At 52.3% G+C, this 55,058-nt stretch carries 64 protein-coding genes (2 of these 64 only partly in view); 9 read left to right on the top strand and 55 right to left on the bottom strand.

From position 1 onward, the window contains the following. From NQ559_RS03205 to NQ559_RS03190, 4 genes are all read left to right on the top strand, one after another. Positions 1–460: the 3' portion of an ATP-binding protein gene (locus NQ559_RS03205; RefSeq protein ID WP_014775846.1), read on the top strand. 266 nt of this gene lie to the left of the window's left edge; 460 of the gene's 726 nt are visible here — the last part of the coding sequence; its start codon lies off the left edge, out of view; its stop codon occupies positions 458–460. Continuing rightward, the gene (locus NQ559_RS03200) at positions 423–1,502 is read left to right on the top strand and encodes a DUF3871 family protein (RefSeq protein WP_018696660.1); all 1,080 of its coding nucleotides are present in this window, start codon (positions 423–425) and stop codon (positions 1,500–1,502) included. The genes NQ559_RS03205 and NQ559_RS03200 overlap by 38 nt, the downstream gene beginning before the upstream one ends. Positions 1,503–1,842: 340 nt before the next feature. Beyond that, positions 1,843–3,024 carry a tyrosine-type recombinase/integrase gene (locus NQ559_RS03195; protein ID WP_018696659.1) on the top strand — a complete coding sequence of 394 codons (1,182 nt, stop codon included), beginning with the start codon at positions 1,843–1,845 and terminating at the stop codon, positions 3,022–3,024. A 64-nt stretch (positions 3,025–3,088) separates the two neighbouring features. Further along, the gene (locus NQ559_RS03190) at positions 3,089–3,805 is read left to right on the top strand and encodes a hypothetical protein (RefSeq protein WP_009596406.1); all 717 of its coding nucleotides are present in this window, start codon (positions 3,089–3,091) and stop codon (positions 3,803–3,805) included. Positions 3,806–3,862: 57 nt separating this feature from the next. Here NQ559_RS03190 and NQ559_RS03185 read toward each other — a convergent pair whose 3' ends face one another. The 50 genes from NQ559_RS03185 to NQ559_RS02940 form a co-directional block, all read right to left on the bottom strand. Beyond that, entirely contained in the window at positions 3,863–4,336 is a 474-nt protein-coding gene (locus NQ559_RS03185) for a hypothetical protein (protein ID WP_018696657.1), read from the bottom strand. Then, positions 4,333–4,947, bottom strand: coding sequence for a DUF6549 family protein (locus NQ559_RS03180; RefSeq protein ID WP_009596453.1), 615 nt, complete (start codon positions 4,945–4,947; stop codon positions 4,333–4,335). Before NQ559_RS03180 ends, NQ559_RS03185 begins: the two co-directional genes overlap by 4 nt. Then, positions 4,944–5,444: a glycoside hydrolase family 73 protein gene (locus tag NQ559_RS03175; RefSeq protein WP_009596492.1), complete on the bottom strand. Its 501-nt coding sequence runs from the start codon at positions 5,442–5,444 to the stop codon at positions 4,944–4,946. Before NQ559_RS03175 ends, NQ559_RS03180 begins: the two co-directional genes overlap by 4 nt. A 14-nt stretch (positions 5,445–5,458) precedes the next feature. Continuing rightward, complete coding sequence (locus tag NQ559_RS03170; RefSeq protein WP_009596374.1) at positions 5,459–5,671, bottom strand: hypothetical protein; 213 nt, start codon at positions 5,669–5,671, stop codon at positions 5,459–5,461. Positions 5,672–5,695: 24 nt separating this feature from the next. Next, on the bottom strand, positions 5,696–6,250 hold the full coding sequence (locus NQ559_RS03165) for a phage holin family protein (RefSeq protein ID WP_009596322.1): 555 nt from the start codon (positions 6,248–6,250) through the stop codon (positions 5,696–5,698). A 291-nt stretch (positions 6,251–6,541) separates the two neighbouring features. After that, the gene (locus tag NQ559_RS03160) at positions 6,542–7,105 is read right to left on the bottom strand and encodes a hypothetical protein (RefSeq protein WP_259805136.1); all 564 of its coding nucleotides are present in this window, start codon (positions 7,103–7,105) and stop codon (positions 6,542–6,544) included. Then, positions 7,102–7,434, bottom strand: coding sequence for a hypothetical protein (locus NQ559_RS03155; RefSeq protein ID WP_009596358.1), 333 nt, complete (start codon positions 7,432–7,434; stop codon positions 7,102–7,104). Before NQ559_RS03155 ends, NQ559_RS03160 begins: the two co-directional genes overlap by 4 nt. Positions 7,435–7,447: 13 nt before the next feature. Then, entirely contained in the window at positions 7,448–8,053 is a 606-nt protein-coding gene (locus NQ559_RS03150; RefSeq protein ID WP_229100491.1) for a gp53-like domain-containing protein, read from the bottom strand. Between the two features lie 4 nt (positions 8,054–8,057). Further along, positions 8,058–9,170, bottom strand: coding sequence for a hypothetical protein (locus NQ559_RS03145; RefSeq protein ID WP_026318517.1), 1,113 nt, complete (start codon positions 9,168–9,170; stop codon positions 8,058–8,060). 12 nt (positions 9,171–9,182) lie between these two features. Beyond that, a complete protein-coding gene (locus NQ559_RS03140; protein ID WP_018696654.1) occupies positions 9,183–9,983 on the bottom strand; it encodes a hypothetical protein in 801 nt (266 codons plus the stop codon). 54 nt (positions 9,984–10,037) lie between these two features. Next, on the bottom strand, positions 10,038–11,186 hold the full coding sequence (locus tag NQ559_RS03135; RefSeq protein ID WP_018696653.1) for a hypothetical protein: 1,149 nt from the start codon (positions 11,184–11,186) through the stop codon (positions 10,038–10,040). A 58-nt stretch (positions 11,187–11,244) separates the two neighbouring features. Further along, on the bottom strand, positions 11,245–13,026 hold the full coding sequence (locus NQ559_RS03130) for a hypothetical protein (protein ID WP_009596400.1): 1,782 nt from the start codon (positions 13,024–13,026) through the stop codon (positions 11,245–11,247). Then, entirely contained in the window at positions 13,023–17,294 is a 4,272-nt protein-coding gene (locus NQ559_RS03125; protein WP_018696652.1) for a phage tail tape measure protein, read from the bottom strand. The genes NQ559_RS03130 and NQ559_RS03125 overlap by 4 nt, the downstream gene beginning before the upstream one ends. 4 nt (positions 17,295–17,298) lie before the next feature. After that, positions 17,299–17,658 (bottom strand): hypothetical protein, encoded by a 360-nt coding sequence (locus NQ559_RS03120; RefSeq protein ID WP_018696651.1) that lies wholly within the window; start codon positions 17,656–17,658, stop codon positions 17,299–17,301. Positions 17,659–17,722: 64 nt separating this feature from the next. Then, a complete protein-coding gene (locus NQ559_RS03115; protein WP_018696650.1) occupies positions 17,723–17,923 on the bottom strand; it encodes a hypothetical protein in 201 nt (66 codons plus the stop codon). Between the two features lie 258 nt (positions 17,924–18,181). Further along, entirely contained in the window at positions 18,182–18,610 is a 429-nt protein-coding gene (locus NQ559_RS03110) for a hypothetical protein (protein ID WP_033395272.1), read from the bottom strand. A gap of 213 nt (positions 18,611–18,823) precedes the next feature. Beyond that, positions 18,824–19,237: a DUF2442 domain-containing protein gene (locus tag NQ559_RS03105; protein ID WP_018696648.1), complete on the bottom strand. Its 414-nt coding sequence runs from the start codon at positions 19,235–19,237 to the stop codon at positions 18,824–18,826. A gap of 7 nt (positions 19,238–19,244) precedes the next feature. After that, positions 19,245–19,481, bottom strand: coding sequence for a DUF4160 domain-containing protein (locus NQ559_RS03100; protein ID WP_018696647.1), 237 nt, complete (start codon positions 19,479–19,481; stop codon positions 19,245–19,247). A gap of 98 nt (positions 19,482–19,579) precedes the next feature. Beyond that, positions 19,580–20,011, bottom strand: coding sequence for a hypothetical protein (locus NQ559_RS03095; protein ID WP_039939531.1), 432 nt, complete (start codon positions 20,009–20,011; stop codon positions 19,580–19,582). Then, positions 19,995–20,876 (bottom strand): hypothetical protein, encoded by an 882-nt coding sequence (locus NQ559_RS03090; protein ID WP_009596427.1) that lies wholly within the window; start codon positions 20,874–20,876, stop codon positions 19,995–19,997. Before NQ559_RS03090 ends, NQ559_RS03095 begins: the two co-directional genes overlap by 17 nt. Then, positions 20,876–21,814 (bottom strand): DUF6712 family protein, encoded by a 939-nt coding sequence (locus NQ559_RS03085; protein ID WP_009596513.1) that lies wholly within the window; start codon positions 21,812–21,814, stop codon positions 20,876–20,878. Before NQ559_RS03085 ends, NQ559_RS03090 begins: the two co-directional genes overlap by 1 nt. A 4-nt stretch (positions 21,815–21,818) precedes the next feature. After that, a complete protein-coding gene (locus tag NQ559_RS03080) occupies positions 21,819–23,183 on the bottom strand; it encodes a hypothetical protein (RefSeq protein WP_018696645.1) in 1,365 nt (454 codons plus the stop codon). After that, on the bottom strand, positions 23,180–23,452 hold the full coding sequence (locus NQ559_RS03075; RefSeq protein WP_009596511.1) for a hypothetical protein: 273 nt from the start codon (positions 23,450–23,452) through the stop codon (positions 23,180–23,182). The genes NQ559_RS03080 and NQ559_RS03075 overlap by 4 nt, the downstream gene beginning before the upstream one ends. A gap of 447 nt (positions 23,453–23,899) precedes the next feature. Next, positions 23,900–24,718: a DNA adenine methylase gene (locus NQ559_RS03070; protein ID WP_009596480.1), complete on the bottom strand. Its 819-nt coding sequence runs from the start codon at positions 24,716–24,718 to the stop codon at positions 23,900–23,902. A gap of 67 nt (positions 24,719–24,785) precedes the next feature. Next, positions 24,786–25,028: a hypothetical protein gene (locus tag NQ559_RS03065; protein WP_009596350.1), complete on the bottom strand. Its 243-nt coding sequence runs from the start codon at positions 25,026–25,028 to the stop codon at positions 24,786–24,788. Positions 25,029–25,302: 274 nt separating this feature from the next. Continuing rightward, positions 25,303–27,066: a hypothetical protein gene (locus NQ559_RS03060; RefSeq protein ID WP_018696643.1), complete on the bottom strand. Its 1,764-nt coding sequence runs from the start codon at positions 27,064–27,066 to the stop codon at positions 25,303–25,305. Beyond that, positions 27,044–27,985, bottom strand: a complete 942-nt coding sequence (locus NQ559_RS03055) for a hypothetical protein (RefSeq protein WP_009596354.1) — start codon at positions 27,983–27,985, stop codon at positions 27,044–27,046. The genes NQ559_RS03060 and NQ559_RS03055 overlap by 23 nt, the downstream gene beginning before the upstream one ends. Continuing rightward, positions 27,963–28,646, bottom strand: coding sequence for a hypothetical protein (locus NQ559_RS03050; RefSeq protein ID WP_018696642.1), 684 nt, complete (start codon positions 28,644–28,646; stop codon positions 27,963–27,965). Before NQ559_RS03050 ends, NQ559_RS03055 begins: the two co-directional genes overlap by 23 nt. After that, positions 28,646–29,431, bottom strand: a complete 786-nt coding sequence (locus tag NQ559_RS03045; protein WP_018696641.1) for a hypothetical protein — start codon at positions 29,429–29,431, stop codon at positions 28,646–28,648. Before NQ559_RS03045 ends, NQ559_RS03050 begins: the two co-directional genes overlap by 1 nt. A gap of 1 nt (position 29,432) precedes the next feature. Next, entirely contained in the window at positions 29,433–29,990 is a 558-nt protein-coding gene (locus tag NQ559_RS03040) for a hypothetical protein (RefSeq protein ID WP_139022437.1), read from the bottom strand. 24 nt (positions 29,991–30,014) lie between these two features. After that, positions 30,015–31,568 (bottom strand): hypothetical protein, encoded by a 1,554-nt coding sequence (locus tag NQ559_RS03035; RefSeq protein ID WP_229100492.1) that lies wholly within the window; start codon positions 31,566–31,568, stop codon positions 30,015–30,017. Between the two features lie 11 nt (positions 31,569–31,579). Further along, positions 31,580–32,461, bottom strand: a complete 882-nt coding sequence (locus NQ559_RS03030; protein WP_018696638.1) for a S49 family peptidase — start codon at positions 32,459–32,461, stop codon at positions 31,580–31,582. A 51-nt stretch (positions 32,462–32,512) separates the two neighbouring features. Further along, positions 32,513–32,842, bottom strand: a complete 330-nt coding sequence (locus NQ559_RS03025) for a hypothetical protein (RefSeq protein WP_018696637.1) — start codon at positions 32,840–32,842, stop codon at positions 32,513–32,515. A gap of 38 nt (positions 32,843–32,880) precedes the next feature. Further along, complete coding sequence (locus NQ559_RS03020; protein ID WP_018696636.1) at positions 32,881–33,405, bottom strand: hypothetical protein; 525 nt, start codon at positions 33,403–33,405, stop codon at positions 32,881–32,883. Next, positions 33,396–33,692 carry a hypothetical protein gene (locus NQ559_RS03015; protein ID WP_018696635.1) on the bottom strand — a complete coding sequence of 99 codons (297 nt, stop codon included), beginning with the start codon at positions 33,690–33,692 and terminating at the stop codon, positions 33,396–33,398. Before NQ559_RS03015 ends, NQ559_RS03020 begins: the two co-directional genes overlap by 10 nt. Positions 33,693–33,878: 186 nt before the next feature. Continuing rightward, a complete protein-coding gene (locus NQ559_RS03010) occupies positions 33,879–34,127 on the bottom strand; it encodes a hypothetical protein (RefSeq protein ID WP_139022435.1) in 249 nt (82 codons plus the stop codon). Next, entirely contained in the window at positions 34,120–34,587 is a 468-nt protein-coding gene (locus NQ559_RS03005; protein ID WP_018696634.1) for a hypothetical protein, read from the bottom strand. The genes NQ559_RS03010 and NQ559_RS03005 overlap by 8 nt, the downstream gene beginning before the upstream one ends. Before the next feature lie 189 nt (positions 34,588–34,776). Continuing rightward, positions 34,777–35,097 (bottom strand): hypothetical protein, encoded by a 321-nt coding sequence (locus NQ559_RS03000; protein WP_018696633.1) that lies wholly within the window; start codon positions 35,095–35,097, stop codon positions 34,777–34,779. 253 nt (positions 35,098–35,350) lie between these two features. Then, positions 35,351–35,620, bottom strand: a complete 270-nt coding sequence (locus NQ559_RS02995; RefSeq protein ID WP_026318515.1) for a hypothetical protein — start codon at positions 35,618–35,620, stop codon at positions 35,351–35,353. A 34-nt stretch (positions 35,621–35,654) separates the two neighbouring features. Then, complete coding sequence (locus tag NQ559_RS02990; protein WP_018696631.1) at positions 35,655–37,391, bottom strand: DNA cytosine methyltransferase; 1,737 nt, start codon at positions 37,389–37,391, stop codon at positions 35,655–35,657. 1 nt (position 37,392) lies between these two features. Next, entirely contained in the window at positions 37,393–38,256 is an 864-nt protein-coding gene (locus NQ559_RS02985; protein ID WP_196012389.1) for a phosphoadenosine phosphosulfate reductase family protein, read from the bottom strand. Between the two features lie 58 nt (positions 38,257–38,314). Further along, positions 38,315–39,211 carry a DNA adenine methylase gene (locus tag NQ559_RS02980; protein ID WP_018696629.1) on the bottom strand — a complete coding sequence of 299 codons (897 nt, stop codon included), beginning with the start codon at positions 39,209–39,211 and terminating at the stop codon, positions 38,315–38,317. After that, positions 39,208–39,900 (bottom strand): hypothetical protein, encoded by a 693-nt coding sequence (locus NQ559_RS02975; RefSeq protein WP_018696628.1) that lies wholly within the window; start codon positions 39,898–39,900, stop codon positions 39,208–39,210. The genes NQ559_RS02980 and NQ559_RS02975 overlap by 4 nt, the downstream gene beginning before the upstream one ends. Then, the gene (locus NQ559_RS02970; protein ID WP_009597479.1) at positions 39,897–40,370 is read right to left on the bottom strand and encodes a hypothetical protein; all 474 of its coding nucleotides are present in this window, start codon (positions 40,368–40,370) and stop codon (positions 39,897–39,899) included. Before NQ559_RS02970 ends, NQ559_RS02975 begins: the two co-directional genes overlap by 4 nt. 17 nt (positions 40,371–40,387) lie before the next feature. Then, positions 40,388–40,837, bottom strand: coding sequence for a helix-turn-helix domain-containing protein (locus NQ559_RS02965; protein WP_009597475.1), 450 nt, complete (start codon positions 40,835–40,837; stop codon positions 40,388–40,390). A 19-nt stretch (positions 40,838–40,856) separates the two neighbouring features. Further along, positions 40,857–44,045 carry a DNA primase gene (gene dnaG / locus NQ559_RS02960; protein WP_026318513.1) on the bottom strand — a complete coding sequence of 1,063 codons (3,189 nt, stop codon included), beginning with the start codon at positions 44,043–44,045 and terminating at the stop codon, positions 40,857–40,859. Between the two features lie 57 nt (positions 44,046–44,102). Beyond that, a complete protein-coding gene (locus NQ559_RS02955; protein WP_229126742.1) occupies positions 44,103–44,270 on the bottom strand; it encodes a hypothetical protein in 168 nt (55 codons plus the stop codon). Positions 44,271–44,311: 41 nt separating this feature from the next. Then, positions 44,312–44,497, bottom strand: a complete 186-nt coding sequence (locus NQ559_RS02950; protein ID WP_009597458.1) for a hypothetical protein — start codon at positions 44,495–44,497, stop codon at positions 44,312–44,314. Positions 44,498–44,508: 11 nt separating this feature from the next. Beyond that, a complete protein-coding gene (locus NQ559_RS02945) occupies positions 44,509–44,718 on the bottom strand; it encodes a hypothetical protein (RefSeq protein WP_018696625.1) in 210 nt (69 codons plus the stop codon). A gap of 94 nt (positions 44,719–44,812) precedes the next feature. Continuing rightward, positions 44,813–45,097 (bottom strand): hypothetical protein, encoded by a 285-nt coding sequence (locus NQ559_RS02940; RefSeq protein ID WP_154654051.1) that lies wholly within the window; start codon positions 45,095–45,097, stop codon positions 44,813–44,815. A 147-nt stretch (positions 45,098–45,244) separates the two neighbouring features. Between NQ559_RS02940 and NQ559_RS02935 the strand changes: the two genes are divergently transcribed. Further along, complete coding sequence (locus NQ559_RS02935) at positions 45,245–45,691, top strand: helix-turn-helix domain-containing protein (protein WP_154654050.1); 447 nt, start codon at positions 45,245–45,247, stop codon at positions 45,689–45,691. 48 nt (positions 45,692–45,739) lie between these two features. Beyond that, positions 45,740–46,273 carry an HIRAN domain-containing protein gene (locus NQ559_RS02930; protein WP_026318512.1) on the top strand — a complete coding sequence of 178 codons (534 nt, stop codon included), beginning with the start codon at positions 45,740–45,742 and terminating at the stop codon, positions 46,271–46,273. Positions 46,274–46,664: 391 nt separating this feature from the next. On the opposite strand, the gene NQ559_RS02925 is transcribed toward NQ559_RS02930, so the two are convergent. From NQ559_RS02925 to NQ559_RS02915, 3 genes are all read right to left on the bottom strand, one after another. Further along, entirely contained in the window at positions 46,665–47,180 is a 516-nt protein-coding gene (locus NQ559_RS02925) for a 6-fold beta flower protein (protein WP_018696621.1), read from the bottom strand. 40 nt (positions 47,181–47,220) lie between these two features. After that, positions 47,221–47,721, bottom strand: a complete 501-nt coding sequence (locus NQ559_RS02920) for a DUF2867 domain-containing protein (protein WP_018696620.1) — start codon at positions 47,719–47,721, stop codon at positions 47,221–47,223. Positions 47,722–47,871: 150 nt separating this feature from the next. Then, complete coding sequence (locus tag NQ559_RS02915; protein ID WP_018696619.1) at positions 47,872–49,524, bottom strand: hypothetical protein; 1,653 nt, start codon at positions 49,522–49,524, stop codon at positions 47,872–47,874. A gap of 106 nt (positions 49,525–49,630) precedes the next feature. Between NQ559_RS02915 and NQ559_RS02910 the strand changes: the two genes are divergently transcribed. Both NQ559_RS02910 and NQ559_RS02905 read left to right on the top strand, forming a co-directional pair. After that, on the top strand, positions 49,631–49,792 hold the full coding sequence (locus tag NQ559_RS02910; protein WP_018696618.1) for a hypothetical protein: 162 nt from the start codon (positions 49,631–49,633) through the stop codon (positions 49,790–49,792). A gap of 147 nt (positions 49,793–49,939) precedes the next feature. Next, positions 49,940–50,845, top strand: coding sequence for a PLP-dependent cysteine synthase family protein (locus NQ559_RS02905; protein ID WP_018696617.1), 906 nt, complete (start codon positions 49,940–49,942; stop codon positions 50,843–50,845). 89 nt (positions 50,846–50,934) lie between these two features. On the opposite strand, the gene NQ559_RS02900 is transcribed toward NQ559_RS02905, so the two are convergent. Further along, complete coding sequence (locus tag NQ559_RS02900) at positions 50,935–53,016, bottom strand: protein-disulfide reductase DsbD family protein (protein ID WP_018696616.1); 2,082 nt, start codon at positions 53,014–53,016, stop codon at positions 50,935–50,937. A gap of 66 nt (positions 53,017–53,082) precedes the next feature. Between NQ559_RS02900 and NQ559_RS02895 the strand changes: the two genes are divergently transcribed. Further along, positions 53,083–53,982, top strand: a complete 900-nt coding sequence (locus NQ559_RS02895) for a glycosyltransferase family 2 protein (protein ID WP_018696615.1) — start codon at positions 53,083–53,085, stop codon at positions 53,980–53,982. Between the two features lie 8 nt (positions 53,983–53,990). Here the strand turns inward: NQ559_RS02895 and NQ559_RS02890 are convergent, their stop codons facing one another. Next, a protein-coding gene (locus tag NQ559_RS02890) for an NUDIX hydrolase (protein ID WP_018696614.1) crosses the window boundary here: on the bottom strand, positions 53,991–55,058 show its 3' portion. Its footprint extends 219 nt past the window's final position; only the last 1,068 of its 1,287 coding nucleotides appear in the window; its start codon lies beyond the right edge, outside the window; it ends in the stop codon at positions 53,991–53,993.

Below are 55,058 nucleotides of genomic sequence, written 5' to 3'. Positions count from 1 at the left end.
AGTAATCATCATCGACAGTATCTCGCATTGCTGGGATTACCTGCTGGATTTCCACGCCAATCTGCAAGGCAACTCCTTTGCCAACTGGGCCAAGGTCACGCCGCGTCAGAACGCCTTTATCCAGCGTATCCTCAATTCCTCGTGCCATGTCATCTGTACCATGCGCAGCAAGCAGGAGTACGTACTCAACGAGCGTAACGGGAAGATGATTCCGGAGAAAGTAGGGTTGAAGGCCGTGCAGCGTGACAACGTGGACTATGAGTTTACCATCGTCTTCGACGTGAACATGAAGCACTATGCCACGGCATCCAAAGACCGTACGGAACTGTTCGCCGGGAAACCCGAATTTCCCATTACCAGCCAAGTCGGGACACGGATTCTCGACTGGTGCAACCAATGTCAAACCCCAACCCCTGTAAGCTATGGAAGCAGCTATCCGGCGGGCAATACAGCCCGATAACCAACCCCACCCGCTGCCCTTTGTGCCCGTTGAAGATGCGAAGGACGATATGCAGCCGATTATTTCCTCGCCCTCGTTCGGTGAGGATGAAGAATCCCCGTTTCGGGAAACTCCCGAAGAACAGCCACGCAAGCCTTTCATCGAGGCCAATACCAAACAGGTCAGCCTTTACCACCTCAAGAACGACTGTATTACCCCGGTATTCTCCAAAGACAACGAGGTGACCATCTCCCATAACCAATTCATCGAAACCATGTGGGAGTGTGCGCAGCGGATGTTCAGAGGAGATACGGTAGACAATCCCGAAATCCGGGTGAGCCATATCGTCAAGGGCCGGACTCCCGAAGCCATCCACAAGGCGGTACACGAGCTTACGGATGCAGACAAGACGATTTATTACGAGCGGATGATGTTCTGCATCGAAATTCCCTCTGTCACGGAAACCATCGACAGATGCAGGCTGAACCTTACGATAGGGGGTGTCAGAGCCTATAACCAAGAGAACCTGTATAGCAAGAAAGGCTTCGAGAAGTTCAAGGTCTTTATCGGCTTCAAAAACATGGTGTGTTGCAATATGTGTGTGGCTACGGACGGTGTGGCCGAAGAGATACGGGTGACGAATACGCAAGAGTTGACGGCGAAGATTACCGAACTGGTGGTAAGCTATAATGCCAAACGCCATCTGGAGCGGATGCGGGCATTGCTCGATACCTCCATGTCGGAGAGTCAGTTCGCACAGCTGGTAGGCAAGGCGAGGTTATACCAGTTCCTGCCACCGGCACAGCGGAAACTGCTCCCGGAGTTCGAGTTCACGGACTGCCATCTGAACACCATTGCAAGGGCCTATTACAACGACCCGGCATTTGCCTGCGACAAGCAAGGAGAGATAGACCTATGGCGAGTGTTCAACCTCTTTACTGGAGCCAACAAGTCGAGTTATATCGATTCGTTCCTAACGAGGAGCCGCAATGCTATGGTATTTGCAGACGGACTGGCAAAGGCGCTGGCGGGAGAGAAGGAATACAGTTGGTTTGTGGAATGAAACAACGCAATGGCTATGGTACGAATTCTATACAAAATATTCTTCGGGTATCTGCTGAAATGGTGGATTTAATCAGTTCAAATATTGAATAAACAATACTTGTTGGAATACTTTTTAACAGAGGAGCTAGTATAATTCATTGAAATATAGGCTTAAACATTCCGAGTTCGAGTCCTCCTCCCGCTACTTAAAGGCCGATAACAAACTGAAATATAGTTAGTTACGGCCTTTTTTCTAAAATAGCCGGGACAATTCCGGGACAAAATATTTGTCTGAATTGTTCTGAAAATCAACATTCTACATTTTTGCGTCGGGTCGCTGACAGCGAAAATGTAAAAAAATGTTGTCTGTAAAAACTGCGCGAAATTCTGCGTTAAACGAGATTCTCTCGTACACTTATCCCCGTTTGCATACGGGCGCTTGCTGGTTTATCAGTTTTTACGCCTTCGACCCAGCAAAAGGCGAAATGCGTCGAAAGCGGATAAAAATCAATTCCGTCGGGACGGCCTCCCAGAAACGGCAATATGCCGCGCAGGTATGTCACCGGCTGTCTGCAAAGCTGGAAGCTGGCTGGAATCCTTGGATAGAGGCTGATGCCGACCGCTCCTACAAACTATTTTCCGACACGCTGATACATTATCGAAATTACATCACCAAACTCTTGAATGACGGAGTACACCGGGCATCAACGCACCACGATTATATCTGTTTTGCTCGCATAATGGAAGAATGGAATGATAATCAGCGGGTGTCTATACGGTATGTTTATCAATTCGACCGGGCTTTCTGTGTTCGTTTTCTGGACTATGTCTATATTGAACGGGAGAATTCTCCACGCACACGCAACAATTATTTGGCTTTCCTTCGGTCGTTCAGCGCCTTTTTGGTGCAACATCTGTATATCAAAGAAAAACCGACGGATGGGTTGGTCAGTATTGGCAAGGCTTTGCTCAAGAAAGAACGCAAGGTTATTGCTGTGGATGATATGCAACGCCTGCATGATTGGCTTCAGGAGAATAACCGCTACTTCCTTTTGGTTTGCTACTTTCTGCACTACATGCTTATCCGTCCGAAGGAGATTGCCAAACTCCGGCTGTGTGATATATCCGTCAGTAAACAGACGGTCTATATTGACGATACAATCTCGAAAAACAAGCGTTCGGCATGTGTTACTATACCCCAGAAAATTATTGAGTTGATGGCCGAACTTGGGTATTTTGACGCTCCGAGTACCTACTATATTTTTTCCAAGGATTTCAGACCGGGGCCGGAATGGGTAAACGAAAAGACTTACCGCGACTTTTGGAGCAGGAAAATCCGCCCTGCTCTCCACTTTCCCAAAGAGTACAAATTTTATAGTCTGAAGGATACCGGAATTACCGCGATGCTCCGTGCTGGGTATGATACCCTTTCGGTTAAAGAACAGGCGCGGCACTCGTCGTTATTGATGACCGATGTGTATACGCCGCAGGATATTCGGGATGCAAATCCGCTTTTATTGAATTATCAGGGCGTTTTATAATGTGAATTTCTGGAATGTATTTTTGTTATCTTTGCCTAACCAACAGTAATAAATAATTTGGCGTATGCATACGGATGATTTTGATGGCTTTGTTGTTACTATAAATGGTACAACACACTATGTCGACGGGACTGTACCTGATAAAACATTGAATACAGTTTCTGACTATAACAGTTTGTTAAGGGATATGATAAATATTCCGACCATTCACGAGCATTATTATTCGAATCTGTCTCGCGAACATTGGGCGCAATTATGTGCTGCGATGGATGTTATTAGGGACAGCCAAAGAGCCATAGATAAATATCAGGAAATAGACCAAATCGATTACATTCATGGGGATGCACTTTACATTTATGGGCTTCTTAATGCATTTTACTTACAACAAGATGCGGCAACAACTATTTTTAAAATAATTTTAAAAAAGAAAGAACTAAATTATTTCGATGACTACCCAGAGATCAATAAGATTAGGAGAATCCGGGATGATGTGTGTCATGCCACAGATAGGAATATTATAAAAGGGAAAATAATAGCCCAAATATTTATAAGTCCATCAACCGTGACAAAAAACGGTTTTTGCTATCTAAAATACACCACGTCAGATGGAAATCGGAAAGTTGTCACAATTCATGTCGATATAGATGATTGCATTGCCAAGCAAGCCAATGACATTAAAGATATACTTTGTACGATCTGTAAAAAAATATTGTCATCCATTTCGCCTGATGTTCAAAAGGAGTATTTGGAGTCGTGGTCGCAAGCAATGAAGGCATTGTGATTTCTCACTCAATAGAGTACCAGACAATAAATCCCCCGCCAATGGCGAGGGATTTTGTCATTTGAAATATTTGTCCTTGAGTTCGACCAGCTTGTCCCAATAGGTGACGATCAAGCCGTCCATGTGGTAGTGGTATTCCCCGGCATAGTTGGGCACGCCTCCGAGCCGATTTGCCGACCTCTCCGTGTAAAAGTGGTAGTAGTTCGCCGCGCGGCAGAAAAGGCTATGCAGGCCGCTCGGAATCGCGAATACGGGCAACCATAGCCAGCCCCAGCGCCGCGACTGTCGGACGTGGCCGAACTCATGGTCGTATACCGGTTCCCGGTCGATGTTCCCCGGCGCGATAAAGACGTACCGCCCAAGCGTCATGCCGCCCCGGACATGCTTCGTCGCATAGAACACGGCCCCGCGTTGCTCGGTGATTTTCACGCGGTCGAAACAGAATGCCAAGTACGTAAGGCCGAGCAGGTTCTGCGGGAGCTGCCACAAGTAGAGTAGTACCGCCCATGTTGTTTTCAGAAATTTCTTCATCGGTTCCGTTTTTTAAGTTCGATATAATCGGTGTATACGATTCGCGTGTGCGGGTTCGACGACATGACCTCCTGCCGTATCGCTTTGGTTCCCCAGCGGATGAAGAGGAAGCGCCGCGGCACCCGATGCACGACCTGCCGAAGGGTGTCGATGCTCTCCACGCGGCACGCGACCGAGTCGCGCTCGATCAACCCTTCGACAGTCACCCACGGATCTCGCCAGCGGAATGTCCGCATCGAGTCGATAATGACTGCCCCGGCCGAAGTTTCCCGGACGACGGCCGTGTCCCGGAGCTTCGCCCGCAGCTCTACGACGGTCGCTGTCGCCGTCTTGGCCGTTGATTCCACCCGCTTGAGTTTAATGCCGAGGTCGCGGATGCTCTCGGCATCCGCCGCCCGGAGCCGCTCCAGCTCCGAGACGCGGAGATTCAGCACCATGTTCGACGCGGCGGCCTTGCCTGCCTTTGTCCGGTAGATTTCGACATCTGACATCAGCGCGGTCTGGTTCGACTCCAACCGACGGCGTTCGCGTTTTTCCGAGCGGAGCCGCGCACTCTGCACCCACAACAGGCCGCCCGCTATAATCAGGGCTATGAGCAGGAAGCGTTTCATGCCTTTTCGAGCGTTTTGGAGATTTTGAGAATCAGACCCGCATAATCCGCCGGCTTGGCTGTACAGTAGCCGCAGGCTGCAACCCGGTAGGCGAACTGGTACACGTCGTCCTTGTACGGCATCGCGGGGGCATAGCGTTCGGTCAGCAGAATTCGGGAGTGGTCGGTCAGACACTCCCTGACAGACGTATAATCTCGGAAGGCGCGATCCACGACATATTTGTAGCGCCCGTCCGGCATCCGCGTAATGGAGTGTACTTTGGGGAATCGGTGGCCCTGCTTGTCGTCGTCGAAATACTCGAACGTCCGCACGTATTTCACCGCCCCGCGCCACTTCTTCGTGGCGGTTATGCCGAACAGGTTGTGCCCGATGGCGGACTTCCCCCAGCCGGTTTCGAGCGCGGCCTGCGCGGCCACGAAGAGCGGGTTCAGCCCGGTTTCCTCGCAGGAGGCTGCGATGTCCGGCCAGTAGGTTTTCTTAAATTCTTTCGGTGTCATGATCTTGGTCGCCTTTATAATTTTATATGCCGCGGTCTTCCTATTCGTCCTTTTACATTGATCACGAGCGCCTCGCGGCCACCAGCTGCCGAGATAATTTTCGCTCCTTTTACAATATCCGGGATATTGATTGCCGAGCCGACCTGATAGCCGTCGCACATCAGGAGATAAGTGGCGGCAAAACCGTCTTCTGTTTCCACTTTCTCAAGGGTGTAATTTGCTTTCATGGTAGTATGGTGTTTGAGTGGTTTTTACTCTTCGTCGTAAATATCCGGGTTCGGCATGAATTCGGGGCCGGGGGCTTGCTCGCTTCTGGCCGGGCCGCGGGGGCTGCCGGACTGCCGACCTGCCCTCTCCATGTACTCCAGCACCGCGGCCACGATGCCCTGCGTCTCCCGGTTCTTCAACGCCGAACCCAGCGCGGCCGCCGCATCCGCAATCTTGGCCTTTTCTTTATCCTCGGACTTCTCATATACGCTCTTCAGCTCGATGAAGCCGATGAACATGGCCCCCAATACCGTCAGAATCGGAATCAGCGGCAGGCGGCTCCCGGTCTGCTCGTTGATCTGCCATACGGTCAGCATCTGCACCGCGTCGATGGCCGTTACCACGAAAATCAGGTTGAAATACTTGGCGATCTTCTCGACGGTCTTGCGGTAGCCGAGCGATGAGCGCAGCTCCCCGCGTTTGCGGGCTTTCCGGATGCCTGCCCATAGGTCGAGGAAAATCACGAACAGTACGAGCAGGTAAACGATCGTGAGAATGATGAGCTGCGGACGTATCGCCGCGAAAATATGGTCTATCATAGTTCAGAAATTTCAAAAAAATGACGAGTAAGGTTAAGTAAATCCCCAGTGAATGAGTCATAATACAACCATCTCCCGCAAAGGAATATTTGTTATCGGTCACACCCCGTCAAAAAAGTTATACATGTACTATCGTTGCCGTTTCATCGTAGTTTCGGGCTATTACTCTGAAATAGGCGCGTGCCCCCTCGGTTCGGTATTGAGGATTACCCGTAAACAATACTACTCCTCCGTAAAATGAAACCTGCATCCTGCGCTTCCCGGAATCCTCCATCTTTCCGCCGCGGTCGCCTATATTGGTGCCGCGATGCAGCTCGAATTTCCCCCCCCCCCCACGAAACCGCGGTCGGCAATGCACACGACCCACCTTTCCAAGAGGTCTGCAACGGAAATTATCGGCATCCAGCCCGCGGCGTTTACCTTCGTTGCGTCGAACGGTACGGGATTGATCCGTACTGACGTCCAGTTTACCTCATCCCGCGAGAAGGAGTCCTGTACGAGCTTGAACCCCGCATTCAGAGGACGGTTTTGTGTCTGCCCGGTTTGAGGATTCCGGCGGTATCGCTTCTTCGCGTTTTTGTAGTGCAGGATGCCCACGAAACATTGCTTCAGAATCGGATTTTTCAAGTCCGTGGCAGGCTTTACGCAGAGCATTCCGCCCTGTACTTTCCACGTAACCGCCGGGACGGCTTCGGCATTCATGGGATAGGGTAATTCCGTCCACTTATTCACTCCGTCCCCGATCTTATGACGACCCGTGTCTGATTCGTAGACGACCTCGCCATCGAGTAGTAAGGGATTGGCCGCTTTGAGCGCCGCTGCCGTATATTTCGGGTGTTGTATTCTTCCAATCATAATTGCATCTGCTTTTTTGCCTGCGCTTTGCATTGCTCGGCGTATTCGTAATAGGCCGCGAACTCGTCCGGCTTGGTGTCCCGCTGGCGGAGTATCGCCAGTTCGTCGTCGACCGAATACCGCTCTCGGATGCTTTGCTGCACCCGCTGTTCGTAGGTCGGCACCGGGACGCTATTGACATATTCCGTTAAAACAGGGCTGCCCTGCTCATCCTCGGTAATCAGCATACCTGCTGCCTGCCCGTCGATCAGTTCCAACCACCTCTCGTCGGTGATCTCTACACCGCCCTCGACGGGTTCGTCATAAAATCCTTGCTTCCAGTATTTCATAGCTTCCTGTATTTTATTTCCAGCGTCCGATCACCAGCCAATGGACGGTTTCGGTAGAGGATGCGAGACCTCCGTTCTTGTCGGTGAGGTTCGCCCAGCGCGATTGGTAGCGTAAATATTGGGCGGTCAGTTCCACATACGACGCGGCTGTGATAACGTTGCCGTTGCCGTAATAAGCCGTCAGAAAGCATCCGAACGGCTTTGCGATGAATGCAGGACTGAAATAGTACTGATACGCCCCGCCGGGGGATATCCCCCATTGAAACATCAGCCCGTCCGGTGCTTTGTAGTAACCGTTGGATGAGAGCGCTTTTGTCAGCGTTACGTTCGACAGGTCTTTGGCGGCCTTATCGCCCCACGTCTTTTTCTCGCTGTCGGTCACGAAACGGTGCGTTGCGTCCGTAGTGATCTGTGAAGCGTGAATACTGCCTGCCATTTCACCATCCGACTCGTAGGGGAGAGACTTCCATGCGGTAACACCGTCGCCGATTTTCCGCCTGCGTGTGTCGGATTCGTACACGACTTCGCCTTTGAGAAGCACCGGATTTGCGGCGGCCAGTGCGGCCGCCGTAAACATCGGGAATTGAACCCGCCCGGTTATCTTTTCAGTAGCTGCCATAGCGTCAGTTCATTCCGGGGATGGTACACTGAATGACGAACGTACTCGCCTTGAACTCGTCGATGGCCGCTTTTGCCGCTGCCTCTCCGGCACCCTTCGGGTCGTAAAAGTTGTCGTATGACTTCTTCAAGTCGGCCGCCAGTTTCAACGACAGCACGGAGTAGTTGAGCTTGATTACGTTCGACTCCGTCACTTGGATATACTGGTCGTCGCCCGTGTAGACATCGACGAGATCCTGCACGGGCAGGTACTGCGGGGTGTTGTTGTTCTGGAAGAGGAACTCGATGTACTTGTCGCCGACCTTGGCCCCGGAGTAAGGCGAATTGGCCGTCACCACGGTCTTGATGGATGATCCGCGCAGCACCTGATCGAGCGGGATGTTGATCGGCACGCCGATACGGCTGCCGTTCCGCGTGAGGTAGTAGGTCGCGGCGAACCCGCTAACCGTCGGAGCTTTCTCCGTGCTGTATTCGGGCAGGGCATCTTCCATGACGATACGCCCGGTGTAAGGGACTGCCGCCGTCGTCACGGTGCCGTCGGACTTGAACGTGATGGAAGCAGTAGCGAGGAATACCGTGCGACCGCTGTCGTCCGAGGCCATGCGGATAGTATCGATCAATCCGGTGACGGCCGAAGCGGAAACCTCGGTGATGGAAACGAAACCGCTTATAGAATCTTCGATCTCCTGCACGGCGACATTTTGTGCGACCACAACGCATTTTTTATTCGCATTGATCGCCGCGACGATGTTTTTTGCGACTTGTCCCTGCGGGTTGAGTCCTCCGGTCGGCGGGTTCAGGTAGCCTTCGTAGTTGAATGTAAACACGTCCGCTTTCTCATTCCACCCTGTTTTTTCGGCATCGGTCACGAGCCGATGCGTTGCGTCGGCCGTGAGCTGGGCAAGAGAGGTGACATTGCCCCAGCCGAGCGCCGACCATGTCTTCGTGCCGTCGCCGACCTTGTATTTCAGTGGCGAACTACCCCGGATAAGTCCGTACTCGCCGTCGAGCAGGACGGGATTCGCTGCCGTCCATTCGGCTTCGGTGCCCGTTACGAATTTGATGCGGGATTTGAGCAGGATTTCCTGCAATACCGCTAAAGTTTGATTTTCTGCCATGATATTGTGTATTTAACTGTTGCTCTTCAGGTCGGCCGGGCTGTATCCGCCGAGGATCAGGCGGTCGGTTTTTTTGATGTAGTCGCCCGCGGATGCCACTGCGGGGAATCTATCGTATCGTTTCCTTGTTACAACGCCGTCGGTTCTATTTACCAGATAGTAGATTTGGTAAATTTTGATTGTTCCGTCTTCCTCCGATGTTTCGAATATTCCTGTAAATAATTGATAGCCCCCGTCTGCTTTTTGAACTTGAATAATAGATTGTTGGGGGAGTTCCGCCCTTTCTTTTATGTAGATATTCGCCGTAATGCCTTTTTCGAGCTTTTCCATAATCTTGAGGCAGGTGGCAGGATATGCAGAACTCGTGAGGTCGATAATATCGTATGAGGCATTGATTATCGTGGCAATTATCGCCTCTCCGTAGGCTGTCTGCTTAAAATTGTCTGATGGGCCAAACCAAAGGAATAGCCCTGTTTTGGCGGGGAAGCATATGCTTTTTATCTGATTTAAAAAATTATCATCGGGGATTGTCAAGGTGAGTTCCCGGCGAAGCTCTCCTTTGCACATGCGCCTGCGCGATAACGGGATGAATACTTCGAGCGAGTATTCATCAACCTGACGGCAGTCTTTGTAAACTCCGTCAATGCGGGACGCTTTGAAGTGGGTTGCTCCATCTGTAAAATAGTCGATGGTGAAATCGATTCCCGCGTCCGGAATTGCCGCTTTTACAAGAGTACCGTCACTTTGCCGTTCATAGAATGTTTCTATGTAGGTAAGGTCGGTAAGTATGTTCCAGCGTCTATACGATGTCATGGTTCTTGTTTTATGCAAAAATATTTGATTGCTGTCGCTGCGGAAAGGACAACTTTATTCCCGCCGTATTGATGGAATTTGCCAGAAATCGGTCGGGAGTTCAGGTTCCGGAAGTTCTGCCCGGTCATAATAATTGGCTTCATCTTTTTCTGACAAATGGTATTTGAAGGTGTAGCTGTTTAGGGCGGCCTCTTTGTGTTTGACTTCGTACTCCGTGACGATTATTTGTTTCCACTCCCCGTCTGCGTATAGGTAGCGATTGCTGGAGTGCAGAAACTCCTGCCATTGCCGGGCTATGCTGCTCGAACTGATGTAACCTGTGTTTTGCTGCCAGATTGATGTGTAATCGTTGCTTAATTCCGCTTCGCGGCCTTGATTGATGAACGTGTCGACCTCGCCTTCTGGAAGTAATGTCGAAAGTCCGGATGCGATTATCGTGTCGAATCCGCCGAGCGAGTTTTGGAATAAGAAACAGCGGTCTCGAAAGTTGCCCGACCGCAAAATATATCGCTGGGCGAAAGGGTAGTTCTTTGCACCTGCCGTATCGGGTTCAGAGACGGAGTTCGCTCCCAATCCGTAGATGTCGTATGCAATCGGTGTCAGTTCTTCCGAAACGCAGATATTACGCCAGAGTAGCTCGAACGAAACGTTGATCCGGACGATGCCTTCTTCGGATGCTGTGAAAATGTCCTGTGTGCGCTCGATTCCTTCGGCTGTATATAGGCGCGACTTGATTCGCAGAAATTGTGGATCTCGATTGAGTTTTACCACCGATAACCATTGCGGTTGCCATGCCGGCATGGTGACGATTTGCCCTTGCCAAGTCAGAAAGTTTCTGGCCCACCAATCCAGCCCTACTTTGCGAGGAGCTGCAACCCCGCCGGCAATGACCTGAAAACGATATGTTTTGGTTGTCGCCGTGTCGGTCAGCGTTATATACAAATATGTAAAGTCGGTAACGCCGGTTTGTCGTGGAAATTCACATTCCAGCAGGGTATGGACGATGTCCCGCAGGTTGATCGTTATCAAACTCTCTGCATCGTAATAAAGCGTCAGTTTGTCACATATAGTTGCATCATCAAGTCTTACTGTCATGTAAACACAAGTCAGGCTTGAATTTTTGTTCCTGATGATCATTTTCCCCAAATTCTCAGAAAACTGACAAATTTCGGGCTTCTCGATTATTTCGAAGGTATCTACCATTGGCTCGGCTTCTATTCTCGGACAAAAATATCTACATGACGCGCGGACTGAAAGGACATTACACTTCGACCAACTCCGCATTCGAGTGAAGGATATCGTGAGTGGTATTACCGGTTATTTCAAGGGTTTTTATCAAATAACGCACGTTGAAGACCAACACTTTGACCCAGAGGCGTAGGTTTGCAATATCTGATGCGGTCAGGTTGAGATCGACTTTAAGCATTTCTTTGTCCCGTGCCAGCCACTCCGCGTAGGGTTTATGGAATCTGTTGTACAAACCATTTTCCCCTCCAATTGCAAGGGAGTACTCGCTTCGGTCTTCGCTGCCAGCAGAAAGATCGGGAATACCGCCCTCGAAATAATATCCTTTATCCGAAAAATTATTTTTGATCAGCAAGCCGATATACACTTCTGACGGGCGATTGCCGCCTGCGGTGGGAAAATCTACAATAGGAGTTATGGCGTTCAGTCCAATTGCTTCTTCGATCGATCCGTCAGCATGTATTTGCTTTGACGGGTATACGGCCAAAGGAACGCATTTCGGACATGTGAAGTCGATCGAACAGTCGTAGTTCTGATCTTCCGAGTCGGCAGCCGGTTCCATTTTCGTAAACCCGGCTTGATGTACGATATCCAGAGTGGCTATTGGTGTCGTATATTTGTTCCATGCGGCACCGCGTCCTGAATAATAGAGCAGAGCGTCGATTTTCTTACCTGAATAGATATCCCCGGTTTGGGCCAGTCTGATATTTTTATAGTCGGGAGACACCCTGTATTTGTTGATGATGTCCTGCAGAGAATAGCTTTCGATAATCTCATCAGTTGGCTCTTGGCCCAAATCCTCTTCGTAGGACTTGGTGTAGTTGTCATCCTCGTTACGGAATGCGAGGGTATAGCCTTTCTTTTCATAGGCGGGGAGCGAATAATTGTCGCTGACTTTGGCCGTCCAGTCTACAAATTTATTGCTTGCGAGAATCGACTTGTTACTCATCAGGAAATACTTTTTCCCGGAAAAAAACAACGTGCAGCAAGGTATTTTGAGTAGACTGATAAGAAAATCGCTCAAGTCCATGTCCGGCATCGAGTCGGCAAGATCGAGCGTACATTGGGTAGGATATAACCCCGGCCGGGCACCGGGCGATGTATCTTTTACCCCGTATCGGTTGTCGTATTCGGAACTTTTGTAAAGTCCGAGGATCGCTAACATATTGAGGAGTTTTTCGAGTTCCGGTTCCCCCAGCTCTAACTCCGGAAGGATTTTATCGAGGATATAACGTACTTTGATCGCTGGGACAACATAAGGCCGGGTGGTGTAAAGCCAGTTCGCATATTTATCGACCGTTGAGCATTCTGCTTTCGTCGGCCCCGACGTCACATACTCGATCGAGGCGCTCATTGCCTTGCGCATAATCTGGGGCAGGCCGAACTCGTCATATAGTCCTTTACGGGCGTTTTCTACCATCGTCGAGAATTTGATGTCCTCAAATCCGGAGAATGGGATGTCGGTCAGCTTTCCTGTGACGATGTGGTCGAATTCAGCCCCGACGAATGAGTATTGTAAGGACTTATCGGAGTAGTCGTCATATTTCAGTTCACCCTGAAATGCGACTATGCCATTGAATAACGCCTCGCAGGCGGCAGTCTTGCGTGACGGCCGCCGCCGGATGCCGGGTGTGAATCCGAAAAATTTGCAGTTTTTAGGCGACAGTTTGAATTCAACATTCGTGGAAACGGCCACTGGCACCCTGTCATCTTCAAAGATTGGATTGTCCAGTGTAAATGTCACATCCTGATCAGGCTGTACATCGAGGATTATGCCCTCGGATCGGAATTGTATCATCGTTTTTTGCCTCCAATTTGCCCACGTTCCCGCGTGCGGTTGTACTCTTTCATTTTCGCAACGATTCCGTTCTCGCCCAGCATTGTCACGTAGGCAAGAATCGGATTCTTCAGCACGTCGCATAGACGATCGACGGCCGCGATGAATTTGCCGGCCGTGCCTGCGTCCAAAGAGGAAAGCCCCGTGTCTGTTGTGTCGAATGACGGGATATCTCCTGTTGGGCCACCGGATACGAATCCGGGTACCGGTGTATTTTGCCGGTATACGGCATTGAAATCGAAGCTGCCGAGTGTCCCCTGTCGGCGGGCCGCTTCGATCGTGTTCAGTACGGGAATCAACGAGGGGTTATCCATTGCGGCCGCTGGAACGACATACTCCTTCCCGTTTTCCGATACCAGCACCGTCGGCGATGAGATGAAGCCTCGTTTATCCGGAGAATAACGGGCGTTGAATTTTTTGCCGTCCTGCATCCGCTCGATGACCTGACCACCCTCTTCGGCGCCAGTCGTTATTGGGGTTGATGCAATCATAGCGATTTGTGCGGCTCCCATAGCACCGACGATAGCGGCAAAGATCGCACCCAGAGGCCATCCCCATTCAGCCAGTGTTTTCGTGACACCAGTTGCCGTATTGATGATGGCGGAGGTGATGTTCATGGCCTTCTGGCGCTTCGCCTGTTTGATTTGCATCTCTTCTTGTTTGGCTTCGAGATCTGCGGCCATTCGCTCCTCCTCTGCTTGTGCTTGCTCTTCGGTCATCAGTCCTGCTTTGACACGCTTCTCGTTGGCTTTTTTCTTCTTATCCTGATTTTTCTGATATTTCTTTAATTCTGCGTTTTCCTTTTTGGTCATCATATTGTCGTAGGTAGTATATACCTGCAGCGCCGTTTCCGTAGCTGCGCCAATCGCTGTCATGGCGGCATGTACTGCTTGCAACGCTTCTTCGGTAGAAGCAGCCCCGTTCTTCAGCACGTCAAAAAATTGCATCCAGTCCGATTGTGGTAGGCCCATGAACGTTGGGTCGTTGCCGGCAAAAGAGAATGTTTTCTGCTGCCCGTCGCCGAGAACTTCCAATACGCCGATGATCGCTGTCCTGACATCTTCGAAACGATTGACGAGATTCTGCTTCTCTTGAGCCGAGAGAAGTTGTGTGTCGAGTTGGATGCCGTCGAACATTCCGGACTCGATAAGCGTTTTAAGTTGCGCAGAGAGTTGAGTCAGGTGTTCGAGTTCCAATCGGGACTCTTCTTCCGCTTGGGCTTTCCGTAGCTGTTTGCGTTCAGCGGCCGAGCCGTGGAAGTCGAGGAGTTCCTGCTTGTGACGGTTCTTGAGCTGTTTCTTTTGCAGCTCATAGGTCTCCTCTTCCCGCTTTAGTCGATCGTCGATCTCGTCGAGCCGAATTTTGGTGATGTTGCGCTGGTGGGCTTTCTCCAGAGCTTCCAATGCCGCGGCGTTGCCTGCGTACCTCTTTTTCTTCAGTTCGTAGTCGGCGTTCTCCCGCTTGATCCGATCGGTTTCCGATTGCTGGAGAAGTTTGTTTATCTCCTCTTCTTTGGCTGCGGCCGCCTTCTTCTGCTCAAGTCGTTTGTCTGCGAGTTGGTTCTGGATTTTGAGCCGCGTAGCCCCTTCATCGATATTTTTCGCAAGGCGTTTTTCCAATGCCGCAATTTCCAGTTTCAGCAGCTCTTCGTTGAATTGGGACGCGGATACGATTTCCCCGTTCTGATATTTCTCCTTGAGTTTCAGTTTCGCGGTCAGGAACTCTTTGTCTTTTTCGAGCGACCATTTGCCTGTATCGTCCGGGGCGGTGGGCGTTGTATTTGTGGTCGTGGTGGTGTTCAGATTGAGAGGGGTGGCGAACTTACCGTAGAGAGTGTCCAGCATCGAGAGAGCCTGCTGGCCTTCGGTCACGGTATTGCGTAATTCTGTGGTGATTTCTTGTAAGGCGATATTTCGGCCTGCAGGATTCCATGCCGATCCGGTGAGGTTCAGCCCCAGATTTCGTAATTCCATATTGAGGTCGGAAACTGCCTGACTTTGTTTTGCAGAATCGTTTCCGGCCGCTTTTATCTTACCCGTGAAATCGACAACTGCGGCGGCGATCAATCTCTGCTTATCGGCGGTGAGCGACGATTCGTCTCCCCATTTTTTATATTTGTTCGTGATTTCGTCGATCGCCTTTTTCGTGGCTGTCATCTCATCGTTGGCGATGCGTTCCGCTTCCTGCTTCCTGAATTTGAGCTTGATATTTTTTTCCAATTCGCTGTTTACCGACTGAAGCGCAATGGCGATATCCTCGTTGCTACTTTTCTCGGTAAGCAGGTTCGGAAGGTAGTTGCCGTACCGTTCATTGATGATTTTGATTGCTTCGGCTCGTGCGCGGCTCCCGGAGGCTGCGCGGGTCGCGGCCTCCTGCAATCCGTTGAGCTTTCGTTTCTCGTTGTCGATTTCGACCGCGGCTTCGGCGGCCATGTTCTTGACCTGCTTGTGGGTTTTGAATATTTTGTCGCTGAACAGGGTTACTGCGCCGATGGCGACTGAAATCGCTGTCACAATCCAACCCCACGGCCCGGCTTTGATGACGTTGTTGAATACCTGTGTTACCAGCGTTGCCTGCTTCGTAATGGCGATATACGCAATATGAGCTGCTCGGTAAATCACCATCGCCTTGTGTGCAGCAAACATTATGGTTTTGTAGGCTGCGACGGCCGCAACGATTGGGATAATCGCTCCTTTTGTCTGGTATAAGAATTTCACAAGACCCGTCAGCGCCTTCAGAAAGGTTACGGTGATCGAGGTTGTCGAGGTGAATGCCGGATTCAGTGTTTCGCCGAGGATTACGGCCTGTTCATGGAGTGCCTTCTTCTGTTTTTCGTATTGGGCCGTGGCACTTTCGTTTTTGGTGTTGAACTCTTCGATGACAGATGTGCCGGTTTCGAATGCACGATTGGCGATTTCCTGCTGCCGACGCAGCTCGTCGGTATTGGCCGCCAGAACGCCCAAGACCTGCACGCTACGTTGCCCGTCGAGTTTCATTGAGTTCAGGGCGTTCACGATCGACTGCATACCTTGGCCGGACTTACCCATACCTTCCAAAACGCGGATAAATGCCTCGTTCATATCTTCGCCCATGAGCTTTTGGAATTCGCTGAGGCTCATTTTGGCAATTTTTGCAAAGACCTCTGTCCGCTTGTACATGGCGGTAATTACCTGCCCGTAGGAAGTGCCTGCCGTTTCTGCCTGCTGCCCCAATTTGTCGAGTGTGCCGGCGAGGCCGAGGACGGACTGAATCGAGATTTTTACATTCGGCGCCGTACCGGCCGCCCTTTTTGCGAAGTCAACGACAAAGCCCTCGGCCGCCGTGGAGGCCATGCCGATTTCGTTGATTGCCGAGCCGACCTTGAGCATACTCTGCTCGATGCCGTATTGTTCTCGGAGGTGGAAAATATCGACGAGTTTTCCGATCTGTTGGATGGCCGCTTCGACATTTCCGCCGAGGTCGCGGGCCAGCGAAACTCCGATTTTATCGCCTGCACGGGCAAATTCGAGCAGGTTTTGTTTACCTTCGATACCGAGTTTACCTGCGACTCGCACAATGTCAAGCAGTGAGTTGTGGGTGGTGCGGGTGTCTATCTTCTTCAGTTCTTCCGATACTTCGCGGATCTCCGTTTTTGTTGTTGAAGTGGTCTTCTGGGCATCGGTCAGAGCTTCGTCATACTCCAGAAAGGCGGCACGGGCTTTCTTGGTGCCCATGACTGCAAACGACATTGAGGCGAATCCGGCCGTGATCGCGCCGAAGAACTTGCTGAACCCGCCGGCCATCCGTTGCACGACGTTCCCCGTGTCGCGTGCTGATCCTTTGAGCGTCTTGATGCGGGCATCGACCTGCTTTAATTCAGCCCGATATTTTTCCCATTCCGTTGTGCCCGGAATCGCATTGTTGAAAACAGCGCGTAGACGCCTTTGTTCTTGTGTCAGATCAGAGATGGTCAGAGTGGCCAGCTTCATCTCGGAGCGAAGCTGCTGCATTTGCTCTTTGTTGGACTTGATGATCGCAGCATTTTTCTTGATTTCAGCTGCATTTTGCCGATATAATTCGGTATTCTCTTTCCCTTCGGCTTTAAGTCGACGCTGTTCCTGCCGAAGCTCGAAATTTGCGTTCGCGAGATCTCTTGTTTGTCGGCTTAAATCTCCGATCCGTTTTTGGGATTCGTCACCATTTACAATGATGTTGAGTCTTAAATCTTCATCCCGAATTGCTTTTCCCATATTCCTAATCCGTCAGTTGTTGCTTGATTTCTGCAACAACATCGTCGGTCAGGCCGTACATCAACCGGGAAGCAATCGACTCGTAGTGTCCGTAAGCGAAACGGGTGTGAATCTTGCGGGCACGCCGGACGAGCTTGGAACCATAGCGCAGAACCCGCATGTCGAGGAACCGTTCTTCGATCGTGTGCTGGTAGGTCATTGTCGCCGACATCTCGCCCTGTTCGGAAACAGACATCGAACGCTCATTGACCAGTCGGCCGGTGCGGGTACAGAGTTTCGTTGCCAGCACCGTATTCTGGTTCTTCAGCCATCGGTTCGACTCGTCGAGCAAAGTGCGCCGTATGTACTCTCCTTTGACAGTCATTTGTTGCAGTTTGCAACAAAAGTAGCCGCCCGAAGGCGGCTACAAAGGACAGGTTGAATAAGGGCTATCTGCCGGTCGGTAGGCGGAAAACTTCTTGCCGCCGTCGGTCGGCTTGCATCTTTCTTTTCTGTAGTTCGGCCCGTTCTGCGGTCAGCCGGGCAATCATTTCGCTTTGGGATTTGACCGTTTCGATCAGCTTTGAGAGAAATTCGCTCTCGATGCGGGATGCTGCAAGGCAGGTCTCGCCGATTTTCGTGTTTTTCATAGAGGTTTTAGCATTAAACCGTTAAACAAAATGTGGCTTCGTCTTTCCCGCTGCTAAACACCTCTACGGCTCGCCGGGGCATTAACCGCACGGCACGGGGGTACGAAACCACATAAAATTTTATACGCACAAAAAATGCCCGTATATTTCGACGGACATCATCCGCCGTAGAGATTGTTTAGCATTGCAAATATAAATAATATTTTGGAGAAAATGATTTTTAATGCAATAATTCATTGCTTGTATGTCTATACATCGCTACTGCATGCATGGGTCTGTTTCTGTTTCGTATTGCCCCCGTGTTTTAAAGCCATTCGTTCCTGATTCGTTTTCTCCGATATATTTGCTCAATAGCCAATGATAGACGTTTTGACCGCCACCCATTCCGGGCATAGTAACAACATAAGCCTGCTCGAATTCCCAGCCGAGCGATCCCATGTAATTCATTGCGTCAACCATCGAGTTAAAAGAAAGAGGCTTTCCGTCATCACCTACGAGCTTATTTCGTGAGGCCACACCACCCAGCGCATTGGTGCGCATGGCATCCTCTTGCCCAAAATCAATCCCCACGGTTACTTGAGATTTCGCAAATTTTTGCGTTCCCACGATTTCGCAGTAAACTTTCTGCTGTGCGATGACGTAGTTGCAGGCCAATACGGCCATAAACAAGAATAACAGTTTTTTCATAATTCAAGTAGGTTTAAGGTTTGCTTTACAAAGATACCCCCCCCCGCAATATTTGCAAGCGAATTATGAAAAATATGAATGCACAACGATAAAATCTCCGATCTTCTGGACGTACTACTTTGCATGATCTACTTTTTCACCTTCGGCGAAGATGAAAGATAGCTGGCCAGCAGCCACGCGAAAAGTAAACCTATGCCTATTGCTCCGAACATATCAGATCGAGATTTGTGTTAATTTATGTCCGAGGTCGTGCAGCGCGGCCTCGATCTCCTTCGCACGTTTTTCCGAGGGCTTGGAGTACCCGCATATATATTTTGCAAGCAGGGTTTCATTGATACCCATGCGGCGGGCCATCTGGCTGACGTTGATTTCCGGGAACTGGGCGAAAGCCATTGCGACCCTGTTGTCCGACGTTTCCGCCGGCTGATTAAAAAAGCCCTCGAAACTTAAATCTTCGTCCAGTTCGGGCCAATGAATACCCGACCGGGATAATTCGTATTTCATGCGCTGCTCATCGCTTGCCCGTGCCAGACGGGGAAAAGCGCGGAGAAGCAGACTGCCCGTCCGGCCGTCGTCGGTCGTCAGGAAAATCCGACCGTTTTCGAACCATATCTTTTGCGCTTTCATATTCGTATTATTTATCGAAAAACTCCTTCCACCGTTCAATAATCACCTCTTTGTTCTCTTCTATCCCCATGAGGGCGTGTTTTAACTCCCGTGGCTTCAGACCGAAATTTTCTATCAGTTTTATCTCCGGTTCGATCATGAATTTTGCGTCACATTCTCCGTTGCTGACGTGTACGTGAACCGGTTCGTGATCGTTCGAGTAAAAAAAGAACTTCAGTCCTAAATAGTAAAAAAGTATGGGCATTGTGCAGTTGTTTGGTTTCTGGTACAAATATAGGAATAAAATTATTCCCTTACAAGTAAAAAGGAATATTTTTATTCCTACAATTATTTTGCCGGAAATCAGAATTCAATCTCAATCATCCAGCCGACCCAGCTTCCGAATACTTTGTATACCGGAACCGTATTTGCAACCTTGATTGTCATGCCGGCCAAACGGGGACAGGCGTTATATCCCAGAGTGTCCGCCCGTAACGTTTTCAAAATCATATCGACCGTAGCGAGCATCGACAGATATTGTTCGAGTTCATCTTTATCGGTACGCTGCCCGGCCATTGCTTTTTCGAGGACGAATATGGCGGCCGGGAGTTGATCCTGATAGGAGTTCGATGTTTCTCCTGTTTGCCGTAGTGATGGATAGGAAACCACGACCTGACGGCCGTCTGCGCTCTTGAGCCGCTCGGTTCCGTGCGTGTCATCGACAACGGGGATTACCTCGTTCTCCGTTACACGCATATTGACCAGATATCGTAGTAGGTTAATGAGTTTTTGCATTGCGTTTTGCTTGCTTTACGTTGTGGTGTAGAATCTGGAATATAGTATATAGGCCCTCTTCGTCGATGTCGTTCAGCGTGCCGAGTGCCCGATCCCGTGCCAGTTCGTAGGCTACATCTGTCAATGTGAACTTCGGGCCGGTATCGTGGGCAGTTTCCTCGCTGCTGAAGATCGTGCGCATGTCGATCTGTTCCCCAGCCACAACTATCGTCCCGGTCTGGAGAAATTTGACGCAGGCGGAGAACCACATGAGAATCGTCTGTTTCTGCCACGGAGCTATCCGGCGGGCATGGCATACGTCCCGCTCAAAGGTCTCGTGACGGATGGGGACGATACACCGGCCGGCCCGGTTGGCTTGCTTCGAAGGCTGTCGATACAGGAAAGCGATCATCCGGTCGAGGGCCGCGGGTTGCCGGGTGTTCAAGAATTCGTCGCGGGCGATCAGGGCATTCCGAAATTCCACGAGAATCAGGTCTTGCAGAGCGTCGGCCGGCCCACGCAAACGATGGCTGCCGATATGGATTTCGGGCAGCGGATTCTGTATGGTGTCGAATGTCGGGAGCAGACCGTCCTCGGTGTCGGTAAACAGCCAGCCGAGGAGATTTTCGCAAAGCAAAAAAATGTTGGCATTCTTCTGCTCGGCAGCGGCTCGATTGAGTTTTTCCCACATTACCGAACGCCATGTCCGTTTGATACCGAGGAGAAGATAGAGGACGCGCACATGAAACTCAAGCGGAGAGATGTGGCCGGATTCCATATCCCAAAGCAGGCGCATCGTAACGCGGGCCTGTTCCGGTGTCATCTCGCTCCATTTCGAGGGGATTTCCCTGCATACGCCGATAGCGGGTATTTCGATCGTATTCATTATTGAACAGAAAAGAATTTGTTTCGGGGATCGTTGTCCGGTAGAAGAGAGTATTTTTCCACAGTAGCCGATAAAGCCTCGTGAAACTCTTCGAGGGCGGTTGCCGCCTGATGATCGAGGGCTGAAAGGTAGAATTTCAACGCATCAGTGGAGGGGGTCTTTCCGGCTCCTTTACCCTGAAATGAATCTGTAAACCGCTGCGAGATCCCAATCGGGAATACGGACACCGAAAGTCTCTGGACGGCTATCACCATCGCCTTCAAAGCTACAAAACGCCGCGCTGCAAGAGCCGTGTCTGAATCTATGTCTGACAGGAGCGACATATAACGATCTCCGGCAATCGGCCTCACAAAGCGCTGCTGCACTTCGAGGATGAAGGGTATAAGCGTATAGAAGGTGTAGAACGAGCCATCGAGCGGGTAGATGCTTTCGAATTGGTCGAGGGTACGGAGAATCGACTGTTGTTGCTGGGTGCGCAGCGGCGAGTCCTTCCACTCTTTGATGTCCGTTTGCTCAAGGAAGAGATACAATTCGTCGAGCGTTCGGAAGAATGTATCGCGCAGAACCGCATCGTCCTTCTCGATCTGCCATGCCCACGGCAGTTTTTCGTTTTCGCTGATTTTTACCTTTCTGCCGCTGTCCTCATGGCTCACGAGGTTTCGCTGGTAGAAGTGATGCATGGCTTTATACGCCACCGGCAACTGAACCCGCCGTACGAGCATGTCTTCCGGATCATCGGATGACACTTCCGGATCATATTCGTCCGTCATATACCGGGAGTGTGCCCGGTCGAATGTAGCTTTCCCGATCAGTTTGATAACTTCGTTTTGGGCCAGCACGATATCCTCGCTGATCCCGGTGAAGTCATTCGCCTTGTACCATGTGCCGGTGAGATTGTATAGCTCTGCGGAGCCTTTTTTCGTTTTATTGAAAATCATGGCGTCAGTTTTTTATGCGGTCATTGGGGGATGTCTCGCTTTCGGTCAAAGGTTTGCTGTGATAGAAGTCGAGTTGTAAATCAGTGTCGGGGAAATTAAAGCGGATGGCTTGGTTGATGGGTTCCAAAATGTCGTATGTGGGTTTGGCGGTGTTCGACATCATGAAGAGTTTGTAGGCGTAAAGCATTTCGGAACCGGATGCGAGCTTCCCGGCAACCATGATGTTCGACAGAGATGCATGCAGACCGAGGCCGGATGTGATTGCCGAGCTGGCCGCCTCCATGACTTTGAGTTGCGATTCGATGAAGTCTTTAATTTTCTGGTCTATCGCCTCTACCTTCCAGATGTTGGTTTGTTGCGAGAGCGGGTCGAAAACATCCACTGTGTGGAAGAATTTTCCGGCATTCTTGGCCCCAGATAACACTTCGGTCAGCTTGGTAAGCATGGTTGCCGTGAGTTTGCCGATCTCCTCTTCTACCTGTTTATCACTCCATGCCGGATTGTTCTTGCGGATGTACGTGCGCTTCTTCTCCCAATATCCGTCTGGAGAATGAACATGATACGCAGCGTTGAACCCGTTGTCGGTAACGTATTTGAATATGGCCGGAACTTCGGAGCCTCGCATGATCCAGCGCAGAGTTCCCCAATATTCCGGAATCGAATAGAAATCCCGTGCGAACGAGTAAGACGAGTTGTAAGCTGCCGAAGCGGGGTATCTGGCCGGGTTGCTGCTGTCGAATACCGGGTAGGTTTGGATGCCGGTGTCGATGCAATCGTTCTCGAAGTTCCCGACGAAAATGTGCCTTACGTCCTCAAGACGACGGGTGGCGGCCCATTCGAGGCGGGCATTTTTCGCAGACACAAACTCCAGAGCTGCGATTCGCGGCCTTTGGCCGGAGATCCGTCCGCGGCGTTCGAGCAGCTTGATGTCAAAAAATCCTTTGAGATACAAGTAGTCGGTCATCGCCGCGTCGATGTACTTCAGGTAGTCCCAATCTTTCAACCATGCCATTATCTCCCTATCATCCTTGAACTCCTTCGTTATCTCGCCATTCTCGAAACGCAGGCTGCGTAGAAAGGGGCCTTCGCCGTACAGCAATCCCTTCTGACGAGCAAGAATACCGGGGGCGAGATTGTTTTCGTCCATAAGGTCACGGATTTGCACTGGCAGGCGGTTGTTGTTTCCGTAGGGTACGATCTTTTGTCCACCGACATACTGCGGCATATAGTCCCAATTCTCCCGTTCTGCTTGCCATAGCAGAGTGTCGAGGTTGTTCGCTTGAGCCGTTGAGATCGTATAGACACAGTCATCGACCGGCAGGGCATATGAAAAATCCGAAATCTGGGTGGCTTTTCCTGTTTTATTCATTGCAAAACTACTTTTTGACCGTTAAAACTCATCAGCAATGGCTGATAAAAGCGCCGAGCTTGGCAGGTGTCGAGGTCAAGATATGCCTCGACGAATTCGGCATCTCGATGGTTCTCCTGTTTTTCACGTTTCAGCAGACGGGCATGCCGAACTTCGATCACTCCTTTGCTTACGCGAGCCGTAGCGTCGTAGGACATGAACGTAAAGCCGAACGGAACCCCCTCGGCGGATAAGCGGCGCATCTCTTTTATTGCATCCCATAAATCCATAGCACAAAAATAGATTGTAGACCTGCGAAGCAAAGGACAAAGGCCCGGAGTGCCGGGCTGGAATGATATTGATTGCAGAAAGTTCGGAATGAAAGTCGAAACGGCTGATTGTAGATTGAAAATGCCCGATTTTTGCCTCTCTTTTCGGGGCGTTTTTATGATATTCGGTTGATATAGAGCACAGTTTGTCCGGTCGGATGAAAAACGATTTTTGTTGAGAGAAATTTAAGGCCGTCCCGCCCTCTCGACGAGTTGCGATTGCATGACCCTCGAAAAGGCGATATATGACAAAAGGCCTGCCGGGGTGGGGTTCGGGGCGGGGAATGGTTGCTTGCGGCTGGGCTGGGAGGTGTGGCTGGGGTACAGCCGATCGCAAACCATGTACGGCCGATAAGAGAAAGGCCGACCCTCTTTCGTAGGGCCGGCCTGATGTGTGTTGTAGAACTGTCAGCGTCGATAAATCATAATGTCCGTGTATCTGGAATTGTAATTCAACTGCGCTCCCATTTCTTTCCGCACTGCGTTAAGGAATGGATTCGCATTGACCTTTGCCTCGGAGATCCACTCGCATAGTTCAATGATCGAGGATTTGTTGGAGGTGAAATAGAAGTAGGATGTACTCGAAAGCAGGGTCAGCACGTCGAGATAGTCGGATAGCCGCCACCGGCATTTATATACCCCTACCTCGGTCGATAGGTAGGGTGGATCGACAAGGAATACGACACCGGGGATATCCTTGTATTGATTGAACAATTCCCGATAATCGGCGTGAACAACCTCGATCCCGTCGAGATATCCTTCACAGGTGTAGTCTGATGCCCGCAGGTTATTATATAACCCAGCATTTTGAAGTTCCGTATAGTCTGTCACGTATTTGGATGAGAACAGCAGCGAAGACGAAAGTGTTATATAATCGACATAGCCGGTCTTTTCGGCCGACCGTACTGTGTCGAGTATCGTTGTTCGCATTTGAGGCGTCAGTCTCTTGGCCGTAGGGTAATCACCTACGATCGAACGGATATCATGGAGTAGTGCGTTTGTGCGTTTGATGTTCTCCAGACGTACATGGTAGTCGTCGAAGTCGTTGTAGATAACGCGGGCATCAGGTCGCTCCCGTTTGGTGACATGCGAGAGTAGGCCGCTGCCGCCGAAGAGATCCACGAATACCGTAGCGTGATCGAACTCCCGGAGTGCCTTGCGGAATTCGCGGATAAAGCGTTTCTTTTGGCCCATGAACGGCAGAGGGGCCGATGTGTAGTTTTTCATAGCTGAGTGAATTTTCAAGCCGCGAAGATCGCATGCAGAATTCATCCCGCAGCCGAAAATGCTGGGATCACACTGAAATATCCGTACAGTCCTTTTCAAACCGGGCGATGATCAGGTATACTTGCCGTTCGCACACTCCGTATTTTTCAGCCAGAACGGCCGCTATGTAGGTCATTTTACCCCCCCCCTCGCGGAGCTTACGATAGTCTTCATAAAGATCAATGTATTTGCAATCGTCCAGTCGGATACCGACGGACGATAGGCGTCGCAGGAGTTCGCGGTTGAACGATATAACCTCATAAAGTTTCATTGCACTCTGTTTTTTATTACCTTTGTCGTCTCACCTGCATACTGAAAGCAAATGCGTCATAAACGCGACAGAAGACTATCCAGCCCTCGGTCGTGCGTTTGTGGCGCATGCTTGCGTAAGTATGTAGGTGAGATGACTACTTGCGGCCGGGGGCTTTATTTGTACCCCCGAAACAGTTTGCAGGTTTGAATATAATGGCTACCTTTGCCATTGCATAGGATTGAGAAATGAGAATTTCTCTATTCCGGCGGAGGCGGAGACGTCTCCGCTTTTTTTATCCGAAAGTCGGTTCGTAGATAATATCGCTCCTCGGTGATCCTTTGACGATTTGGATCAACGGCGGCGTCATCATCAGGTACTTGAAAGAGTCAGACGGGTTGGTAGACCGCATCGGCAGCTCGGCGACCGGGAGATGCTCCGACCGTTTATCTTTACAGATTTTACCTTTCGAGACCCGTGTCCGAGCATTTTCGAGCGAAGCCTTGAGCGGTTTGCACTGGTAAGCATCGATGAGCACCTGCGGCAGATATTTATTGTGTCCGGCCAGCAATTCCTGCATGAAGATGTACTCGTCGCCCTGCCCGATATTCCCTTGGCCTATGGACATCAACTGTACACTCCAACCCGTAGGATGCTCGTTGCTGTCGAATTCGATCGCGTGTTTGAGCTGCGACGCGGTGTCGGCACCCATTTTCCGGTAGTTGTTGCCTGCGCGATCGTAATACAGCATCACGTATTTGTTCCTGTGGTGCGCGAAATAGGTGACGAATTTGTCTGCCAATTGTCGAATCGACTCTGGGGAAAGGGTATAAATAAACTTCAATACGCGCAGTATCCTCGGTTCTTCTTGGGCGACACACATCGAACACATATTACCGAAGTCCACGCCGAGCGATAGCGTCCGCTGTGGATTGCAATATCGCAAGACTCGGCTGTCCTCTTGCTCCAGCAGTCCGAATCGCTCGTATGCTTCTTCATCGATTCCATCGTAGTAAAAGTGCCGTTCTCCGAGGTTGGCATAAAATCGCTCTCCGCCCTCCAGAGTCGGTTTCATCGAAAGAATCGCGGCCTTATAGTCGCTGAACTGCTCGGCGAAGGCATCGTCGAACCACTCGGCAGTCAGGATATCGACGTTGATATAGCTCGATGCAAGCATAAAGAAGGTCGCGGTTTCCGGAAGTCGGCGCAGCTCTACCCAGCGGCTCCGCCAAAGACGTGCCGTGCGTAGTTTGTTTTTGTACTCACGTTCGGCTTCCGGTGTCCGGGTTCGTTGCCATTCCAATTTTGCGGCGACATATTCATGAAGGGCTTGATTGTATACCAACCCAGCCTGCATGACCAGTGTCAGCCGCTCGGTATTCATTGCCGAGGCTCCTTTCAGTATCCAGTCATATTCCCCGATGTGGGATACATCGGGCATATCCGTGGTGAAGGAGTAGCCACGGTAAAACGGAGAGTTTCCATATTGCACGCTGTACCCGCGGACGGCTTTCATCAGGTTGGCGATCTTCTCTTCTTTGAAATACTTTACCTCGTCTCCAAACACATAGACATACGAGCTGCCGGCCAGTGTCGAAGGTCGATCGAGGGAGCCGAATCGGATATTTGTACCGGTATGAAAAATGATTGTACGCTTGTAGGATACGAGACGGTTGAATGGCTTCCAGAAATGCGGTTTGAGCCATGTGGGCAGGTGTTCTTTCTCTTTTTCCGTGTATGTCGGCGGTTCCTTTTCGATTACGTAGTGGACGCCTTCATGCAGTCCTTTGCGTTCGAGGCCCTCAAGCACACCGGGCAGGATATTAGAGGTGAGGTTCGAGAAGGTATCGGCCACCCATACCAAAGGGGCACCCGGCATGTCGAAGATAATCTCCGCGAGTCGTTCGGCTTGAAAGTCCGTCGTCTTGGCCGAGCCGCGGCCCAAGACAGCGCGGAGCTTTCGCGGCATCAGCAACGATGCTACTTGGGCGTACAGGTTCTGATATTGTACGTCGATGCAGGGGCTGTCCCCGGCGTTAATTCTCTTCCTGTGCGACATTGATAATTTCGATAAAATCCACATCTTCGATCCCCGCTTCCATGCGCAGACGTTTTTTTACGGCATCCGGTGCCAGTACGGAATCGATCTGGCGCGATAGCGCGTCTCTGTTTGCCGGCGGGAGGCTGACATCCGAAGAGTCGAGGGATAGAAGACGAATCGGTTTGATATATTGTGAGGATGGGAGTTGTTCCGGGTCGGGTTGATCGAGACGGAGGATTTTTGCGGCCTTTGCCCGCATGTCTGCCGCCACGGCATAGTCGGCGGCACAGGTCGCTCTTTGGGCGACGATGCTCGACCATGCTTCGAGGTCGTCGGCGTATTTTTGCCGAAGCGCCTCTTTCGTTACGCGCCGGTTCGAGTAGAAGAGATTCACGGCTTCGTCATAAATATCGACGGCACGTGCATAGGAGAGTTTGAAGGGCGGCTTTGTCAGGAACTTGATGACATTTCGGCGGTCATGTTGTTTGGAGAGGGAGAATACGAGATTCAACAAGTCGATATATAACTGTTCCTTTGCCGAGAGATCGTCTTCGCAACCTTTGTCGATGTAGTCCATGATGCGCTGGTAGGATTGCTCGTCGGTGAATCCTCCGAACACATCCAGCTTCGTCATTTCAAACGAACGGTCTCGTTGTACTTTGTAGAGTTGTGTCGTCGCCGGAATGTTTCCGCCGAGAGCCTCATCCATGAGCCTTATTTCGAGTAGTGCGCGTTTCTGCAAGAGACCACGGGCTATCAGCACGGCAACGCGGCTGTTCGGGTCGTTGTACTCCTGCGTAAACTGCTCGACGTTCGCGTTGATGCTGCGGGCGATATCTTCCGGCGGCCAGCCGAGCGCACCGAGATCGACCAACCTCTGCTCCTCTTCAGGCGCGAGGTTTTCACCGATGCTCTTATGGTCGGATAGTTCGTTCATATTCTTCGATCATTTTATTGACGGCTGCAAGCTCGCGTTCTTTCGCCTTCAGACGGTTTCTTCGCTCGATATCCAGATGGGGCTTGCTGCCGCGGGTTATCTCGTGTTTGATCCGCCAGATGCTTCCTTTGAGATTCTTCTGTCTGGCGACAAGGGCAACAGGCCCCATTTTACGCAGGGTCGCCAGTTCCTGCATCTCCCTGAAGATCGAGTGCCGGCCGAGCAGCGCATGATGCTCGGCGTAGTATGTGAATTCGTAGAGAATTTTTCGATTTTCGGAAAAAGATTTTATAAGATTTTCGGCCGTCGCAAAACATTCGTCCAGTGTGGTACAATCGAATAGCCGCCGGTGCGCATCTACGTAATCTCGATAGGCTGTAATTTTGTCGGCTGCCAGAATTTTCAATTCGGGCGGACAATCCGGTTCAGAGAGAAACGCCCATTGCTCCCGGAAGGCCGGGCGGGAGCTGGGCGGGGGCGTCGTGAGCGGAGAAGTCCCCGCTGTCTTGCACAGCGTGTCGATAAGCAACGATTTGTACCGATCGGGACGCGCTGTTACGAGCTGGGCGAGATGCTCGTTCTTGGCGTAAAGAGAGAGGAGCCGAAGCCCTGCTTGGACTTCGGCTCCGGACTCTAACCACTTTTGAACGGCATCTCGCATTACGACCGGATTTTGGTGAGCAAGGGGGATACCGCATTCCAGCCTTCGGCAGATGCTGCAATGAACTTACGCTGACAGAGTCCGGCGATCACGACGTTCTCGCAGGGATTGCTCCGCAGGACGAGTGTAACGAAGTTGCCGAAATCGTGCGAAACTTCCGTAGCACGGACACCGCGGCGATACTCTTTTGCATAATCCGCGACGAGGGTTTCGTTGTCGGCATCCTCTTGCATCGTTCCGCAAAGTTCGACCAGAGCCACTTTGTTCAGGAGCATCGGCAGACGTTCTGCGTAGTGTCGGGAACCGTCTTTGCGAACGTATACCTTGAGTTGTGCCAGATCTGCAAAATCCACCGGAGCGACCGGAGCGCAGTTGGCCGGGACAAACACGAATTCGTCGGGGATAGAGGCATCCGCAATCAGAGCGGGGAATTGCTTTGCGAAGGGGGCATCATCAACGAATACAAGCGTACAGTGTCCGGGAGCCGCCTTCTGCCACAGAGCCTGCAACAGGTCTTTCGTGCCGGGGTAGGCCGCGATAACGATAACGGAATCGTCAGCCGGTACTCCTTCAGCATCCGAAGAGGCCGGTGCGGGGGCGGCATCCTTTTCCGGAAGGGGCGAAAGAGGTGCCGGTTCCGGAATGGGGGTTTCTTCTGGAGTGTTCCTATCGGGGCTTACGACTCCCGCATCTGCGGCTCGTTTTTCAACTTCGGCCGTAGGTGTGGCCGAAACAGCCGGAGCGCCTTTGGCCCCGGTCTGTCTTGCGGTGTTATTATTTCCCATACTATGCCCCCTCTTCCTCTGTCGGTGCCGATGTAGCCTCGTCGGCGAGTTCCGGCATCTTGCCTTTGTAGATGCTTGCCCCGATCAGGTCTCGCTGCTCCTGCTTGAACGTGAGCTTCCGCTTGCGGGCATCCTTGTTGTTGGTGTACTCCGTCGTCAGGAAGAGCGGATTGCACTTCGAACCGCGATATTCCGCCGTATTGCCGTTGGCGCAATCACGGTTCAATGCGATGAACCCACGGTTGCGTGCGTACTCAGTGAAACCGGCAATCTCGGCCGAATCGCCCGGATGCTCGAAGGCGATGCCGACTTTGACGCCGCGGGCGTCGGGATCTCCTTCAGACTCTTCGGTACATTCGATCGTACTCGGCGTAGCGTAGATGCCGATTGCTTTCTTTTCTGCGATCAGTTCCAGATCGCTTTTCATGACGATGTCTCCGATTTCCCGCGTCGGTTCCGCAGCGACGAATTCGACAGGGACGAGGATTATTGTCGGGTTTTTGGGACGAGGGCAGCCTGCGCCCTCGTCCGTTTTCAGAATTGATACAGGGTTATACATGATAATCGGTGTTAAGGTTTGATACTATGCGCCCTCGTGGGTGTCTTCCACTTCAGCGGCAGCGTTGGTCTTTTTCCAGAAGTCGGTCGAGCCGTCATCCGAGATTGCGGCCTGCGGGTCGTAGTCGGCCGGAACGGAAGCGAAGAGCATTTCGCCGAACGCGAAGCCGACACCGAGCCAAAATTCGCCGTAGTAGCGGACTTCGTAATCGACCTTCTGGATGTCGGTGATCACCTGCGGCTGGTTCAGGTTCTGCAGCATGATGAAGTTCGACTTCGGCGTGCAGAAGATGATCGGCGAGCCGTACAGGCAGTCGAGTACCTGAAGCGAGAAGTTCGTGAAATCGACACGGTCTTTGCCAAAATCGGGATTCTCCGTGCCGCTGCCGGCTCCCCACTTGTCTTTGTAACCTCGTTTGTATTTCACGTAGAGATCGGCAGACAGGAAGATATTCATCTTCAGGGACTGATACTTCGCCAGAATCTTGTGGGCGAAGTCATCGATGTACTCGACGACTTCGGCATCTGTTGCTGTGCGCAGATCCTTTGCGTTCGGGTAGAAATTGATACCCTTATCGCCCGACTTGGCCGCTTCGACGAGCAGCGTTTCGATGCCGTTCATCGACTCTTCCGGCTTGCCGGCATCGGTCGGGTTCTCCTTGGCCTTGTACTTGCCTTTGCCGATCATCTTCATCTCGATGTCCTGAAGGATCGACGGCAGCAGAATCTTCTGCACGATGTAGCGTGTGATCGGCATCTGATCGGGGGACAGACGCTCGTTGTAGAGCGACAGCAGCCACGAGTTGGCGACGTCGGCCGGGACGATCGCAAAGTTGATCTTGTGCCGGTAATTCTGGATTTTGATGGCAGTGAACCGTGCATCGCCAGACGGAGTCCACTTGGCCGAGAACTCCTGTACGACGGACGTATAGTCCGAGCGGACGGCTTTGTAGGTTTCGATCGCACGCTTCGGCGTCATGAACTTCGCCGAGGTGAACCCCCGGTAGATGTCCTGCATGAGTTCCAGACTGTTCCCCTGCGACGAATAGGTGCCCAGCTCCTTTTTCAAATCATCCACGTCAATCGTGGCTGCGGAGAAAGTCGGAAGCTGGCCCGTGGCCAGAGCTTCGAGTGCGAGGCGATTGTGGGATGCCTTCGCGTCGATCGTGAAGGTACGGCCTTCGCTTCTCCCGAATACTTCTGTTGCGGCAGGCTTATCTTCGCGGGCTTTGGCGAGTTTCTCCTTCTCCTGCTGTAAGATCGTCATCTGGGCAGACATCGACGCGATTTTTTCTTCTGCTTTTGCCAGTTCCTGCCGTAACTTGTCTTTGTCGTCGCCGCCGGAGCGACCGATGGCATCGAGGAAGTTCAGCAAAAGCTGTTCTTGCTGTGCGTCGTCATTTGCATCGCTGGCGGCGTATGCGTCGTAGTGCTGCAAGGCTTCCGGGCCAAATTTCTGTTCGAGAATCTTACGCTGATCAGCAGAGAGTACCTCATGCCCTTCTGCATCACGCGAAAGATTTTCCACCCCGACAGTTCGGGCGAAGATTTTCGAAATAAAGTTCCAGTTCAATTTCATGTTCGATATAATTATGAGTGAATACTTGCGCGGATAAAGGCGTGATCGACGCATTCCTGTAAAGTGGCGATGCCGTCGGCAAGGCCGTTTTCGATAGCCTTGTCTGCGAAGAAAGTCGCGCCGGTCAGTACTCCCGGCGCGTCGGCCCGGAGGGCTTGCCGGCCCGCTTTGACGTCGGCATGGAACGCGGCGACCAAATGAGACAGGCGCATGCGGATCAGCGTGTACTCTCCGGTGAGTGCTTGGCGGTATGCGAGGTTTTTGTCGGATGACTCTTCCGCGTATATCTCGTGAACCTTTTGTCCGGACTTCTCCAATGCCTCTCGGTCATCGATGAAATATGTATATGCGCCGATTGACCCTACTTCCGATGTGATGGCGTTGTCGCAATAGACTGCGTCGCATTGTGCGGCGATCCAATAAGCTGCTGACGCGCAAAAATCGGCATGTGCGAGCAGAGGCTTCCCTGTGGCTTTGAATTTGCGGATCGCATCCAACATCAAGGGAACAGCCGTCGAATTCCCGCCGCCGGAGTCAATGTCGAGAACGCAGGCAACGACGTTTGTGTCAGCCGCAGCAGCGAGAAGGGCCTGTGCATATGTGGCAGTTCCGATCGTTCCGCAGGAGTCGTATTTGGTAATCGTGCCGGATATTGGGATCACAGCAACGCAGGGGTCGCCGCTTCTGGCGGCATTCGCGGAAACGGCGCGGGCATCTACATCGTAAAGCATGATGTCGAATTCTCGCTCGGCAGCTTGGAGTAGAATGTCCTGCTGCTGAAGCAGCGAAATGGCCGTTGGTATGAGAGTGGAAATATCGTGAACGAGCCAACGACCGCGGCGCAGTTCGAGGGCCAGCTTGACGTTGTTCTCCGGGGTGATCAGGCGTTTCATTTCTTTTTTATGCAAATCTACTTGGTCGCAGGCCGCATAAAAAGGACGGCATTACCCCTTTACCGCTTCGATTGATGTCTGGTATTTGCAGGTGGCAACGAGGGTTTCTTCCTCGGTCAGTGTTAGCAGGGCCGGGATGTCCTTGCTGCCGAAAACAAGGGAGCCGCCGCGCCATTTGACGCGGACGATTGCAGGCTCATGCAGGAAAGCATCGTCAGAACGGAGTGTTGCTGTCAGAGTAATCGTCAGGAGTTCTCCTGCATCTTCACGGGTCGTTGCCGTTTTGAGATTGCCGAACGGACTGATCAAGGGAACCCGCCGAAACTCGGCGGCAGGGCATGCCGCCGGTTTTAAGGCGATAGAGGTGATAATTTTAAGCATATTATCAGTGAATTTGTAGAAATAATTACGATTTTCGGTTAAACTTTTTTCGGCTCATCGACGAGCGATTCGATGTAGTATGCACGGCGGGTCAGTTTCCGCTTCAAGGCTTCCAGCTCCTTCAGTTCCCGACGATAGGCCCGCTTGTGGAGGGATTCAAAGTATTCAGCCGAGAACAATTTACGGGAGAGGATGAACGCTTCGATAATCTCCTCTTTGCGTTGGCGGAGGGCTTTACGGCGCTGCACGAACTCCCAAAAGTCGAGTTCAAAGTAGGCGCGCAGGGAGATATTGAGCTGCTTGGTCGCTTGGGCCGAAAGGTAGATGAACTTATTTTGAAAGTTCTGGGTGGCCTCGTTGATAGGCAGTATAAAAGTCACTGCGAATTTTCCGCAGGCTTCTTTGGGCGGGAGGCTTGCAGCTTGAGTGTGCCCGATGATCAGTTTCCCGAAGCAATTTCGGGCTGTCACGATATAAGCGCCGGAGGTGTCCCGCTCGAAGAGATAGGCGAGATAATCCATGTGTATTCGGTCATCTACATCGAAGGTGAGTCTCATTTCCATATTCGTTTGTCAATTCCGGTTTTTAAGGTTCGTACATACATAGGATCGAGCCTGATCAGAGAATCGTCTTTTATGTCGATAAAGCAGCAACGGTTTCCGAAATCGTCTATCCAGTCGAACAGCCCGTCGTTACACATGGACTGCACGATTTCAATGAACTCTTCGGGATTGCCTGCGATAGCCGCAATCTGCTGCCAGCGGTAAGGTGGCAGGCGTGAGAGCTGCGCTACCAATAAACGAAGGTACCTCAAGAACTCTTCGTCGGAAAGGTCATAGTATGTTTTCATAAAAAGGATACCTATTTTGGGCAACTACACGAACTACAATAAACTACATGTTGAAAATCAGATGTTTACAAAACTACAAAAGTAGCTTTTCATAGTGATTGTAGTTTTTAGAGTTTGAAAGTGAATAAAATGTAGTTTTATGTAGTTTTTTTGTTGTTAAAGTAGTTATATTTATTTCGTTGATTATTAGCGTTGTAGTTCGTGTAGTTCATGTAGTTGGCATTTTTTCAATCCGTGGCGGTACTTGCGGCGAATACCTGCCAACTTGCGAAACGCCGGACTCCGGCGGTAATGCTCGACGGTTTCGATGATCCTGTTGATTTCAATACATGACGCAGCGGCAGCTTGGGCCGCGGCTGTCATAGACGAGGAGCAGGCCGCAAATGCATGGCCTGCTCTTGAAAGGGAACCCGATATGTCATATAGGTCATTCATACGGATCGCATTTTACGGCATGATTGCTGACGGCAAGCCCCTCGCCGATTAATCCCCGGTAATCGATCAGAAGCGAGTCGAGGTAGTCATAAAGTCGGTGATATGAATAGATAGGGTAGTGTTCGCCGTTCAAATAGCATGCGGAAAAATCCCCGGTTTCCGGCAGATACATCAACTTGATCGCTGGAATGTGCAACGGGCCGAGCCGATAGGCGACACCGATTTCCTTATCGAAGGCGACCTGATCCGGAGAACACTTGAATACGATCGCCGCACACCCAACCAATGGAACGAGTCGATGTCCCCCATGGGTGATCTCGTTACGAACATCATCACCCGGCCGAAGGATCGGTAACTGCTGGCCGATGATTGAGAAGCCGGTTTTGTCTCTTTTCTGCACTTCCATCTTCAATCCAAATGCCGAATATCGACTGATGTAGTTTGTGAGCATTTCTTTCATGATCAAATATTTTTATGCCTTGAGGCGGTTATTTGTGGGCGACCGGGGACTCGAACCCCTAATTTCCGAATGTTCTTCTTATACCAATTTTCCCATTTTATAAGATGCCTGTCGTCGCCCCACTGGTTTTACATTTTCATTGGCACACTCCTTTCTTTTTTCACTTTTCATAAATTCTTCGCTTAGTCCTTATTCGTGAATCTTCCGCCAGCCGATGATCTTATCATCTATCGGAGAACCACACCACGAATCCACCCAGTTCCCATCGTTATCAATATGCCCCAAATCATACGGTATGATAGAGCTTGGATTCCGCTTTACAAGCACAACCCGTCCCGGTTCGGGTGGTTCTTTCGGGTCGTGCCAGCGCGTCAGTAGTTCGTGTTCGCATTTGGCCCCAGAAATGTAGCTTTCGCGGGCAATCTCACACTCGTTTTTTCGGCGACCGTTATCGTCAAGTATTTCATAATTAGCAGCGAAATCTCCGCCTCTTTCCTCAATCTGTTTCATTCACTGTTAGTTAATCAATTATATATTACCAAAACCTACTCCGCCACTTTTGGCGAAAGCAATAGCCCATGCTTCGGCCGTGGTCTTTGGGAAGTCCTGCGAGAAGTGAATGTAACCATCACTCCCTACTTCGAATTTGCAATAACATTTGGCGCACCACTTCCCAATGTTAGACGTACTCACTTCCCAACCACACCAAGGGCACCGAACTATCTCCAGTACGCTGCCATTTCCGGGTACCTTTCGGCATCGGCTATGCTTCCTGCACTTCATCTTCCTTGTTCAGTTTCCGGATAAAATTCCTTCGGTGGTACTCGTAATCCGGTTCGAACTCTCCGTCCTCGCCGTTTTCGAACCACATATCGTCGAATGCACCGATTGCTTTCGCCCGCATCCGCTCCTCGGCCTCCTGCTCGGCAAGTTCGACGGCAGTATAGGCCGTGGAAGCATCGATCATGCGATCTCCGTTATTCATCTGTATTGCATCATTGTCAATGAATGACTTTGCTTTTTCGCTTTTCATAATTTTTGTTGTTTTATTTCGTTTGTTGTGTATATTACGCCGCAAACCGCTGCGGCACGATGTTCAACTCGTAAAGTTTCGCCACCAGCGCCTCGCAGAGAACCCGTGCCATGTTCACTTCGACGGCGTTGCCGATAAATTTTTTCTGCTCTTCCTGCGTGCCGATCAGTACGTAGTTCTCCGGGAAGCCCATGATCCGCTTCAGTTCCGGGATACGAAGCATCCGCATCCGGATGTCCACCAGTCCGTACAGCGCCATGAACTCCTTTATCTGCACCAGCATCGGCGTATCTTCCGGGTAAATCTCGTAAACCAACGTTTCGTCCTCCAGCCTGATGAACGAGGGCAGCTCCTCGCCGTCCGCTTCGGCCGTCACCAGCCGCGGAGGCCGCTTGTCCATGCGGGCGATCAGCGTGAAACACGGCCGATCGGTAGCGGTACCCGCCGAGGCGAACTGCGGGTTCATCAGGTATTGCCATTTGCGGTTGGCCGTCACGGTCTGGGCCGGAGCATCGAGCGAACTGCCGACGTTGCTGAAGTTGGTGTTCATGATCCACGGCGTGACGAGCCGCTGCTTCGGGTTCGTCATGACGGCCGGAGCCGGGCCATCCGTTCCTGACGTCTGGCCGCCGCCGGAATAGTAGTTGGCGAAGAACGGACGCACCAACTGAAAGCGATCCTTTGTCGTAACCGTCGGTGACGGCCGCTCGATCGACGAGTTGAACCCGTTGCCGTAGTAGGCCGAGACGAAGGCGTGGTGATCGCGGCAGGTGATCGCGCCCGCGGGCGCATCGACGGCTGTGCATTTCCCCTCCGGAGATCCGCCGAAGTGCTTGCAGAGGTAGTACACCTTGGCTACGCCGAGACGGTTCTGCGTCGCCACGGTCGGGCACGGTTCGTCGATGCCGGGTGCGACATACTTCCCGGACTGGTTCATCGAGTTGTATTTGACGAGGAACGCTTCGCGCCCGCCGGCGACGAACTTCACCAGCCCCGCGTGGATGCGGGCAAGCGATGCCTCCACGAGCGACCGCTTCCGGTCGAAGATCGACTCGCCCTCGTCCTCAAGGTCGAGGACTTCCCGCACTGGCCGCCACTTGCGAAGCTGCTGGCCGAACAGGTCGCCCTGTGCCGGGTTCTTGGTGTGAGTCGGTTTCGGAAAGACGATCGGAAGGCCGCGGCGGGCGAAGATCCCGAAGAACCGCCGGCGGGAAGTGTACGCCCCGAAGTCGGCGGCGTTCAGGATGCGGTGGCCGAAGTCGTACCCGTAGCCCCGCACGTTGTCGATCCATTTCCGGTACAGTCGCCCGGCATCCCTGCTGACGGGCTTGCCCCTCTCGTCCAGATCGCCCCACGACATAAACTCCTCCTCGTTCTCGATTTGGATGTAGTCGGGGTTCAGCGCCTCGATGTAGCGGAACAGGTGTTCGGCCAGCGTGCGGCTGTCGGCGTCGCGCGGAAGGCCGCCTTTGGCCCGCGAGAAGTTCGTACACTCCAGCGAGGCCCAGAGGACGACGAAGGCATCCGGATACTGGCGGCGCATCCGGGCCGCATGGGCCGCGAGCGGCCCCAACTCCAGCGTACGGATGTCCTCCGTGTAGTGTAGCGCGTCGGGGTGGTTGGCAGCGTGCGAAGCGATAGCATTCGCATCGTGGTTGACGCAGGCGATCACCTTGGCGCAAGGATCTCCGGCATGCCGCGCAAAGTGTACCCCGGTCGAGGTGCCGCCCGCACCGCAGAAAAGGTCGATGTATATAACTTTGATTGCCATTTTAGAATAGTTCGGGATGTTCGTCTGGTAGCTGCACGCCCATCCGCCGAAGGGCATAGCGTAGCGTGTAGCCGTTGTTGGTGTAGTTCATTGCCATTTGGTAGAGTTTCGGATGTAGAGTGTACAGTATGTGAAAGCGCCTCCCCCCCCCTCCGAGGTGTGCGCCGAACCCGCAGAATACGCAGCCGGTTCGGGTAATGCCCGGTATGTCGTAAATCGGGCAATAGGGTATGTCGAATCTGTGAATGTAGTCCCGGCAGTCCGCGGCAGTCCAGATCGACAGCGGGGCGCTGTGAACCTTGCGGGGATTATCCGAAAAGACGTTGCACCCGCCGCGACGGACATACATGGTTTGCCGCAGTTTGCTTTCGTCGGCCATCGTGCCGACCATCCCAAGGCTCTGTGTTTGGGCGTTGAATTTGCGGAAAGGCCGCTTTTTCAGTATTTCGCAACACTTTTCCGAGGTCATATAAGGCTCACTTATCAGGTAGCGCCATTTTTCTGAGAGTACGCCGGCCCGGCGTACTCCGTCGCCGTAGAGCCTATATGTCCGTAATTTGTCGCTGTTGGTCGTCCGAATATTTCGGACAGCTTGCGCCTGCTCTTTGCTTACAAGAGGAAACCCATATCGGGCCATGACCTCGCGTGGGGGCATGGCCGGGTGGATGATCTCGATGTTATCCGTATGCCGCACGAACCGGACGATTTCCGGGTATTCGTTACCTGTTGAGCAGAACACGCCCTTCATGTTAGGATCGACGAACCGGCGAGCCAAGTCGAGCAGGACGGTTGAGTTTAGTCCGCCGGAAAATGATACGTAGGGCGTGCGGTCGTGCTCTTTGCAGTAGGCAACGAACGTTTCCATGGCGTAGCATGTGTGGTCGATCTTTTGATTGAGCGGCCACGCCTGACGAGTGCGAAGGTCAGATAGAGTAAGCGGTTTCATGTAAAAATAAATTTTGATTTCGAACCGGTATTTCATAGTTGCACCAAATACACTCCTGCATGAGCGTACCGCTGCCATTGACGATGTTAGAGCGGATGTTGTTACGTTTCATCGGGAATTTGATTTTATGCCAATCATCATAGAGATAATCCATAAGCAGGCAATCATATCCACTGACCATTGCGAATCCTTTTATTTGATGAAGTTTCCAAGCCAGCCGTTCGTGATCTGCATCCGTAAAGTCGAACAGGTAGTCTCCACCCTTATGTTTACTCCCGCGGCTTTCCAAAGGATACGGTGGGTCGCAATAAAAAAATGCCTCCGGAAAGTCGAGCTTGTCGATTGCGGCAGAGAAGTCGCTGTTGATGATCTGGAAGTTGCGGCGGATTTCCTGCGCTACTTCATGAAGTTTCTCAACTCCGTTTTTCCATCGGCTGACTGTTTCTCCTCCCTGTGCGTTCACGTGTTGTTTGGACATGTGCCACCCTTTATTTTGTCGTTGCACACCCAGTCCGAAGAACGACTGCCGCACACGGACATAGAACCGTCGAGCGCGTTCAAGGTCTGTGATTCCTTCAGCCCCCCCCCAGCATTTCCGGTATTCGAGTTCAGAGCATGGAGTCAGTTCTAACATCCGGATGAGTTCATCTTCATGTTCGCGGAGCTGCTCGAAGAAGTTGGTTATTTCGCCGTTTATTTCGTTGGCTGTCCGAATGACATTGCCTCGGTAGTTCAATGATACGACCATCGATCCCGCGAAGAGATCGACGAGGTGAGTGAACTTCGGTGGAAAATTCTCGTAGAGATATTCTATAAAAGAAAACTTGCCACCGAAGTAGTTGAAGGCTATCTTTTTGCTATTGTTGCCGCTCATTGTTTTGGAAGGTTGTAGTGCCGACGTTCGGCGGCTGTTAATTCGGTTGTAAATTCGAAGTTATACACCCACACAAAGGGGTTCTTTTCCCAAATTCCGCGATCTTCGAGCCTTTCCATTAGAGTCTGGAAACTGGCGATTGCGTTGCTACAATGCGGATAGCCGTCTACGAGTTCTTCTTTGGTAAAATGTAGTTCCGGGCAATAGTGGACGTAATGCCCCTCGATGGAGGTAAACGGTCGTACTCCCTCTCGCTTTGCAGCTTCTTCGGTGATGTCTTGTAGCCGTTCGCCATGCCGGGCTGTTATCCGAAGGAAGTAGCGGGCCATCCGCGCCGGCATGGATTGCTTATTTCGCCAGAATCCGGGTTTGTCAAGGTATTCTCCATATCCGAGTTCTTGCAGGGCTTGAATGTCTGCCGGATCGTATTTGTAAAATACTCTATCAAGACCCAAAGGGTGCGGAATGTACGGCTCTTTGATAAAGATAACTTCGCCGACCTTGTACCGGGGACGAACGAGACGGCGGCGAGCAAGAAGGTCTGCGCGACTACCATCTGGAAGGATGAAATCGCCGCGAGGATTGAGCAAATAATCGTCTGGCTGCGGGTCTGTCAGCCGACGTGTTTCCGTCTTGTGCCGCGCAATGACTTCGCGCTGCAGTTCTTCGAGAAAACCGATGCTTTTCATAGTTTCTTTCGGTTAAAATGTTCGATGATTTCGTCTTTGGTAGCTTTGTGGCACAGTTGCTTCGGTGCTACTGCTGCCATCCATTTAGCCCGGATGTCGCTGGCCCGTGGTATCAGAACCTTGAACCATTCACCGGCCATAATCAGCCGTTCCCCGGTTTCAGTCTGTACGGTATCTTTCAGCCTTTCGAAGCGGATGACGGCGTGAGCGACGAACCATTGCTCGCGGTCGTTGTCTCTGTTCATGGCCGCCAGTGCCTTGAACATTTCGATATTTTCGTCGCAGTTGTAAAAGTCTTGGTCAAACAATCCCAGATCATTTTCGTCGAGTTGCAGCCAAAAGCATGTCTGGTCTGTGTCGGCCAGAAAAAAGTTAGACCAATCTTGCCTTCCTCCAATAATTTGCCTGCCGATACCTTTCACCCACTTTTCGAGTTTGATTTGCTGCTGCTCATCCCGAACGAGTACCATACATGAGGTTTGAAAACTCATTGTTCCCCTCCTTTCTTTGCAAGTGCCGCCATAAGTTTTTTTGCATGCTCCACGGCCATAGTATAGGGGTCGCGGCATTCGGGTTTATTCACTAACTCCGGGAGTATCAGCGCCGCCGCAAAGCCTATAAATGCCTCGCTGTTCGGCGTTCCGATATTCGCCCACGGCCCGGCGGGCGCGTCATCGCGGAGCATCTGTCCGTCGCCCGTCAGCAACCAGAGCTTGTCGATTTCGGGGTAATGTTGGCAGATGCGGGTGGCTACATCGAGCGAGATTCCATTATTTCCCTTTTTGATCTGATAAAGGTTTTCACCGCGGGGCAAGCCGATGTGTCGTGCGAATGCGTTAGCGGTCATTTTCGATTGTTGGATGACCATTTCGATGCGCTGCCAGTTAGTCGGGGTTTCTTTTTCCGCCTGTTTCTGTTTTGATTTGTTGTTTTGCATAGGATTGAATATTAGGTGATTAAAATGATAGTTGCGTAGGGGTGAAAGGTTCCGGATCGTCTTGTTCGTCTGGATTGTCTGTGTAACTCCGTGAGGTGTCGAGGTCGATGCCGTAATTCTCGCAGATCATTTTGTAGTCGAAGAGCATTGCCGTTGTTGTTCGCCCTGTAGCTGCGTCTCCGGCCGGGACGAATCCTGTCGGGTTCTGGATGACTTTGAAACGCTCGGCCTTTTTTGTGCCGAGGAATTCCCGGCTATGTTCCAGATAGTATTTCAGCGAGTCACGGGGTATCTTTTTGCTTTCGGAATCTCGGCTTTCCTTGGCGTATAGCTGCGATATACGGAGGAATGATACGGATAGGTAGCGTGCCCCTTCCGGTAGCTCCAGTGGCGTTTTTGATTCTTTGATCGGAATTCCTTTTTTCGTGGACGCTTTGATGTGGTAGTCCACGCCGATCCATATTTTTCCGGATGATGCAAGGATATCGACCGTTTCCCAGAATCCGGCGAGTTCGTTGTTTTCGTTGGTCTTGAGATTCTGCGTTTCGCACATCCTTGTGACCATTGGGAGTATTTCGGTGTATGTGAAAGGCAGGTGAAGCAGATGCTCGATGCTGCGGAAAGCCGCGGTGATCGACACCCAGTTCCTGAAGGTGCGATCCTCGATGATTTTGCCTACGAATGCCACGGAGAAGTCGGCGGCGGTTTCGTCGTACATGTGGCGGTAATTACTGCGGAACTGATTGCGGTGCTTGAGCAGCTCCCCAGTTAGGTGGGTCAGGCCGCGCTTTTCGATCAGCTTGAGTTCGTTGTACCTCCTTTTCTCGTCATCGGAAAAGGTCGTCTTGGAGAAGGTGAGAAATACCAGTCGGGAAAAAAGAGCAATGTCTGCTGTCGGCATTTCTTGCCCGCTCAGTATCACGCCGCAATCCACGGCCGTAGTTTCCCGCTTTTTATCGTTGTCCATGTTCATGCGGGAGCGGCCGGCACCGTCCCATAAGCCCTTCAGGAATTCCCGTTTCTCGATGTCGAGCGTGTTTTTGTACTCGTCGATGTGGACGATCGCATTAGACACCTCGGCCACGGCCTCGGCAAGCGCCGCTTTCGTCGTATTGTTGATGTTCGGCGCTATATAGGACGGGATAAAAAACGATGTCAGCGAGTGGGCGAGTTCGGATTTCCCCGAACCTTTGGGGCCGAAGAGGTTCAGAATCGGGAATGATGTCGTGACATTCACGACGAGATCCCGGAAGAGCGACGCGATCAGGAAGCAGAGTCCGACCTTCGCATTATCGCCGAACACCTCGATGAGTCGTGTCGCGTAGTCGTTGAGCGTTATGTCATTGGTAATTGCATAGACGAAGCGCCGCTGAAATTGGTAGCTTTGCGGATCGTCTGCCGTATCTTTGGAACATCCCGGCAAATAGAAAAGCTGCCCGCGGACGTTCACCAAGCCGAAATCATTAGCTTTGACGAAGTGCCCTTCATCCATTGCGCCGTTTCCCCATGCGTATATTTGGTGCCGTTTCTGCCATCCGAGCTGTTTGATTTCGTCGGCTGAGGGAGTCCCGTCGAACAGGTATTTTTTGAGTTTGGTCAGTTCGCCCTGTCCGGCTTCCCAGATGTAGTTGCCTTTCGATTCCGTACGGATGCGGAAGTCGGCAAACGATACGAGCGAACGCTGATCGAGTTTGATGACTGCTTCCTCTCCTTTGTCGTTCCGCATCCGGAACAGACGCCGGGCGTTCTGGTCGTCTTTGACATGGACGATCGGTTCGAGGATGAAGTTCGACCAGCGGACATCGGCATTTCCTCGTCCGGCACCGTAATAACTATTGTGTGAGATATAGAACCCGTATTCCGAAATCATGTCCTCGGAATAGCTTTCTTCCTTTTTTCGCTGCGCTCGTTCCCGTTCGAGTTGGATTTTTTGTAGCTCTGCCGTCCATATCTTGCGGTTCTTGTACTCACGCGCGAACATGTCCAGATACATGTTGACCGTACTTTCGTCGCGGCATAGAGCCAAGAGCTGACAAACTTCGGATATGACGGCGATCTGCTCGGTCTGGGAGTTCTTGCCTTCCATTTTGTGAGCGCAGAGCCACGGGATAAAGTCTGTTGTGGAATTGCTCAACAATTCTTCGTACCCCTTTGAATATTGCCGGAAATAATCGTCAGGGTCTTTGTAGTTGTCTTTGATTTCCATGACCCGCACGGCCAGCCCTTCGCGGAGCATGGTTTCGGCGTTTTTGACAACGGCCTTCTGCCCGGCATCATCCATGTCTCCGATGATGATTACGGTGTCGGCGACCTTCTTTATGAGTTCGATCTGCTTTGGTGTGAGGGCAGTGCCGAGCGGGGCGACCGTATTGTCTACGCCGATCTGGTGCATGCGGATAGCGTCGGGATTCCCCTCGACGAGATTCATTGTGCGGACGGCCGCAGCCTGACGTGCCGACTCGAAGTATGCGAACAGATGCTCACCTTTTTTGTAGACCGCCGTGTCACCCGTGTTGATGTATTTCGGGAGCTTTTTGGGGTTCTCCTTATCCATAAGACGACCGGAGAAGCCGACGATGTTTCCTGTCCGGTCGCGTATGGTGAACATCAGCCGCCCGCGGAAAGTATCGTACAGGGAGCCGTCGCGTTCGCTTCGGCGGACGAGGTCAGCGTCGATCAGTAGTTGCTCCTTGTACCCTTTTTGTGTGGCATATTCGCGGAATCCGCCTTTGTACGGGGCGAAGCCGATCAGCATATTGTCGATCGTCTCCTCTTTGAACCCTCGCTCCTTTGTTGCGTATTTTTGGGCTGGGAGTGATTGCTTGTAACTTTCACGGAAATATTCGAGGGCAATCTGATTGATTTCGAAAATACGAGAACGGCGGAACCGGGCCTCTTTTTGCTCAGGAGTCAGCTCCTCGGCCTTATATTCGATGTTGAGTTTTTTTGCCAAATACTCCACCGCTTCGGGGAACGTCATGTTGTAGAGCATCATCACGAAAGATATGGCATTGCCTTTCGCACTACATCCGAAGCAGGTGAAGATTCCCTTTACCGGGGACACTTTGAACGAAGGTGTCTTTTCCTTGTGAAAGGGACAGCAGCATTCGTAATTGACGCCGGCCCTCTTCAGACTTACTCCTTCGCCCCCGATTATAGAGACGATGTCTTTGGATAGTATTTGGTCTATGACGTATTCAGGTATCATTTGCGCGGTGTTTCTGGCGGGACTTTCCCCCTTTGGGAAATCCCCCCCCCGATTTGGTTATAAAGATTCGATGTGTTCGACGATTATGCCGGCCCTATCGTACTGTTGCTGGAAATCTTCTTTGATTCGCGGGCGTTTTTCCTCTTGTATGCCTTCATACAGACCGCAGCGGTACATTGTGAGCGCGCGGCGTATCGTTTCTAACAGCTCTTTGTCGAGATCCATTATGGCGTAGTGTTCCCGATTGTCTTTGTCGCAATACATGGCTACCAGAGTTTGAGGATGAGCGCTACGGCGACGATTGTGTTCAGGATAAAACAGATGAGGGTGGGGATCAGTCCTTGCCGGTCATCTGCACGGGCTTGCAACAGTGATTTTGCAATGTAGAGCAGAATGAGGAAGTCGAGAAAACCCGTTATACAGGCGAGGATAATCAATATGATAGTTTGCATGGTTCTGTCGTTTAAAATGTTACGTTGATTTGGTACTTCTCGGCGATGAATTTTGCCAACGCCTCGCGCTTGGACAGCGGGACTTGCCGGGCGCCGCACCCGTAGGCGTTGAAAGTCGAGGTCGCAACAAAGAGCATCTTTGCGCCTACTGTCCGGAGTTCTTCCCGACTGTGGATGTCCAGCCCCCGCCAGAACTCGATGAATGTCTTGGTTTGTTCCATATATTTTTTAAATTTTTGATTCGGTGGAAAAAGAGGGCGGCGAAAATCTAATCGCCAGATTAAAAGTTGGCCGCCCTCTGCGTCCGGTACTATCTCACGACAGGATGCGGACACGGTCAGGACTCCGATGCCCTATTGTCAGGGACAGACTTTCGGCGGCCGATGTTATACGCCGCATCTTTTCGATGTCTGTCCCGTTGTAGATGCCCAACAGGCGGTTGCCGATCATCAGGCGGCTCTCCTCCGTGTCGAGGTTCACGACCAGCCTCACGTTGTTGGGGTAGCTCTGAACCATCTTGGTTTCCTTCCCCCGCAGGTAGCGGGTTTCGCATTGCGGCATACTGTACGCCGGGGTTGCAGTTGATTTTCTGTTTTGCATAGGATTGTGTTTGAAATGGTGGAAAATTTCTCTACATTTGTTATTAACATTGTTATTTACAAATGCAAATATAGAGAAATCTCTGTGCAAACCAAAATATTCACCGAGAAATTTCTGTATAAAGTTACATGATTAATCAGCCTCATTATGCAATCATCAGTAAAAGAACGACTTATAGAATTTATAAAATCGCAAGGATTAAGTCAAGGTAGATTTGAAAAGCTACTTGGTTTTTCAAATGGCTATGTAAATAACATATCTAAAGGTATCGGAGGAGATAAGTTACAGAAAATAATCTGTGAATTTCCGCAGCTTAATATTGACTGGCTTTTATCCGGTAATGGAAATATGCTTGTTGGCAGCAAAGAAATATTACTGCCCAACGTAGAAGTTCCTCGCGAGGTATTTGACAAATTGGTGTTACTAATCGAAACAGTCAGTTCCCAGCAGGGGACGATTGCGGATCAGCAGAGAATGAATTCAGAGCAGGGCAAGTTGATTGCTGATATGTACCAGAAAATCGACCGCCTGACGTCATCGGGGAGTCGCACTGCCCGCACGGAAGACGATGCCGGATGTGCCGCTGCAAAATAGTTTTCTTTGGTCTCCAGACGATGGTTATTCCTAAATATTAACGTAGATATGGATAAGCTATTGGGTTATCTGCTTGTTGGCATCATTGGTTATGTCGTTGTAGTGGCATTATTGAATACTCTGGGGATACCCGAAGGCTGGAGTTGGGCAATTCCTGCAATTATTATTTTATTACTCGTATTGGTGTTTTTTGCGCTCCATAAGTATGGTATACAAGATGCTCCCGAATTAAATACCGATAATTCTGAAGAGGTCGAATATCATATTGTTGGTATGAAATATCGGAAGCTGACTGATGATGAACTTGAATCATTTTCCGGAGGGTATTTAATGATTGACCCGGATAATCAGTATGACTCCGAGGCAGTAGGAGTATATAATTTTGATGAAAAATGTGTAGGGTATATACCGAGACCGTATAATGTTGAACTTTTCACTATCCTTCAGCAATCTTCTGCGGGCACTCTCCCCGTGAGAGGGTGGATTGATAAAAGCTATGATTATGGTAAAAAGGCTTGGGTGGGTAGAGTTTATGTTAAGAAAAAATATTTTAATACCTCTAATAATCAAGAGTATAACTAATTGTGTTCCGGGACAGATTCGGGACAAAAATGCTATCGAGTGACTTCCGACCAAAATGTAAAGTGTTGATATTCACGGCCACAAAAAAGCGGGAAAAGGATACTTCAAATCCTCCTCCCGCTACCAAAGGGTCGGATTGAAAAATCCGACCCCTGTTTTTATGTTTGGGATTGGATGTAGTTGATTGATAACCAATGGCTGTTCGGATTTACTATGGGCCTGTACTAAAATCTTTTGTTTATGAATACGCTTGAAGATGCAAGGGCATGGGGATTTGTGGGTTTTAAAACGGTTGCGGCCCTTAAAAGGAGGTGGACTGTATTCCGCAGACGAAAGGTGTATTCTAAGACCCCGGTCTGTAAATTACTTGCCCCGGGATTTCCTCCGATGCTTAATAACCCCCGTATTCGATCGTATACAGCACATCGAATAGCGTATTTGCGAACTCCCCGCGACCTTCGTAAACCCGGCCGTCCCTGACGGTGTAGGCTATGTCGAGGATGAACGAACTGTCCCCTTTGTAAAACTGTCCGTCCCTTACCGTAAACAATACGTCGAACCACGAGGCGAACGTGGCGTTGCCCCGGTATATCCGCTCGCCTTCGATGGAGTATGCGGCATCGTAGGGCCAGGTGTTGTTGCCTTCGAAAATCCTCCCGTCCCTTATCGTATACAGGGCGTCGAGCGACAGAGTGAACCTGCCGTCGCCTTTATAGATTCTGCCGTTTTTGAACGTATATATTGCATCCAGCGGGTTGGTGCCGTATCCGCGGTAGATTGTCCCGTTCCCGTCGCCGATATATGTGGCGGCGATCAGCAGCGCATCCGTATCGTCGCCTGCGTTATTTCCGAGGGCGGCCGGCGACAGGAATAGCAGTATTCCGAGTAATATGGCATTCGGTTTCATGGCCGGCGGTGTTTACGGGTAACGCGGGAATAACTCCGTGTCAGAATCCGCGTTCGCGCATCATCTGTTTGAAAAGGTTTTTCACGACGAGGACGTGGAACGGACGGATGAGGTTGAAATAGACCACTCCCAGTTTGTTGTGGTATCTCACGACCGTGCTCGCGAAGACTTGGCCGCCTTCGATGTAGATGGACATGTAGGCCACCAGGTGTTTGTCGTCCAGGGCGACGATCGTTTCGTCGGCCGTCCTTTCGGCGAGGGACATGAAACCGTAGCTCTCGCCGTTATCGAGGGCTTCTTCCAGTTTTTCCCGGCTGGGTCCCTCCCCGGTTTTCAGCCCGAAGGGCCTGACCAGCAGGTCGCGCAGCCGGAAGAGAAACTTCAGCCATGCCGGGCTGGTCGTCCAGAATGCCGCCATCACCTGATTCGGGGATACTTTCCCCGGATTTTGCAGGCGGCAGCGGAAGCAGTCGCGATAATTGGCGTCGGGGTAGCGGATGATCCGCGAATTTTCCGGGAGAGGCGATTTGTATACTTTCATGATTGTGCGGACGACGTCGGTTAGCGACGGCTCCCATGTCGTAAAGCTAACGAAAATTTGCGGGAATACCGCATTCCCGGAACGGTTTTAAACACCGGCGGCCCGTCCCGATCCCGAGGCAGGCCGCCGGCTGGTGAAACCGTTGCGTCGTTATTTGAATTTCAGCGAGATCTTTCCGTTTGAAGGATGCAGGACGAATATGCTTTCCGCGGAGGTGCCGTCGGTCGCAATGGTGCCCTTCGTGCAATCGAATGCGTAGGCGAACCCTTTTTGGACTGCGGCGATCCGCCTTGCCCCGAACGCCGTGAACGGCAACGCTGCACCGGGTGCTGCGGTCAGCTCCAGCATCCAGTCGGGGCCTTTGCCGGGGACGGCGATCTCCATCCCTTCTTCCGAAAGCAGTATCGTGAGCTGCCGTCCGTCGTCCATCGGCCACTCCACGAGTAATTTGCCTTTGCCCTTTTCCGTTACGGCGGGGGTGCCGCCCTGCGCTTGGGCCAGACTTCCGTCGGCAGTGCGCCGCATGACCCGCAGCCCGGCCAGCTTCTCCCGTGTGCTCCACATGCAGCCGTCCACGACGGGCAGCGTCGTGTAGACGCACTGGTTGGTGGTGCCGGCTTTGCGGTAGTAGTCCGACTCCATCCGCTGATCGAACATGTGGATGTCGCGGATGCACAATGCGCCCCCCTCCCATAGCAGGTTGGTGCGGTAGTAACGGCTGTTGTACCATACGGTTTTACGATCCTTTTCACGGTAGTCGGTCAGTGCCGTGACGGCCGTCGGGGGCGTTACCGGGAAATTCTCCCGGAACCATTCGCCCGACCGGGTGAGCGTCTCCACACGGATTTCGCCCTTGCGGAAACGGTTTGCCAGCAGCGGGATCTGGATGTCGAGCCCCTTCTCCATGCTGCCCCAGGTGAAGGAGTTTTCCTGCCCGGCCTGCGTGTAGGCGAATGCGAGGCAGGGTTCTTCGAACATCGACCGGAAGAACCACTCGACCCACTGGCGGCTGCCGCCGCTGTCGCCGTAGACGGGTTCCAGCGAAATCACCCCCTGCAAGGCTCCGCCCACGCAGTTGTCGTACTGGTAGATCGGGTCGCTGCCCAGCATGCGGAATACGGGGACGGGGATCTGTCCCTCGCGGGTCTGAGCAGGCATGTAGGCATTGACCCGGCTGGGATAATAAGCCTGGTTCCAGTAGCCGCCCCACAGCGTGTAGCCGTCGGTACCTATCTGGTCTTTGCAGTTGCACGAAGCGACGATGCCGTATTTGTCGTACATGTACCCGAGCGTATAGGCGTCGATGAACCATGACCCGATGGCCGTCGGGTATTTGCCGAATACCTCTTTGAATTTTTCCATGTAGACGTCCACCAGTTTGCGGCGTTCTTCGGGTGTGTACCCCGTTGCGAAGCCCACGTCGGCATGCCAGTCCCACGGGTAGCGGCCGCGCCACTTGAGCCCTGCGGCTTCCACGTGGGGCTGCGTGATCTCCCACCAGCCGCCCACCTCGGTGCCGGGATAGACGTCCTGTGTCAGCAGTTGCCGGTAGCGGGGATTGATCAGCGCGTCGTATTGCAGCAGGAACGTGGCCGGGAGCCCGTATTCGGCGAGCTGTGCCGCCTGCCGTGCGACGGTTTCGTAGAGTACCGTTTCGGTGATCTCTTCGCTGCGCGGTTCGATATTGCGGATGAAGTTGACGATGTTGACGATGCGGGGGGCCTCGGAGCCGGCCTTGCCGGCTGCGGATGCGGAGACGCATCCGCAGCAAAGTGCGAGCAGGAGTAGTTTGCAGGTTTTCATGATTATTTTGTTTCGGGTATACAAATATAATCGGCAGATGCGAACCGAGGCAACTTCGGTGTGCATTTTGCAGGGAAACGTACGTAATATGCCAAAATTCGTACCTATGGAAAACAAAGAGACGACCTGCACGCCCTGCGAGCAGAATTTCGAACGTAAAGTGAATGAGCTGGTCAAGGAGGGCGAAGCCCCCGATACCAAGCAGCGTGCAAAGAAGGAGGCCGAGGTCAAGGCCGCTTTCGACGAACACGGGAAGCCGGAAAAATAACCGTTCCCGATGAGGACTGGGGTGCCTGCACAACGATTGTGCGGGCACCCCTGCGTTCTGGGGCGACCGTACGGCGCGGAATCGGGCGGGCGGATTGCCGCTATTCCGGGGAAATGATTATCTTTACGCGGTTAATTAGGTCGATTTATGGTAAAAAAGAATATTTTGGGTACTATCGGGGGAACCCCGATGGTGCGGATCAACCGGCTTTGCCCCAACCCGAACGTCAATATCTATGCGAAACTCGAAGGTTTCAACCCCACGGGCAGCATCAAAGACCGCATTGCGCTCCGGATGATTGAGGAGGCCGAACAGGACGGGCGCCTCACGCCCGGCAAGACGATCATCGAACCGACGTCGGGCAATACGGGCATCGGCCTGGCCATCGTTGGCATCGTCAAGGGATATCCCGTGGAGATCGTGATGAGCAGCGCCGTGTCGGTCGAGCGGCGTAAAATAATTCGTTCCTATGGTGCGAAGGTGATCCTTACGCCCGCCGAGGAGGGAACCGACGGGGCGATCCGCCTGGCCCGCAGCAAGGTGGCCGGCGACCCCGACAAATATTTCATGCCCGACCAGTTTGCCAATGCGGGCAATTACCTGGCGCATTACCAGTCTACGGCACTGGAAATATGGCAGCAGACAGGCGGCAGGATCGACTACCTGGTCTGTGCGATCGGTACGTCGGGGACGCTGATGGGGCTTTCGCGGTTCCTGAAGGTGATGAAGCCCGACATCAGGGTCGTCTGCGCGCAACCCATACGGGGCCATTATATCCAGGGATTGAAGAATATGGAGGAGGCTATCGTCCCGGACATTTACGATCCTTCGCAGATCGACATGCAGGAGATGGTCGAGAGCGAAGAGGCGATCGCCATGGCGCGGGAGATCATTGCCAGGGAGGCGATCTTCGCCGGCATGAGCAGCGGCGCCGCGATGCTGGCGGCCGTGCGCACTGCGCAGCGCATCGAACGGGGCAATATCGTGGTGGTTTTCCCCGACCGTGCCGAGAAATACCTGAGTACGACGATGTTCGACGAGTTCGCGGACTGATGTGCGGACGATGGATGTGAAAAAGCCTGCGACCGGAAAGTCGCAGGCTTTTTTGCTGTCGCAGTGCTTGTTTTTTGTCGTCGCAGCCCTTATTTTTGGGCGTTGTAGGCTTCGACGCCGCTCTTGAGGAATCCCACGAAATTGTCGATGTTGAGGTCGTATCCGCGGGGCGGCACGAGTTGTTTCCCGTTCCGTCCCTGGAGCACGTAGTAAGGCTGGGCATTTACCCCGTAGGTTTTCAGGGCGTAATACGAGTTTATCTTGCCGAGGCTTTTAAGCACCTTTCCCGCGTCGGTCGTTACCCAGTCGCTTTCGGGAAGCACTTTCTTGTCGTCGGAGTAGAGCGCCACGATCACGTAGTCGTTGCGCAGGATGTCGAGCACCTGCGGGTCTGCCCATACGCGGGCTTCCATTTCGCGGCAGTTGACGCATCCGTGACCCGTGAAGTCGATGAAGAGCGGTTTGCCGACCTTAGCGGCATAGGCCTCGGCTTCTTTCAGGTCGAAGAATCCTTCGAGGCCGTGGGGCAGGTGCAGGAAATCGCTGTGCTTGGGTTTCTGTCCCTCGACGGTCAGCAGCATGCGTGCTTCTGTGCCCGAAGGGGCCTGCGCTTCCTTCCCGATCACGAAATCCTGCGTATGCAGCGGCGGCAGGTAGCCCGAGAGGCCTTTGAGCGGGGCGCCCCACATGCCGGGGATCAGGTATACGACGAACGAGAAGATGACGATGGCCAGTGCCAGGCGGCCTACGCCCAGATAGGGCGTATCGCTGTCATGCGCAAATTTGATTTTTCCCAGCAGATAGAGCCCCAGGAGCGAGAAGGTCACGATCCATACGGCGAGGTATATCTCGCGGTCGAGCAGCCCCCAGTGGTAGGTCTGGTCGGCGACCGAGAGGAACTTCATGCCGAGCGCCACCTCGATGAATCCCAGTACGACCTTCACCGAGTTGAGCCATCCGCCGCTTTTGGGCAGCTTCTTGAGCATCGACGGGAAGAAGGCGAAGACGGTGAAGGGAAGCGCGAAGGCGACGGAAAACGCCAGCATGGTGACGATCGGGCTCCAGAATTCGCCCGACGTCGATTTGATAAGCACCGAACCTACGATCGGGCCCGTGCAGGAGAAGGATACCAGCACGAGGGTCAGGGCCATGAAGAAGATGCCGGCCAGACCTTTCGAGTCGGCTTTGCTGTCGGTTTTGTTGACCATCCAGGAGGGCATGGTAATTTCGAACGCCCCGAAGAACGATGCGGCGAATACCATGAATACGAGGAAGAAAAGAATATTGGGCAGCCAGTGCGTCGCCAGCCAGTTGAAGATGTCGGCCGTCACGGCATCGCCCCCGACGATGCGTGTGATGACGATGATCGCGGCTATCGGCAGCGTGTAGAGCGCGACGATGAAGAACCCGTACATGCCGGCGCGGAAACGTCCCATCGCGGGGCTGCCGGAGCTTTTCATGAAGAACGATACGGTCATCGGCACCATGGGGAATACGCAGGGGGTCAGCAAGGCTGCGAAACCCCACAGGATCGCCTCGATGATCAACGCCCACAGCGAGCCTCCGCCTGCGGCGTCTTTCTGCGCAGGTTCCGCTGCGGCCTGTGCCGAGCCTCCGCCGGCATTGTCCGGGGCTTCCGCAACGGCGGCCTTGTCCGCAGTCCCGGCTGGGGCCGTATCCTGCGGCGTGGCGGCCGATGCCGTCGCTGCGCCGGCCTGTGCCGTCAGGTCGATCGTCATTTCCGTATCCTCGGGCGGCATGCAGCTCGTGTCGTCGCAGATCATCCACTCCAGCTGGGCCGTGACGGCGGCCTTTTCGGCCGCGAGCTTCACCCGCTGGGCGAAGAGCGCCTTGCCGGCAAAGGTGCCGATCTCCATCTCGAAGGTCTTGTCGTAGTGGCGCTCGGGAGTGGAGAGTTGCTCTACGCCGCCCTCAAGCGTAGCCCCGGCACCCGCGGTGAAGGTGATCGTCGTGGCATTGGGCCCGCCTTCATAGGGCCCCATGTCATACATATGGTAAGGCGCGGGGATCGAGGCTTCGAGTACGATCCGGTACATGTCGCCGTCGAGGTGCTCCACGGTGCTTTTCCAGCTTACGTTTTGCGCCGAGACCGCCGTCACGGCAAACAGGGCCGCTATGGGCAGCAAAAGGGTACGAAACAGATTGTGCATAGTCGTATCGCTTATAATTTGTGCAAATATAACGGTTTTTTACGGATAAATTGCTACATTCGCACGATGATCCGCCTCTCGCTCATAATCCCGACGCATAATCGTGCCGGGCAGTTTCTCGCGGCGCTCGAATCCGTCGTGCGGCAGGACATGCCCGCCGGGGAGTGGGAGTGCGTGGTGGTGAACAACAATTCGACGGACGATACGCCCGCCCGGTTCGCGGCCTTCGCGGCACGGTATCCGGCGCTCAACCTGCGCATGGTGACCGAGACCGGCCCGGGGGTTTCCTATGCCCGCAACCGGGGGATCGCGGAAACTTCGGCGCCCTACATGGCCTTCATCGACGACGACGAACGTATCAATGCGGGGTTTATCCGGGCGTATGTCGAATTCTTCGATGCACATCCCGATGCCGTCGTGGCCGGGGGGCGCATCATTGCCGAGTATGTCTCGGGACGTCCGGCGTGGATGTCGAAATATACCGAACTGCCTGTCGCCAACCCGATGGATTTCGGCCATGCCGTACGGCCTTTTCCTGCCGGACGTGTTCCCGGGGGAGGCAACATGGCTTTCCGCCGCTCCGCAACCGCCCGATACGGCGGGTTCGACCCCTCGCTGGGGCGTGTGGGACGGATGCTGATCGGTGGCGAGGAAAACGATTTCTTCGAACGCATGATGCGCGGCGGCGAGACATGCTGGTATGTCCCCAATGCCGTCATGTGGCATATTATCCCGCCCGGGAAACTCACCGAGGACTATTTCCGCCGCCTTTGCTACAACGTCGGCGTGAGCCAGCGCCTGCGGGCGGGCATCTACCGCCGTTATCCGAAAGCCGTTGTGCTGGAATGTATGAAATGGGCGGCTACGCTGTTGCTTTCGCTGACGATGTCCCCCCGTAAATCATTGTGGCTGATTCGTATGCGTTACGAGATCAGCCGGGGGCTTTTCTCCCGTGCCGGCCATTGAGCTGTGCTTTAATTGCGTACGGGGATTTCCTTGCCGAAATAGCGGCAAAGCATGATGTAGCACATGTAGAGCGCCAATGAGGGGTGCTCTTCTTCGCATCCGGGCGAGAGGTTGAGCGCCATGTCCGAAAACCGCCCGAAATCTTTTCCGTCCAATTCTCCCGTTTCCCCCAGTATCTGGTAGGTTTCGAAATCGTCCCGCTGTTCCTCGCAGCTGGGTTCCAGCTCGGCTATTTCGAACGAGCTGGCATTTAGCCGGGTCAGGCAGCAGAATTCGGGTTTCCCGCCGCGCCCCAGGTCGCGGTAAAAGCCGATGACCTCCGTGTGTCCGATCTGGCCTGCCGGGAGGTTGGTTTCTTCGCGCAGCTCCCTCTCGGCTGCGGCTTTCAACGTCTCCCTGAAATCGGAGTCCGGACGCAAATCGCTGAAGTCGACCGATCCCGATCCCGAAGGTGTCAGGCGGTCTGTCGAAGTGAGGGCCTTGTCGTTCTGGTGGAGGATAATGACATATCCGTCGGTTGTGACGGCCAGTGTCGAAATGCCGATGTGGTCGCTCATGACCGATTTTTCGAGCCGGCGTACCGGGTAGTTGGCAATGTTTGCGGGAGGGGTCATGCCCCAACCGCTTTGGTGGGAGAGTTTTTTCGCATAGATTACGTTCGTCAGGTAGGAGTTGTAGTAACAGCCTTTGCATACCCGGACGTACCATTGGCCGCCGCTTTCCCCGAATTCGGATGCCATGCACAGTTTGCGCTCGTTGTAAAAACTGCCATTCCTGTTTTTCATTTCGTGCCATTTGCCATTGAGGAACGGCAGCAGGATGTCCCGGTAATTCTTTATGTATTTCAACACCCGCTTTTCCTTGTCGGTGCATAGTATCGCATGGATGGGACGGTCTCCCTGCAATAAGCGGTCTATGTTGTCGCCGTGCAGCAATACGGTGCCCGGAAAGGCGATCGGGGCGGCGGTATAAATCTCGTCCAACTCGTCGGCTGCCTCCGGAGTCTTGTGCCGGTAGATGTCTTGGAGGTTGTAGTACGCCGTCTTATGCGTGTAGGCGTAGAAATCCTTTACGAA

It is taken from the genome of Alistipes onderdonkii (assembly GCF_025145285.1).
In the GTDB taxonomy this organism is placed as follows: Bacteria; Bacteroidota; Bacteroidia; order Bacteroidales; family Rikenellaceae; genus Alistipes; species Alistipes onderdonkii.
Note: the sequence above shows the minus strand (reverse complement) of the source record. Positions and strands in the feature narration are given on the sequence as shown.

Coding starts and splice junctions, on each gene's coding strand:
- NQ559_RS03115 (WP_018696650.1), bottom strand. CDS start 17,923: ATGAAAAACACGAAAATCGGCGAGACCTGCCTTGCAGCATCCCGCATC.
- NQ559_RS03050 (WP_018696642.1), bottom strand. CDS start 28,646: ATGCGAGATGCCGTTCAAAAGTGGTTAGAGTCCGGAGCCGAAGTCCAA.
- NQ559_RS03105 (WP_018696648.1), bottom strand. CDS start 19,237: ATGAAAGCGCAAAAGATATGGTTCGAAAACGGTCGGATTTTCCTGACG.
- NQ559_RS03000 (WP_018696633.1), bottom strand. CDS start 35,097: ATGAAACAGATTGAGGAAAGAGGCGGAGATTTCGCTGCTAATTATGAA.
- NQ559_RS03155 (WP_009596358.1), bottom strand. CDS start 7,434: ATGAAATACTGGAAGCAAGGATTTTATGACGAACCCGTCGAGGGCGGT.
- NQ559_RS03075 (WP_009596511.1), bottom strand. CDS start 23,452: ATGGATTTATGGGATGCAATAAAAGAGATGCGCCGCTTATCCGCCGAG.
- NQ559_RS03055 (WP_009596354.1), bottom strand. CDS start 27,985: ATGAACGAACTATCCGACCATAAGAGCATCGGTGAAAACCTCGCGCCT.
- NQ559_RS02910 (WP_018696618.1), top strand. CDS start 49,631: ATGGAAAACAAAGAGACGACCTGCACGCCCTGCGAGCAGAATTTCGAA.
- NQ559_RS03190 (WP_009596406.1), top strand. CDS start 3,089: ATGCATACGGATGATTTTGATGGCTTTGTTGTTACTATAAATGGTACA.
- NQ559_RS03130 (WP_009596400.1), bottom strand. CDS start 13,026: ATGATACAATTCCGATCCGAGGGCATAATCCTCGATGTACAGCCTGAT.
- NQ559_RS02965 (WP_009597475.1), bottom strand. CDS start 40,837: ATGCAAAACAACAAATCAAAACAGAAACAGGCGGAAAAAGAAACCCCG.
- dnaG (WP_026318513.1), bottom strand. CDS start 44,045: ATGATACCTGAATACGTCATAGACCAAATACTATCCAAAGACATCGTC.
- NQ559_RS03160 (WP_259805136.1), bottom strand. CDS start 7,105: ATGATTGGAAGAATACAACACCCGAAATATACGGCAGCGGCGCTCAAA.
- NQ559_RS02900 (WP_018696616.1), bottom strand. CDS start 53,016: ATGCACAATCTGTTTCGTACCCTTTTGCTGCCCATAGCGGCCCTGTTT.
- NQ559_RS02950 (WP_009597458.1), bottom strand. CDS start 44,497: ATGCAAACTATCATATTGATTATCCTCGCCTGTATAACGGGTTTTCTC.
- NQ559_RS03120 (WP_018696651.1), bottom strand. CDS start 17,658: ATGACTGTCAAAGGAGAGTACATACGGCGCACTTTGCTCGACGAGTCG.
- NQ559_RS03180 (WP_009596453.1), bottom strand. CDS start 4,947: ATGAAACGCTTCCTGCTCATAGCCCTGATTATAGCGGGCGGCCTGTTG.
- NQ559_RS03045 (WP_018696641.1), bottom strand. CDS start 29,431: ATGGGAAATAATAACACCGCAAGACAGACCGGGGCCAAAGGCGCTCCG.
- NQ559_RS03145 (WP_026318517.1), bottom strand. CDS start 9,170: ATGGCAGAAAATCAAACTTTAGCGGTATTGCAGGAAATCCTGCTCAAA.
- NQ559_RS02895 (WP_018696615.1), top strand. CDS start 53,083: ATGATCCGCCTCTCGCTCATAATCCCGACGCATAATCGTGCCGGGCAG.
- NQ559_RS02945 (WP_018696625.1), bottom strand. CDS start 44,718: ATGGAACAAACCAAGACATTCATCGAGTTCTGGCGGGGGCTGGACATC.
- NQ559_RS02970 (WP_009597479.1), bottom strand. CDS start 40,370: ATGGTACTCGTTCGGGATGAGCAGCAGCAAATCAAACTCGAAAAGTGG.
- NQ559_RS02930 (WP_026318512.1), top strand. CDS start 45,740: ATGGATAAGCTATTGGGTTATCTGCTTGTTGGCATCATTGGTTATGTC.
- NQ559_RS02905 (WP_018696617.1), top strand. CDS start 49,940: ATGGTAAAAAAGAATATTTTGGGTACTATCGGGGGAACCCCGATGGTG.
- NQ559_RS03035 (WP_229100492.1), bottom strand. CDS start 31,568: ATGAAATTGAACTGGAACTTTATTTCGAAAATCTTCGCCCGAACTGTC.
- NQ559_RS03200 (WP_018696660.1), top strand. CDS start 423: ATGGAAGCAGCTATCCGGCGGGCAATACAGCCCGATAACCAACCCCAC.
- NQ559_RS03170 (WP_009596374.1), bottom strand. CDS start 5,671: ATGAAAGCAAATTACACCCTTGAGAAAGTGGAAACAGAAGACGGTTTT.
- NQ559_RS03100 (WP_018696647.1), bottom strand. CDS start 19,481: ATGCCCATACTTTTTTACTATTTAGGACTGAAGTTCTTTTTTTACTCG.
- NQ559_RS03185 (WP_018696657.1), bottom strand. CDS start 4,336: ATGAAGAAATTTCTGAAAACAACATGGGCGGTACTACTCTACTTGTGG.
- NQ559_RS03095 (WP_039939531.1), bottom strand. CDS start 20,011: ATGCAAAAACTCATTAACCTACTACGATATCTGGTCAATATGCGTGTA.
- NQ559_RS03020 (WP_018696636.1), bottom strand. CDS start 33,405: ATGGAAATGAGACTCACCTTCGATGTAGATGACCGAATACACATGGAT.
- NQ559_RS02990 (WP_018696631.1), bottom strand. CDS start 37,391: ATGGCAATCAAAGTTATATACATCGACCTTTTCTGCGGTGCGGGCGGC.
- NQ559_RS03070 (WP_009596480.1), bottom strand. CDS start 24,718: ATGAAAAACTACACATCGGCCCCTCTGCCGTTCATGGGCCAAAAGAAA.
- NQ559_RS03010 (WP_139022435.1), bottom strand. CDS start 34,127: ATGAATGACCTATATGACATATCGGGTTCCCTTTCAAGAGCAGGCCAT.
- NQ559_RS02995 (WP_026318515.1), bottom strand. CDS start 35,620: ATGAAAAGCGAAAAAGCAAAGTCATTCATTGACAATGATGCAATACAG.
- NQ559_RS03025 (WP_018696637.1), bottom strand. CDS start 32,842: ATGCTTAAAATTATCACCTCTATCGCCTTAAAACCGGCGGCATGCCCT.
- NQ559_RS03065 (WP_009596350.1), bottom strand. CDS start 25,028: ATGAAACTTTATGAGGTTATATCGTTCAACCGCGAACTCCTGCGACGC.
- NQ559_RS03175 (WP_009596492.1), bottom strand. CDS start 5,444: ATGACACCGAAAGAATTTAAGAAAACCTACTGGCCGGACATCGCAGCC.
- NQ559_RS03085 (WP_009596513.1), bottom strand. CDS start 21,814: ATGATTTTCAATAAAACGAAAAAAGGCTCCGCAGAGCTATACAATCTC.
- NQ559_RS03195 (WP_018696659.1), top strand. CDS start 1,843: ATGTTGTCTGTAAAAACTGCGCGAAATTCTGCGTTAAACGAGATTCTC.
- NQ559_RS03030 (WP_018696638.1), bottom strand. CDS start 32,461: ATGAAACGCCTGATCACCCCGGAGAACAACGTCAAGCTGGCCCTCGAA.
- NQ559_RS02975 (WP_018696628.1), bottom strand. CDS start 39,900: ATGAAAAGCATCGGTTTTCTCGAAGAACTGCAGCGCGAAGTCATTGCG.
- NQ559_RS02980 (WP_018696629.1), bottom strand. CDS start 39,211: ATGAGCGGCAACAATAGCAAAAAGATAGCCTTCAACTACTTCGGTGGC.
- NQ559_RS03150 (WP_229100491.1), bottom strand. CDS start 8,053: ATGGCAGCTACTGAAAAGATAACCGGGCGGGTTCAATTCCCGATGTTT.
- NQ559_RS03005 (WP_018696634.1), bottom strand. CDS start 34,587: ATGAAAGAAATGCTCACAAACTACATCAGTCGATATTCGGCATTTGGA.
- NQ559_RS02955 (WP_229126742.1), bottom strand. CDS start 44,270: ATGGATCTCGACAAAGAGCTGTTAGAAACGATACGCCGCGCGCTCACA.
- NQ559_RS03080 (WP_018696645.1), bottom strand. CDS start 23,183: ATGAATAAAACAGGAAAAGCCACCCAGATTTCGGATTTTTCATATGCC.
- NQ559_RS02935 (WP_154654050.1), top strand. CDS start 45,245: ATGCAATCATCAGTAAAAGAACGACTTATAGAATTTATAAAATCGCAA.
- NQ559_RS03140 (WP_018696654.1), bottom strand. CDS start 9,983: ATGACATCGTATAGACGCTGGAACATACTTACCGACCTTACCTACATA.
- NQ559_RS03125 (WP_018696652.1), bottom strand. CDS start 17,294: ATGGGAAAAGCAATTCGGGATGAAGATTTAAGACTCAACATCATTGTA.
- NQ559_RS03015 (WP_018696635.1), bottom strand. CDS start 33,692: ATGAAAACATACTATGACCTTTCCGACGAAGAGTTCTTGAGGTACCTT.
- NQ559_RS02920 (WP_018696620.1), bottom strand. CDS start 47,721: ATGAAAGTATACAAATCGCCTCTCCCGGAAAATTCGCGGATCATCCGC.
- NQ559_RS02915 (WP_018696619.1), bottom strand. CDS start 49,524: ATGAAAACCTGCAAACTACTCCTGCTCGCACTTTGCTGCGGATGCGTC.
- NQ559_RS03135 (WP_018696653.1), bottom strand. CDS start 11,186: ATGGTAGATACCTTCGAAATAATCGAGAAGCCCGAAATTTGTCAGTTT.
- NQ559_RS03060 (WP_018696643.1), bottom strand. CDS start 27,066: ATGTCGCACAGGAAGAGAATTAACGCCGGGGACAGCCCCTGCATCGAC.
- NQ559_RS03040 (WP_139022437.1), bottom strand. CDS start 29,990: ATGTATAACCCTGTATCAATTCTGAAAACGGACGAGGGCGCAGGCTGC.
- NQ559_RS02925 (WP_018696621.1), bottom strand. CDS start 47,180: ATGAAACCGAATGCCATATTACTCGGAATACTGCTATTCCTGTCGCCG.
- NQ559_RS03165 (WP_009596322.1), bottom strand. CDS start 6,250: ATGATAGACCATATTTTCGCGGCGATACGTCCGCAGCTCATCATTCTC.
- NQ559_RS02985 (WP_196012389.1), bottom strand. CDS start 38,256: ATGGAAACGTTCGTTGCCTACTGCAAAGAGCACGACCGCACGCCCTAC.
- NQ559_RS03110 (WP_033395272.1), bottom strand. CDS start 18,610: ATGAAAAAACTGTTATTCTTGTTTATGGCCGTATTGGCCTGCAACTAC.
- NQ559_RS02940 (WP_154654051.1), bottom strand. CDS start 45,097: ATGCAAAACAGAAAATCAACTGCAACCCCGGCGTACAGTATGCCGCAA.
- NQ559_RS03090 (WP_009596427.1), bottom strand. CDS start 20,876: ATGAATACGATCGAAATACCCGCTATCGGCGTATGCAGGGAAATCCCC.